55 protein-coding genes (1 of these 55 running past the window's edge) are annotated in these 54,527 nt (G+C 73.1%); 26 read left to right on the top strand and 29 right to left on the bottom strand.

Translation table 11 applies throughout. The annotated features are described in order from the left end of the window. The 4 genes from ACPFP2_RS24095 to arc form a co-directional block, all read right to left on the bottom strand. On the bottom strand, window positions 1-191 hold the 5' portion of the coding sequence (locus tag ACPFP2_RS24095; protein ID WP_074477166.1) for a ubiquitin-like protein Pup. Its footprint begins 25 nt before the window's first position; 191 of the gene's 216 nt are visible here — the first part of the coding sequence; the start codon lies at window positions 189-191; its stop codon lies off the left edge, out of view. Window positions 192-297: 106 nt separating this feature from the next. After that, window positions 298-1,815, bottom strand: a complete 1,518-nt coding sequence (gene dop / locus ACPFP2_RS24090; protein ID WP_424091653.1) for a depupylase/deamidase Dop — start codon at window positions 1,813-1,815, stop codon at window positions 298-300. A 59-nt stretch (window positions 1,816-1,874) separates the two neighbouring features. Beyond that, entirely contained in the window at window positions 1,875-3,944 is a 2,070-nt protein-coding gene (locus ACPFP2_RS24085; protein WP_424091651.1) for a hypothetical protein, read from the bottom strand. 149 nt (window positions 3,945-4,093) lie between these two features. Next, window positions 4,094-5,875, bottom strand: a complete 1,782-nt coding sequence (gene arc / locus ACPFP2_RS24080; protein ID WP_424091649.1) for a proteasome ATPase — start codon at window positions 5,873-5,875, stop codon at window positions 4,094-4,096. Window positions 5,876-6,053: 178 nt separating this feature from the next. Here arc and ACPFP2_RS24075 point away from each other — a divergent pair, with 178 nt between their 5' ends. Then, window positions 6,054-6,350 (top strand): ferredoxin, encoded by a 297-nt coding sequence (locus tag ACPFP2_RS24075; RefSeq protein WP_424091647.1) that lies wholly within the window; start codon window positions 6,054-6,056, stop codon window positions 6,348-6,350. A 60-nt stretch (window positions 6,351-6,410) separates the two neighbouring features. Here the strand turns inward: ACPFP2_RS24075 and ACPFP2_RS24070 are convergent, their stop codons facing one another. From ACPFP2_RS24070 to ACPFP2_RS24060, 3 genes are all read right to left on the bottom strand, one after another. Continuing rightward, the gene (locus ACPFP2_RS24070; protein WP_363878138.1) at window positions 6,411-6,983 is read right to left on the bottom strand and encodes a hypothetical protein; all 573 of its coding nucleotides are present in this window, start codon (window positions 6,981-6,983) and stop codon (window positions 6,411-6,413) included. An 81-nt stretch (window positions 6,984-7,064) separates the two neighbouring features. Further along, window positions 7,065-8,078: a tRNA (adenine-N1)-methyltransferase gene (locus ACPFP2_RS24065; protein WP_424091645.1), complete on the bottom strand. Its 1,014-nt coding sequence runs from the start codon at window positions 8,076-8,078 to the stop codon at window positions 7,065-7,067. Next, the gene (locus ACPFP2_RS24060) at window positions 8,075-9,166 is read right to left on the bottom strand and encodes a M50 family metallopeptidase (RefSeq protein WP_424091735.1); all 1,092 of its coding nucleotides are present in this window, start codon (window positions 9,164-9,166) and stop codon (window positions 8,075-8,077) included. The genes ACPFP2_RS24065 and ACPFP2_RS24060 overlap by 4 nt, the downstream gene beginning before the upstream one ends. A 144-nt stretch (window positions 9,167-9,310) precedes the next feature. On the opposite strand from ACPFP2_RS24060, the gene ACPFP2_RS24055 reads away from it, so the two are divergent. From ACPFP2_RS24055 to ACPFP2_RS24035, 5 genes are all read left to right on the top strand, one after another. Then, entirely contained in the window at window positions 9,311-10,228 is a 918-nt protein-coding gene (locus ACPFP2_RS24055; protein WP_424091644.1) for a RecB family exonuclease, read from the top strand. Between the two features lie 96 nt (window positions 10,229-10,324). Further along, window positions 10,325-11,518 (top strand): sensor histidine kinase, encoded by a 1,194-nt coding sequence (locus tag ACPFP2_RS24050; protein ID WP_424091642.1) that lies wholly within the window; start codon window positions 10,325-10,327, stop codon window positions 11,516-11,518. A gap of 52 nt (window positions 11,519-11,570) precedes the next feature. Next, window positions 11,571-12,257, top strand: a complete 687-nt coding sequence (locus tag ACPFP2_RS24045) for a response regulator (RefSeq protein ID WP_424091640.1) — start codon at window positions 11,571-11,573, stop codon at window positions 12,255-12,257. Between the two features lie 319 nt (window positions 12,258-12,576). Further along, window positions 12,577-13,344: an ABC transporter ATP-binding protein gene (locus ACPFP2_RS24040; protein ID WP_424091638.1), complete on the top strand. Its 768-nt coding sequence runs from the start codon at window positions 12,577-12,579 to the stop codon at window positions 13,342-13,344. Beyond that, on the top strand, window positions 13,344-15,893 hold the full coding sequence (locus tag ACPFP2_RS24035; protein ID WP_424091636.1) for an ABC transporter permease: 2,550 nt from the start codon (window positions 13,344-13,346) through the stop codon (window positions 15,891-15,893). The genes ACPFP2_RS24040 and ACPFP2_RS24035 overlap by 1 nt, the downstream gene beginning before the upstream one ends. A 55-nt stretch (window positions 15,894-15,948) precedes the next feature. Here ACPFP2_RS24035 and ACPFP2_RS24030 read toward each other — a convergent pair whose 3' ends face one another. The 3 genes from ACPFP2_RS24030 to ACPFP2_RS24020 all read right to left on the bottom strand — a co-directional run bounded on the left by ACPFP2_RS24030 (window position 15,949) and on the right by ACPFP2_RS24020 (window position 17,985). Next, window positions 15,949-16,596: an HAD family hydrolase gene (locus tag ACPFP2_RS24030; protein WP_424091634.1), complete on the bottom strand. Its 648-nt coding sequence runs from the start codon at window positions 16,594-16,596 to the stop codon at window positions 15,949-15,951. 123 nt (window positions 16,597-16,719) lie between these two features. Next, a complete protein-coding gene (locus tag ACPFP2_RS24025; RefSeq protein WP_424091632.1) occupies window positions 16,720-17,475 on the bottom strand; it encodes a neutral zinc metallopeptidase in 756 nt (251 codons plus the stop codon). Window positions 17,476-17,784: 309 nt separating this feature from the next. Beyond that, the gene (locus ACPFP2_RS24020; RefSeq protein WP_424091630.1) at window positions 17,785-17,985 is read right to left on the bottom strand and encodes a hypothetical protein; all 201 of its coding nucleotides are present in this window, start codon (window positions 17,983-17,985) and stop codon (window positions 17,785-17,787) included. Between the two features lie 38 nt (window positions 17,986-18,023). Between ACPFP2_RS24020 and ACPFP2_RS24015 the strand changes: the two genes are divergently transcribed. From ACPFP2_RS24015 to ACPFP2_RS24005, 3 genes are all read left to right on the top strand, one after another. Beyond that, window positions 18,024-18,335, top strand: coding sequence for a methyltransferase domain-containing protein (locus ACPFP2_RS24015; protein WP_424091629.1), 312 nt, complete (start codon window positions 18,024-18,026; stop codon window positions 18,333-18,335). Between the two features lie 102 nt (window positions 18,336-18,437). Beyond that, window positions 18,438-18,830, top strand: coding sequence for a YciI family protein (locus ACPFP2_RS24010; protein WP_424091733.1), 393 nt, complete (start codon window positions 18,438-18,440; stop codon window positions 18,828-18,830). Then, the gene (locus tag ACPFP2_RS24005) at window positions 18,827-20,068 is read left to right on the top strand and encodes an RNA polymerase sigma factor (protein ID WP_424091731.1); all 1,242 of its coding nucleotides are present in this window, start codon (window positions 18,827-18,829) and stop codon (window positions 20,066-20,068) included. The genes ACPFP2_RS24010 and ACPFP2_RS24005 overlap by 4 nt, the downstream gene beginning before the upstream one ends. A gap of 27 nt (window positions 20,069-20,095) precedes the next feature. Here ACPFP2_RS24005 and ACPFP2_RS24000 read toward each other — a convergent pair whose 3' ends face one another. After that, window positions 20,096-20,929 carry an alpha/beta fold hydrolase gene (locus ACPFP2_RS24000; protein WP_424091627.1) on the bottom strand — a complete coding sequence of 278 codons (834 nt, stop codon included), beginning with the start codon at window positions 20,927-20,929 and terminating at the stop codon, window positions 20,096-20,098. A gap of 72 nt (window positions 20,930-21,001) precedes the next feature. On the opposite strand from ACPFP2_RS24000, the gene ACPFP2_RS23995 reads away from it, so the two are divergent. Both ACPFP2_RS23995 and ACPFP2_RS23990 read left to right on the top strand, forming a co-directional pair. Further along, the gene (locus tag ACPFP2_RS23995; protein WP_424091624.1) at window positions 21,002-22,060 is read left to right on the top strand and encodes a sigma-70 family RNA polymerase sigma factor; all 1,059 of its coding nucleotides are present in this window, start codon (window positions 21,002-21,004) and stop codon (window positions 22,058-22,060) included. Between the two features lie 88 nt (window positions 22,061-22,148). Continuing rightward, window positions 22,149-22,631, top strand: coding sequence for a hypothetical protein (locus tag ACPFP2_RS23990; protein WP_424091622.1), 483 nt, complete (start codon window positions 22,149-22,151; stop codon window positions 22,629-22,631). Window positions 22,632-22,685: 54 nt separating this feature from the next. Here the strand turns inward: ACPFP2_RS23990 and ACPFP2_RS23985 are convergent, their stop codons facing one another. Continuing rightward, the gene (locus ACPFP2_RS23985) at window positions 22,686-22,859 is read right to left on the bottom strand and encodes a hypothetical protein (protein ID WP_424091620.1); all 174 of its coding nucleotides are present in this window, start codon (window positions 22,857-22,859) and stop codon (window positions 22,686-22,688) included. Next, the gene (locus tag ACPFP2_RS23980) at window positions 22,856-23,083 is read right to left on the bottom strand and encodes a hypothetical protein (RefSeq protein WP_424091729.1); all 228 of its coding nucleotides are present in this window, start codon (window positions 23,081-23,083) and stop codon (window positions 22,856-22,858) included. Before ACPFP2_RS23980 ends, ACPFP2_RS23985 begins: the two co-directional genes overlap by 4 nt. 539 nt (window positions 23,084-23,622) lie before the next feature. On the opposite strand from ACPFP2_RS23980, the gene ACPFP2_RS23975 reads away from it, so the two are divergent. Next, entirely contained in the window at window positions 23,623-24,753 is a 1,131-nt protein-coding gene (locus ACPFP2_RS23975) for a helix-turn-helix domain-containing protein (RefSeq protein WP_424091618.1), read from the top strand. Continuing rightward, the gene (locus ACPFP2_RS23970; RefSeq protein ID WP_424091616.1) at window positions 24,750-25,331 is read left to right on the top strand and encodes an HD domain-containing protein; all 582 of its coding nucleotides are present in this window, start codon (window positions 24,750-24,752) and stop codon (window positions 25,329-25,331) included. Before ACPFP2_RS23975 ends, ACPFP2_RS23970 begins: the two co-directional genes overlap by 4 nt. A 10-nt stretch (window positions 25,332-25,341) precedes the next feature. On the opposite strand, the gene metH is transcribed toward ACPFP2_RS23970, so the two are convergent. Then, on the bottom strand, window positions 25,342-28,857 hold the full coding sequence (gene metH, locus ACPFP2_RS23965; RefSeq protein WP_424091614.1) for a methionine synthase: 3,516 nt from the start codon (window positions 28,855-28,857) through the stop codon (window positions 25,342-25,344). 312 nt (window positions 28,858-29,169) lie between these two features. Here metH and ACPFP2_RS23960 point away from each other — a divergent pair, with 312 nt between their 5' ends. Both ACPFP2_RS23960 and ACPFP2_RS23955 read left to right on the top strand, forming a co-directional pair. Beyond that, window positions 29,170-30,039 carry a PAC2 family protein gene (locus ACPFP2_RS23960; RefSeq protein WP_088978749.1) on the top strand — a complete coding sequence of 290 codons (870 nt, stop codon included), beginning with the start codon at window positions 29,170-29,172 and terminating at the stop codon, window positions 30,037-30,039. Window positions 30,040-30,208: 169 nt separating this feature from the next. Next, complete coding sequence (locus ACPFP2_RS23955) at window positions 30,209-31,006, top strand: GntR family transcriptional regulator (RefSeq protein WP_424091612.1); 798 nt, start codon at window positions 30,209-30,211, stop codon at window positions 31,004-31,006. Window positions 31,007-31,129: 123 nt separating this feature from the next. Here ACPFP2_RS23955 and mshC read toward each other — a convergent pair whose 3' ends face one another. The 6 genes from mshC to ACPFP2_RS23925 all read right to left on the bottom strand — a co-directional run bounded on the left by mshC (window position 31,130) and on the right by ACPFP2_RS23925 (window position 36,626). Then, complete coding sequence (gene mshC / locus ACPFP2_RS23950; RefSeq protein WP_424091610.1) at window positions 31,130-32,368, bottom strand: cysteine--1-D-myo-inosityl 2-amino-2-deoxy-alpha-D-glucopyranoside ligase; 1,239 nt, start codon at window positions 32,366-32,368, stop codon at window positions 31,130-31,132. 67 nt (window positions 32,369-32,435) lie between these two features. Continuing rightward, window positions 32,436-33,254 (bottom strand): SCO1664 family protein, encoded by an 819-nt coding sequence (locus ACPFP2_RS23945; protein WP_424091608.1) that lies wholly within the window; start codon window positions 33,252-33,254, stop codon window positions 32,436-32,438. Next, complete coding sequence (locus ACPFP2_RS23940) at window positions 33,251-33,832, bottom strand: DUF3090 domain-containing protein (RefSeq protein ID WP_424091607.1); 582 nt, start codon at window positions 33,830-33,832, stop codon at window positions 33,251-33,253. The genes ACPFP2_RS23945 and ACPFP2_RS23940 overlap by 4 nt, the downstream gene beginning before the upstream one ends. Before the next feature lie 112 nt (window positions 33,833-33,944). Then, complete coding sequence (locus ACPFP2_RS23935) at window positions 33,945-34,628, bottom strand: MSMEG_4193 family putative phosphomutase (protein WP_424091605.1); 684 nt, start codon at window positions 34,626-34,628, stop codon at window positions 33,945-33,947. Window positions 34,629-34,740: 112 nt separating this feature from the next. After that, window positions 34,741-35,577 carry an undecaprenyl-diphosphate phosphatase gene (locus ACPFP2_RS23930; RefSeq protein WP_424091603.1) on the bottom strand — a complete coding sequence of 279 codons (837 nt, stop codon included), beginning with the start codon at window positions 35,575-35,577 and terminating at the stop codon, window positions 34,741-34,743. After that, window positions 35,574-36,626: an LLM class F420-dependent oxidoreductase gene (locus ACPFP2_RS23925; protein WP_424091602.1), complete on the bottom strand. Its 1,053-nt coding sequence runs from the start codon at window positions 36,624-36,626 to the stop codon at window positions 35,574-35,576. Before ACPFP2_RS23925 ends, ACPFP2_RS23930 begins: the two co-directional genes overlap by 4 nt. Before the next feature lie 197 nt (window positions 36,627-36,823). Here ACPFP2_RS23925 and ACPFP2_RS23920 point away from each other — a divergent pair, with 197 nt between their 5' ends. Then, window positions 36,824-37,795: an aldo/keto reductase gene (locus tag ACPFP2_RS23920; RefSeq protein WP_424091600.1), complete on the top strand. Its 972-nt coding sequence runs from the start codon at window positions 36,824-36,826 to the stop codon at window positions 37,793-37,795. A gap of 4 nt (window positions 37,796-37,799) precedes the next feature. Here the strand turns inward: ACPFP2_RS23920 and ACPFP2_RS23915 are convergent, their stop codons facing one another. The 3 genes from ACPFP2_RS23915 to ACPFP2_RS23905 form a co-directional block, all read right to left on the bottom strand. Then, window positions 37,800-38,696: a hypothetical protein gene (locus ACPFP2_RS23915; protein WP_424091599.1), complete on the bottom strand. Its 897-nt coding sequence runs from the start codon at window positions 38,694-38,696 to the stop codon at window positions 37,800-37,802. Between the two features lie 219 nt (window positions 38,697-38,915). Then, a complete protein-coding gene (locus ACPFP2_RS23910; protein WP_424091597.1) occupies window positions 38,916-39,998 on the bottom strand; it encodes a WXG100 family type VII secretion target in 1,083 nt (360 codons plus the stop codon). After that, on the bottom strand, window positions 39,995-40,324 hold the full coding sequence (locus tag ACPFP2_RS23905; protein WP_424091595.1) for a hypothetical protein: 330 nt from the start codon (window positions 40,322-40,324) through the stop codon (window positions 39,995-39,997). The genes ACPFP2_RS23910 and ACPFP2_RS23905 overlap by 4 nt, the downstream gene beginning before the upstream one ends. A gap of 95 nt (window positions 40,325-40,419) precedes the next feature. On the opposite strand from ACPFP2_RS23905, the gene ACPFP2_RS23900 reads away from it, so the two are divergent. The 5 genes from ACPFP2_RS23900 (at window position 40,420) to ACPFP2_RS23880 (ending at window position 45,536) form a co-directional block, all read left to right on the top strand. Beyond that, window positions 40,420-40,839 carry a YbaB/EbfC family nucleoid-associated protein gene (locus ACPFP2_RS23900; RefSeq protein WP_424091594.1) on the top strand — a complete coding sequence of 140 codons (420 nt, stop codon included), beginning with the start codon at window positions 40,420-40,422 and terminating at the stop codon, window positions 40,837-40,839. After that, window positions 40,836-41,825: an SseB family protein gene (locus ACPFP2_RS23895; protein ID WP_424091592.1), complete on the top strand. Its 990-nt coding sequence runs from the start codon at window positions 40,836-40,838 to the stop codon at window positions 41,823-41,825. The genes ACPFP2_RS23900 and ACPFP2_RS23895 overlap by 4 nt, the downstream gene beginning before the upstream one ends. Window positions 41,826-42,655: 830 nt before the next feature. Beyond that, window positions 42,656-43,759: a HesA/MoeB/ThiF family protein gene (locus ACPFP2_RS23890; protein ID WP_424091590.1), complete on the top strand. Its 1,104-nt coding sequence runs from the start codon at window positions 42,656-42,658 to the stop codon at window positions 43,757-43,759. Next, entirely contained in the window at window positions 43,756-44,970 is a 1,215-nt protein-coding gene (locus tag ACPFP2_RS23885; protein ID WP_424091588.1) for a PqqD family protein, read from the top strand. Before ACPFP2_RS23890 ends, ACPFP2_RS23885 begins: the two co-directional genes overlap by 4 nt. Further along, window positions 44,967-45,536, top strand: coding sequence for a DUF3105 domain-containing protein (locus tag ACPFP2_RS23880; protein WP_424091587.1), 570 nt, complete (start codon window positions 44,967-44,969; stop codon window positions 45,534-45,536). Before ACPFP2_RS23885 ends, ACPFP2_RS23880 begins: the two co-directional genes overlap by 4 nt. Before the next feature lie 12 nt (window positions 45,537-45,548). Here ACPFP2_RS23880 and ACPFP2_RS23875 read toward each other — a convergent pair whose 3' ends face one another. Next, window positions 45,549-46,025 carry a GNAT family N-acetyltransferase gene (locus ACPFP2_RS23875; RefSeq protein ID WP_424091585.1) on the bottom strand — a complete coding sequence of 159 codons (477 nt, stop codon included), beginning with the start codon at window positions 46,023-46,025 and terminating at the stop codon, window positions 45,549-45,551. A 156-nt stretch (window positions 46,026-46,181) separates the two neighbouring features. On the opposite strand from ACPFP2_RS23875, the gene ACPFP2_RS23870 reads away from it, so the two are divergent. Next, on the top strand, window positions 46,182-46,373 hold the full coding sequence (locus tag ACPFP2_RS23870; RefSeq protein ID WP_424091583.1) for a DUF5703 family protein: 192 nt from the start codon (window positions 46,182-46,184) through the stop codon (window positions 46,371-46,373). 138 nt (window positions 46,374-46,511) lie between these two features. On the opposite strand, the gene ACPFP2_RS23865 is transcribed toward ACPFP2_RS23870, so the two are convergent. Together ACPFP2_RS23865 and ACPFP2_RS23860 are read right to left on the bottom strand one after the other, a co-directional pair. Then, the gene (locus ACPFP2_RS23865) at window positions 46,512-47,177 is read right to left on the bottom strand and encodes a hypothetical protein (protein ID WP_424091582.1); all 666 of its coding nucleotides are present in this window, start codon (window positions 47,175-47,177) and stop codon (window positions 46,512-46,514) included. Window positions 47,178-47,221: 44 nt separating this feature from the next. Further along, complete coding sequence (locus tag ACPFP2_RS23860) at window positions 47,222-48,550, bottom strand: M20/M25/M40 family metallo-hydrolase (protein WP_424091580.1); 1,329 nt, start codon at window positions 48,548-48,550, stop codon at window positions 47,222-47,224. Window positions 48,551-48,745: 195 nt separating this feature from the next. On the opposite strand from ACPFP2_RS23860, the gene ACPFP2_RS23855 reads away from it, so the two are divergent. Genes ACPFP2_RS23855 through ACPFP2_RS23845 form a run of 3 tightly spaced genes read left to right on the top strand, consistent with a single transcriptional unit; the run spans window position 48,746 to window position 50,664 of the window. Continuing rightward, window positions 48,746-49,363 carry a hemerythrin domain-containing protein gene (locus ACPFP2_RS23855; RefSeq protein WP_424091579.1) on the top strand — a complete coding sequence of 206 codons (618 nt, stop codon included), beginning with the start codon at window positions 48,746-48,748 and terminating at the stop codon, window positions 49,361-49,363. 58 nt (window positions 49,364-49,421) lie between these two features. Continuing rightward, window positions 49,422-50,411, top strand: coding sequence for a LysR family transcriptional regulator (locus ACPFP2_RS23850; protein WP_424091576.1), 990 nt, complete (start codon window positions 49,422-49,424; stop codon window positions 50,409-50,411). 19 nt (window positions 50,412-50,430) lie between these two features. Next, a complete protein-coding gene (locus ACPFP2_RS23845; protein ID WP_424091574.1) occupies window positions 50,431-50,664 on the top strand; it encodes a hypothetical protein in 234 nt (77 codons plus the stop codon). Between the two features lie 97 nt (window positions 50,665-50,761). On the opposite strand, the gene ACPFP2_RS23840 is transcribed toward ACPFP2_RS23845, so the two are convergent. From ACPFP2_RS23840 to ACPFP2_RS23830, 3 genes are read right to left on the bottom strand one after another with little or no spacing between them, the layout of a single operon-like run. Next, on the bottom strand, window positions 50,762-51,112 hold the full coding sequence (locus ACPFP2_RS23840; protein ID WP_424091572.1) for a DUF3140 domain-containing protein: 351 nt from the start codon (window positions 51,110-51,112) through the stop codon (window positions 50,762-50,764). After that, window positions 51,112-51,276 (bottom strand): hypothetical protein, encoded by a 165-nt coding sequence (locus ACPFP2_RS23835; RefSeq protein WP_363913334.1) that lies wholly within the window; start codon window positions 51,274-51,276, stop codon window positions 51,112-51,114. Before ACPFP2_RS23835 ends, ACPFP2_RS23840 begins: the two co-directional genes overlap by 1 nt. A 17-nt stretch (window positions 51,277-51,293) precedes the next feature. Continuing rightward, window positions 51,294-53,849 carry an ATP-dependent Clp protease ATP-binding subunit gene (locus tag ACPFP2_RS23830; RefSeq protein WP_424091570.1) on the bottom strand — a complete coding sequence of 852 codons (2,556 nt, stop codon included), beginning with the start codon at window positions 53,847-53,849 and terminating at the stop codon, window positions 51,294-51,296. A gap of 89 nt (window positions 53,850-53,938) precedes the next feature. Here ACPFP2_RS23830 and ACPFP2_RS23825 point away from each other — a divergent pair, with 89 nt between their 5' ends. Continuing rightward, entirely contained in the window at window positions 53,939-54,319 is a 381-nt protein-coding gene (locus tag ACPFP2_RS23825; protein WP_424091568.1) for a hypothetical protein, read from the top strand. The last annotated feature ends 208 nt before the right edge of the window (window positions 54,320-54,527 follow it).

Raw genomic sequence — 54,527 nt, 5'->3', positions numbered from 1 at the left:
CCCCTGACAAATTCCTCGGCGTTCTCTTCCAGGACGGAGTCGATCTCGTCGAGCAGGTCGTCGACGTCCTCGGTGATCTCGGCGTGCCGCTCGGCGACCTCCGGGTTCGCCTCGGTGGTGACGTCCTCGATCTCCTCGCCCTGACGGGCCTTGCCCGACTGCGACTGCCCGCCGCTGTCACGAGTGGCCATGGCTGCCTCCTCCACGATCGTCTCCGATGAACTTACCTCGCCTGAGCGACGAAAAGCCCGTCGCGCGCCGGCTTGCGGCGCCCGCCGGGCCCCCGTCGACGGCCGGTCAGCCGCCGGTCAGCGTCTCCAGCAGGTCCTTGGCGCTCTCGCAGCGGTCGAAGAGGGCGCCGACGTGCTTGCGGGTGCCCCGCTCCGGCTCCATCATCGGCACCCGCACCAGCGACTCACGGCCGATGTCGAAGATCACCGAGTCCCAGCTCGCCGCCACCACCTCGGAGGCGTACTGGGCGAGGCAGCGGCCCCGGAAGTAGGCCCGGGTGTCCTCCGGCGGCTCCACCATCGCGGTGCGGGTCTGCTCGTCGTCGAGCAGCGTCTTCATCGAGCCCCGCGAGACCAGCCGGTGGTAGAGGCCCTTCTCCGGGCGAACGTCGGAGTACTGCAGGTCGACCAGCTGGAGCTTGTGCGAGCCCCAGCCCAGCTTCTCCCGCTCCCGGTAGCCCTCCAGCAGCCGCAGCTTGGCCACCCAGTCCAGCTCCTCGGCGCAGAGGAACGCGTCGCGGCCGAGGCGGTCCAGCACGCTCTCCCAGCGGTCGAGCACGTCGACGGTCTGCGCGTCCACGTCGTCGCCGTACCGGTCGTCCACGAAGGACCGGACCCGCTCCAGGTACGCCCACTGCACGTCCAGGGCGGTCAGCCGGCGGCCGTCGCGCATCCGCATGAGGTGCGTGAGCGACGGGTCGTGGCTGACCGCGCGCAGCTCGGCGACCGGGTCGGCGATGCCGAGGTCGGCCCCGAGCGCCTTCTCCTCGATCATGGTGAGGATCAGCGCCGTGGTGCCGACCTTCAAGTAGGTGGAGATCTCCGACAGGTTGGCGTCGCCGATGATGACGTGCAGTCGGCGGTACTTGTCGGCGTCGGCGTGCGGCTCGTCGCGGGTGTTGATGATGGGCCGCTTCAGGGTGGTCTCCAACCCCACCTCGACCTCGAAGAAGTCGGCCCGCTGCGAGATCTGGAAGCCGCTCTGGCCACCGTCCTGGCCGATGCCGACGCGGCCGGCGCCGCAGACGATCTGCCGGGTGACGAAGAACGGGGTCAGGTACGCCACGATGTCGGCGAACGGGGTCTGCCGCCGCATGAGGTAGTTCTCGTGCGCGCCGTAGCTGGCGCCCTTGTTGTCGGTGTTGTTCTTGTAGAGGTGGATCGGCTGGGTGCCGGGGATGGTGGCGGCGCGGCGGGCGGCCTCGGCCATCACCCGCTCGCCCGCCTTGTCCCAGCGGACCACGTCCAGCGGGTTGGTCACCTCGGGAGTGGAGTACTCCGGGTGCGCGTGGTCGACGTAGAGCCGCGCGCCGTTGGTGAGTATCACGTTGGCCAGGCCGAGGTCCTCGTCGGCGAGCGCCTCGGCGGGGTCGTACGCGGCGCCGGAGTAGGTGAAGCCGCGGGCGTCGCGCAGCGGCGACTCCTCCTCGTAGTCCCAGCGGGCGCGGCCGCCCCGGTTGAGTTCCGGACGCGCCCCGTAGGCGTTGACCACCTGCGAGGAGGTGACCATCGGGTTGGCTCCGGCCTGACCGGGCACGGAGATGCCGTACTCGACCTCGGTGCCCATGATTCGTCTGACGCTCATCGACCTACCTGCTCCGCTCGCCCAACCCGGTCCCCCGTCCATGTCGAGCGTAGTCGCCCTCAGGGCGTGGAGGGGCACGCCGGCACAGCCGGCGTCGTCTGCGGGGTGCCGGGCGGAGGTGGCGGGTCGGAGGGGAGCACGTCGCACTCGGGCACGGCCAGGGGGACCCAGGTGACCCGTTCCCGCAGCGCCGGGTCATTGACCAGCATCCAGTGCACGCGCCGCTGGGCGCGCCAGTCGGCGGCGATGAACCGGATCGGCCCGGTGACCCGCCGGGCCATCTCGTGGGTGCGGTCCGGTTCGTCGAACACGATGCTGTAGACGCCGGGCTCGGTGCGGGCGGTGGTGCCGTGCAGGGCGGAGAGGCAGAGCGTCTCCACGTATGCCCGGTAGGCGCCGCGGTCGAGCACGATGGTGGTGACGCCGGGCTGGTCGGGGTAGCGCTGCTGGGCGTCGGCGCAGACCCAGGCCACTCTGGACGGCAGGCTCAGGTCCTGGTGGACCCAGCGTTGGGTCCAGGTCTGGTGGTGGGCGACGAGCAGGCTGTGGTGCCATCCGGTGACCCCGCACAGGGTGACGGCGAGGGCCGCCACGAGCACCGCGCCGAGGACGCCGGTGGCGCTGGCGGTGATCGCGCGCCAGGACCGGCCGAGGCGGGGCGCGGGCAGCAGCCGGACGACGGCCGCGGCGCCGACGACGAGCAGCGCGGTGGCCAGGTGGGTGGACTTGATGAAGTAGTAGCCGGGTTCGACGCCGGAGGTGGTGTTGTACCGGGCGATGCCCAGCGGCAGGGCGACGCCGACGGCGCAGACGAGCAGCCAGCGCCGCCAGGCGGGGTCGGCGCGGCGGATCTGCACGAGCAGGGCGACGCCGACGATCCCACCGAGCCAGATCAGGGCGCGCCAGGCTTCGGTGCGCGCGCCGATCCCGCCACCGACGTCCAGCGCCTCGGTCTGCTCGGCGCGGAGCACGCCGAGCAGGGGGGCGACGAGGGCGAGCGCGGTGCCGGCGAGGCCGACGGTGAGCACGGTGACCCAGCGGCGCAGCGCCTCCCGCCAGTGCCCGACGACCCAGCAGAGCACGAGCACGGCGGCGGGCGGGAGGAAGAGGTAGTAGGTGAAGCCGACGCCGACGAGCAGGGCGACCAGCAGCACGAACTGCTCGCGGGTGCCGGCGACGGGACGGCCGACGAGGGCGGCGAGGAGCACCGTGAGAGTGAGCCCGAGGACCTCGGTCGGGTAGCCGGAGAGCAGCAGCCGGGGCAGTTGGGTGCCGAGCAGCAGCGCGCAGACCACCACGGTGAGGGCGGCGCGGTGCAGCAGGTGGATGGGGCCGGAGATCCGCTGGGCGGCCCAGTTCACCGCGAGCACGAACAGCCCGAAGCCGGCGAGGGTCCAGCCGGCGTAGTGGGCGACGGCGTCGGCGCCGCGGGGGTCGGCGCCGGCGGGCACGAGGAACCCGTCGAGCATGGCGGCCAGGAGGTGCCAGCCCTGGGGGTAGTACAGGAGTTGGGAGAGGATCTGGTCCTTGGCGGCGGCGGGGTCGACGAAGGCGTACCCGCCGAGGCGGCCGATGACGTCGAACATGGCCAGGTGGCGCCAGTTGTCCTCGCCCCGGCCGAGGATGCTCAGCTGGTCGGCGAGGTCGGGTGCGCGCCGCCACGGCCCGCTGAGGTAGATCATCATCCCGGCGGTGGCGACGACGGGGAACAGGTCGGCCCAGCCGGGGCGGGGCAGCCGGGGGCGCCGCCGCAGCGCCGCCGCGGTGAGCACGACCACGGTGAGGGCGAGCCCGGTCAGCGGCACGGGCCGCATGCCCCAGGGCCAGACCGCGAAGAGCAGCCCGCCGGCGGTGGCGGCGCCGAGCAGCAGCGCGAGCGCGAGCATCAGCCGGTCGAGGAGGGTACGCCCACCGCGCAGCACACTGGCCGTGGCGAGCAGCACCAGCGGGAGCAGCAGCCATTCGCGGTGCACGGCGTGCGCGGCGAGGGGGGCGAGCCAGGCGGCCGTGAGCCCGGCCAGCACCGCCACGAGCGCGCGTCGGCGACGGCGCGGGGTGGCGGAGGCCGGGTGCTGGTCCTCGACCGCCGTGCGGGTAGGCGGCTCGACGACGGTGAGCTCGGGCAGCACGAGACTCCTCGGCAAGTCGACGGCGGTGTGGGAATTCTAGCGACGAGTCCGGCATTCCGCCCGCCGGGAGCGGGTCGCCCCGGTGAACGTGTCGTGACATGCGGGAAGGGCCCGCGGTGTGCGCCGCGGGCCCTTCCGACGTCGTCCGGTCAGAGGTACTGGCCGGTGTTGCTGGCGGTCTCGATGGAGCGGCCGGCTTCCGCGCCCTTGCCGCCGGAGACGAGGGTGCGGATGTAGACGATCCGCTCGCCCTTCTTGCCGGAGATGCGGGCCCAGTCGTCCGGGTTGGTGGTGTTGGGCAGGTCCTCGTTCTCGCGGAACTCGTCGACGCAGGCGTCGAGGAGGTGCTGCAACCGCAGCCCCTTGCGCCCGGAGGTGAGGAACTCCTTGATCGCCATCTTCTTGCCGCGGTCGACGATGTTCTGGATCATCGCGCCGGAGTTGAAGTCCTTGAAGTAGAGGACTTCCTTGTCACCGTTGGCGTAGGTGACCTCCAGGAAGCGGTTCTCCTCGGTCTCGGAGTACATCCGCAGCACCACCGCGTCGATCATCGCGGCCACGGTGGCCTGGGCGTCGCCGCCGTGTTCGGCCAGGTCGTCGGGGTGCAGCGGCAGGCCGGAGAGGATGTACTTGGAGAAGATGTCCTTGGCCGCCTCGGCGTCCGGACGCTCGATCTTGATCTTCACGTCGAGCCGGCCGGGGCGCAGGATGGCCGGGTCGATCATGTCCTCCCGGTTGGAGGCGCCGATCACGATGACGTTCTCCAGCCCCTCCACGCCGTCGATCTCGCTGAGCAGCTGCGGGACGATGGTGTTCTCCACGTCCGAGGAGACACCGGAGCCGCGGGTCCGGAAGATCGAGTCCATCTCGTCGAAGAACACGATCACCGGGGTGCCCTCGCCGGCCTTCTCCCGGGCCCGCTGGAAGATCAGCCGGATGTGCCGCTCGGTCTCGCCGACGTACTTGTTGAGCAGCTCCGGGCCCTTGATGTTGAGGAAGAAGCTGGTGTGCTTCTCCTTGCCCTGCCGCTCGGCGATCTTCTTGGCCAGCGAGTTGGCCACCGCCTTGGCGATGAGCGTCTTGCCGCAACCCGGCGGGCCGTACAGCAGGATGCCCTTGGGCGGGCGCAGCTGGTGCTCACGGAACAGGTCGGCGTGCAGGAAGGGCAGCTCCACCGCGTCGCGGATCTGCTCGATCTGCGCCTGGAGGCCGCCGATGTCGGTGTAGTCGACGTCGGGCACCTCCTCCAGGACCAGCTCTTCGACCTCGCTCTTCGGGATCCGCTCGTACGCGTACGCCGAGCGGGGCTCGATCATCAGCGAGTCGCCGGCCCGGATCGACGTGCCGATCAGGGTGTCGGCGAGGTGCACGATGCGCTCCTCGTCGGAGTGCGACACCACCAGCGCCCGGTCGCCCGGTGTGCCGTCGGGACCCGCGAGGATCTCCTTGAGCATCACCACCTCGCCGACCCGCTCGTAGCCGAACGCGTCGACCACGTTGAGCGCGTCGTTGAGCAGGACCTCCTGGCCGCGCCGCAGCTCGGCGGCGTCCAGCGAGGGTGAGACGGCCACGCGGAGCTTGCGCCCGCCGGTGAAGATGTCCACCGTGCCGTCGTCGTGCCGCGCGAGGAAGACCCCGTAACCGCTCGGCGGCTGTGCCAGGCGGTCGATCTCCTCCTTGAGCGTCACGATCTGCGCGCGAGCCTCCTTGAGGGTGCTCACGAGCCGGTCGTTGTTCTCGGTGAGCCGCGCCAACTGTGCCTGGGTGGCCGCCAGCCGCTCTTCGAGCTGCCGGACGTGTCGGGGGCTTTCGGTCAACTTGCGCCGCACCAGAGCGAGTTCCTCTTGCAGGAACGCGACCTGCGTGGAGAGATCGTGGGCTTCCTTCTCCCACCGTGCGGCGCGCGAGTCCGCGTCGTCGCTGCGTGCCACGTCCCACCTCCCCGGGGGGCTTGAACGTTCTGCCCTAACACTAGCCGCTATGAGGCCGATTCGGTCCTACGCAACGCCCTCGTCACCGAACCTTGATCGCGACGGGACGCCTGAGGGGCAGGTCCGGGCGTTCGGGTACCGTCGAGGCGTGGGACGGGAGAACATGGGGGGTGCACCGGTGACGGAGGTCGCGACGGACCAGCTTCAGGTCTGGGTGGATCAGGACCTATGCACGGGCGACGGGCTCTGCGTGCAGTACGCGCCGGAGGTCTTCGAGTTCGACGTCGACGGCCTGGCGTACGTCAAGGGCCCCGACGGCGAGCTGCGGCAGGCGCCGGGCGCCCGCGTCGACGTGCCGGAGCACCTGCGCCTCGAGGTGATCGACTCCGCGAAGGAGTGCCCGGGCGAGTGCATCCACGTGGTGCGCGGCAGCGACGGGGTCGAGGTGGCCGGCCCGGAGGCCGAGGACGACTGAGCCGCCCGCGGGCGGCGGTGCGGGCCGCGGACGACCTGGTCGTCCGCGGCTCTCGCGTACTCAGAGCACCGGGCGGCCGACCACCGAGGCGACCAGCCGGGCGAACTCCTCCAGCCGGGCGATCTGACCGGCCCCGCCGTCGTCGAGCGTCTTGCCGAAGCGCAGCGCGTCGTGCCGGGGCGCGCCGACGACCTCGTCGCCGGGCGGCGCCTCGTCCAGCGAGGTCAGCAGCAGGTAGACGTCGATGCTGTCGACCCGGACCTCGCCGGTGTCGGCGCGGGTCAGCCGCCGCCGGCAGCCGACCTCGGTGACCGTGGAGACCGGCACCACCCGCAGCGAGGAGGTCATCGAGCCGGGCGGCCCCTCCCCCGGCGGCACGTCCTCGCCGTGCCACAGCACCAGCCGGCTGCCGTCGCAGACGACGACCTCCTGCCAGACCCCGTTGACCTCGTTGACGAAGCGTTCCAGTGTGAAGCCGAGCACCGACGCCCCGCGCAGCACCCCGTGCAGGGCCTCGAGCGCGATGTCCGGGTCGCGCAGGTACGCCCGCGCGGCCGACTCCAGGTCGGTGTAGGGCGACCAGTCCGGGAACACGGCCGGCAGTTCACCACCGCCGAAACCCGGCCGACTCATGCCATCTCCCCCAGGTCGTGCCGCCGACCCGCACCGGCCGGCGGAATCCGCCCGATCACTCCCCGCCGCCCCGCCGCACCGTCACGGCCGGTCCACCTCGCCCGTCGTGGTCGGTTCGACCCCGGCGGCCTGCGCGGCCGCCGCCTGACGGGCCGCCGCCGCCTCGCGCAGCGCCTGCTTGCGCTCGGCGTACGCCTCGGCGCCCTTGCTGGGCTTGCGGCGCCGCGGCGGGGCGGTGACGCCCGGAGCGAGCTTACGCGCGGACACCAGGAACGCGGTGTGCGCGATCATCCGGTGGTCCGGGCGCACGGCCAGCCCCTCGGCGTGCCAGTCGCGCACCAGCGACTCCCAGGCCCGCGGCTCGGTCCAGCCGCCGCGCTCGCGCAGCGCCTCGACCAGCTCGGACAGCTGCGGGGTGGTGGCCACGTACCCGATGAACACGCCGCCGGGCAGCAGCGCCCGCTCGACCATGTCGAGGGTCTCCCACGGGGTCAGCATGTCCAGGATGATCCGGTCGAAGCCGGTCTCCGGGCAGTCGGCGACGTCACCGACGTGCAGCCGCCACGCCGGGTGCGGGGCGCCGAAGAACGCCTCGACGTTGCGCTTGGCGATCTGGGCGAAGTCGTCGCGCATCTCGTACGAGTGCAGCTCGCCGCCGGTGCCGACGGCGCGCAGCAGCGAGCAGCTCAGCGCGCCGGAGCCGGCGCCGGCCTCGAGGACCTTCGCGCCGGGGAAGATGTCGCCCATGGCCACGATCTGCGCCGAGTCCTTGGGGTAGATCACCTGGGCGCCGCGCGGCATGGACAGCACGTAGTCCGACAGCAGCGGGCGCAGCGCGAGGAACGCGGTGCCGCCGCCGGAGGTGGTCACCACGCTGCCGTCGGGCTGCCCGATCAGGGCCTCGTGCTTGAGGATCCCGCGGTGGGTGTGGAACTCCTTGCCGGGTTCCAGGACGACCGTGTGCATCCGCCCCTTCGGGTCGGTCAGCTGGACCCGGTCGCCGGGGCGGAACGGCCCCCGGTGCACCGGAGGCAGCTCCGGGACGGCGGTGCGTGTGCCGGGCTCGGCCGGGAGTGCGGAGGGATGTACGGTCACCTGTTCATCTTCCGTGTGGGTTCGAGGACCTGTGCCAGATCCGCGATGTGCAGAACGCCGACGACATCTTCGCCTGCCGTCACCACGTACCGTGCGGCCGGGTGCGCCTGGACGACCTCCATCACCCGCTCGCCGTCGAGCCCCGCCGGCAGGGTCGGCAGCTGGTCCAGCGGCCGGGCCACGGCGTCCACCGCCAGCCAGGGCCGCCGCGGCGCGGGTACGGCGTCCGCCGCGGCCGGGTCGACCAGGGCGACCGTACGGCCGGTGGAGTCGAGCACGGTCACGGCCGCGCCGGGCGGCGCCTGCTCGGCGTGGCGCCGCTGCGCCTCGGCCAGCGGGGTGCCGGTGGGCACGCCGAAGACGGGGCGGGCGAGCCGGGACAGGTCGATCGACGGGACGCGGCGGCTGATCCGGGCGTACCGGATGGACTGGCCGGCGCCGCGCCACAGCGTGACGGCGACCAGCAGCATCAGCGGCAGCGCCAGGGGCACCAGGAGCCGCTCGACGGTGAGCAGGACGACCAGCCCGGCGGTGCCGACGGCGACGGCCCGGCCCACCCAGCCGGCGACCTCGGTGGCCCGGTGCCGGTCGCGGGTGAGCGCCCAGACCGCGGCGCGCAGCACCCGGCCGCCGTCCAGCGGCAGCCCGGGCAGCATGTTGAAGATCGCGACGACGACGTTGCTCAGCGCCAGTTGCAGGGCGAGCTGGTGGGCCAGGGTGCCGGTGGGCAGCGCCAGGGTGAGGCCGACACCGACGGCGCCGAGCACCGCGGACACCGCCGGCCCGGCCAGGGAGATCAGCAGCTCCACCCGGGGGTCAGGGGCGTCGGAGTCCATCTCGGTGTAGCCGCCGAGCAGTTCCAGGGTGATCCCGCGCACACCGATGCCGTGGCGGCGGGCGGTCAGCGCGTGGCCCAGCTCGTGCAGCAGCACCGAGCCGAGCAGCGAAACCACGAAACCGAGGCCGATCAGGTAGCCGCCGAGCGGGGACAGCTCGAGCCGGTCCCGGGCGAACTGCGCGTACGTCACGGTGATCAGCAGGGTCAGCAGCAGCATCGAGACGTCGACGCGCAGCGGCACCCCGAACACCCGGCCCACCGTCAGGCCGGTGCGCCGACCGGCGCGACGCGGAGCTCGGGTCGGGGAGTTCACCGACCCGATGCTACGCGGTGCGGATCATGCATCGGTGCGGCGATCACCGGCCTGTCACACCGGTGCCCTAACCTTCGGGGCATGACGGCGGAACCGGTGATCGACCAGCAGGGCACTCCCGGGGCGGGCGCGCTGCCGGTCACCGTCCGGGCGTCGCTGTCGCCGTCGCGGGCGGCCGACTTCAAGACCTGCCCGCTGCTCTACCGCTTCCGCAGCATCGACCGGCTGCCCGAGCGGCCCTCCGTCGAGCAGGCCCGCGGCACCCTGGTGCACGCCGTGCTGGAGCGGTTGTTCGACCTGCCGTCGGCCGGGCGCACCCCCGACGCGGCCGGTGACCTGGTCGCCCCGCAGTGGGACCGGCTGGTCACCGAGCAGCCGGAGCTCGCCGGTCTCTTCGATCCCGACGACGAGGTGGGCACGGCCGAGTTCCTGCGCTCGGCGGCCGCGCTGTTGCAGGGCTACTTCGCGGTGGAGGACCCGCGCCGGCTGGAGCCGGCCGAGCGGGAGAGTCTGATCTCCGCGGTCGTCGACGACGAGTTGCTCATCCGGGGCTACCTCGACCGGCTCGACGTCGCCCCGGACGGCGCGCTGCGGGTGGTCGACTACAAGACCGGCGGGGCGCCCCGAGAGGCGTTCGAGGCCCGCGCCCTGTTCCAGCTCAAGTTCTACGCCCTGGTGCTGTGGCGTACCCGGGGCGTGGTGCCGCGGGTGCTGCGCCTGCTCTACCTCAAGGACGCCGAGGTCTGCGACTACTCCCCCGACGCCGACGAGCTGCTGCGCTTCGAGCGCACGGTGGTGGCGCTCTGGCAGGCGATCGAGCAGGCCACCGCGCGGCAGGACTTCCGCCCCCGGCCGAGCCGGCTCTGCGACTGGTGCAACCACCAGGCGCTGTGCCCGAGCTTCGGCGGGACCCCCCCGCCGTTCCCGGACCGGTCGGCGGCGGCGGACCCGCTGCGCGACGCCCGCTCCCGCCCGGCCACCCCGGGCGCCGACGAGTGAGGCCGGCGGGTGGAGGCGGCTCCTCCCTGAGGATGAGCACCGGATCACCGTCGGCGATGACCGGTCGTGCGGGGGCCGGCGGCTAGCGTCGCGGGTATGACCGATCCACCCGCCCGGTGGTGGCGGGATCGCCCGCTCGCCGGGGATGCCCTCTTCGCCGCCGCCCTGGTGCTGGTGGAGGTCGCGTTCACGCTGCTCACCCCCCGCGAGTTCTGGCCGAGCCGGCTGCCGCTCGGGCTGGCCTGGAGCGTGCTGTGCGCCGCGCCGGTGGCGCTGCGCCGGGTGGCGCCCTGGCCGGCGGTGGGTCTCGCCGTGGCCACCCTGGCCATTCCGGCCTTCCTCGACCAGGCCCCGGCCAGCCAGAGCCTGACCTTCGTCGTGCTCACCTACACGATGGCCGCGCACCGGCCGGCCCGGCCGGCGGCGGTCGCGGCGGTAGTGCTCTGGGTGCCGGTGGTGGCGGCGAACGTACTCGCCCCGGTCGAGAGCGGGTTGCAGGTCGGCCCCGCGTACCTGGTGCTGAACAACCTGCTCACCGCGCTGCTGTCGTACGCGGTGGGGCGGGCGGTGCAGGCACGCCGGTTCACCACCGAGGCGCTGCGGGAGCGGGCCCGGGTCGCCGAGGAGAACCAGCGTTCCCTGGCCGAGCAGGCGGTCGCCGACGAGCGCCGCCGCATCGCCCGGGAACTGCACGACGTGGTCGCCCACCACGTGAGCGTGATGGGCGTGCTGGCCACCGGGGCGCGCCGGGTGCTGCGGCGCGACCCGGGCACCGCCGACGAGGCCCTGGCCACCATCGAGGACACCAGCCGGGTGACCCTGCGGGAGATGCGCCGGCTGCTGGACGTGCTGCGCACCGACGCCGAACCGGCCGCCGACCTGACCCCGCAGCCCGGCCTGGCCGGGATCGAGGCCCTGGTCGAGCAGGTACGCGAGGCGGGGCTGCCGGTCACCCTGCACGTCGAGGGCGATCCCGGCCGGGTGGAGGAGGGGGTGTCGTTGACCAGCTACCGGATCGTGCAGGAGGCGCTGACCAACGCCCTCAAGCACGCCGGGGTGGCGACCGCGCAGGTGCGGGTCACCGTCGACGGCGGGTACCTGACGGTGGAGGTCGAGGACACCGGCCGTGGCCCGGCGCCGGAACCCGACCGGATCGGGCACGGACTTGTCGGCATGCGGGAACGGGTCGCCCTCTACGGTGGGACACTGCGCACCGGCGCCCGCCCGGGCGGCGGCTTCCGGGTTTCGGCCCGGATCCCGGTGGAGCCGGCCGGGACGGTGCCGGCGTGACCGGGACCGCCGGCGGACCACGCGGCGGCACCAGCGACGACGGGGAGAACTCATGAGCGACGGCGCGGCGCCGGCCCGGCCGGTACGGATCCTGCTCGCCGACGACCAGCCGCTGCTGCGCACCGGCTTCCGGATGGTGCTGGGCACCGAGGAGGACCTGGACATCGTGGCCGAGGCGGGCAACGGCCAGGAGGCGGTGGAGCTGTCCCGCCGGCTGCTGCCCGACGTGGTGCTGATGGACATCCGGATGCCACGGATGGACGGGGTGGCGGCCACCCGGGCCATCGTCGACGCCCGGCTGCCGGTGCGGGTGCTCATCCTGACCACCTTCGACCTCGACGAGTACGTGGTGGGCGCGCTGCGCGCCGGGGCCAGCGGCTTCCTGGCCAAGGACGTGCCGGCGGAGGACCTGGTCACCGCGATCCGGACGGTCGCCGCCGGGGAGGCGGTGGTGGCGCCCCGGATCCTCAAGCGGCTGCTGGACCGCTTCGCCGACGTGCTGCCCGATCCGGCGGCGGTCCCGCCGCGGGCGCTGAGCACGCTGACCGAACGGGAGCGGGAGGTGCTGGTCCAGGTGGCCCGGGGCCTGTCCAACGCGGAGATCGCCGCCGAGCTGTCGGTCAGCGAGACCACCATCAAGACCCACGTCGGGCACGTGCTGACCAAGCTGGGGCTGCGCGACCGGGTGCAGGCGGTGGTGCTGGCGTACGAGACCGGGCTGGTGCGCCCGAAGGCGTGACGGCGTCGCGTCGCGTACGCCGGGGGGTGCCGGCGGTGACGACGGCCTGGTTGCCGTCGTCACCTACCGTGACGAAAGACGGCGTGGCGGGGTTGACCATGACGTGGCGTGAGGCCATAGCGTCAGCGGCCGGGCAGGGCCGGGCAGGCGGATCGGGGACAACCCTGAGACGGCATCGGGGCCGACCCGCAGCGGGAAATCCGCCGTGGATCAGTCCCCGGGCGGACGGATCCACGCCGGGGCGCGGCGAGGATGGAACAGCCCCACCGACCAGCGGGGGCGGTGGGGACATCGCAGGCAGACGGAAGAGGTAGATGACGTGACGGCGACGGTAGGCCGCCAGGCACAGGCCGCGGCCCGGGCCAACGACGTGTGGAAGGTGTACGGCAGCGGCGAGGCTCAGGTCGTCGCGCTGCGCGGGGTGAGCGCCGAGTTCGAGCGCGGCCGGTTCACCGCGATCATGGGCCCGTCCGGCTCGGGCAAGTCGACGCTGATGCACTGCCTGGCCGGGCTGGACTCGGTCACCCGGGGCACGGTGTCGATCGGCGAGACCACGGTGACCGGGCTCAACGACGCCGGCCTGACCAAGCTGCGCCGCGACAAGGTCGGCTTCATCTTCCAGCAGTTCAACCTGCTGCCGACGCTGACCGCGCAGGAGAACATCCTGCTGCCGCTGTCGATCGCCGGCCGCAAGCCCGACCCGGCCTGGTACGACACGGTGATCGACACGGTGGGCCTGCGCGACCGGCTGGGGCACCGCCCGGCGCAGCTCTCCGGCGGCCAGCAGCAGCGGGTGGCGTGCGCGCGGGCGCTGGTCGCCCGCCCCGAGGTGATCTTCGCGGACGAGCCGACCGGCAACCTCGACTCACGCTCCGGCGCCGAGGTGCTCAACTTCCTGCGCAACTCGGTACGCGAGCACGGCCAGACCATCGTCATGGTCACCCACGACCCGACCGCCGCCGCGTACGCCGACCGGGTCATCTTCCTCGCCGACGGGCAGATCGTCTCGGAGCTGATCGAGCCGACCGCCGACACGGTGCTGGACACCATGAAGAAGCTCGACACCCCCGCCGAGGTGGCGCGCTGATGTTCCGCGCGACGTGGAAGAGCCTGCTGGCGCGCAAGGTGCGCCTCATCCTCTCCGGCCTGGCGGTGGTGCTGGGCGTCATGTTCGTCTCCGGCGCGTTCGTGCTCACCGACACGCTCGGCCGCTCCTTCGACCAGGTCTTCGCCGACGCGTACGAGGGCGTGGACGTCAACGTGGCCGCCGAACCGAAGGTCGCCCTCAGCGAGATGGAGGGCGAGCAGGTCGGCGCGCCGGTGCCGGCCGCGACGGTGGAGAAGGTACGCGCGGTGCCCGGGGTGGCCGAGGCCACCGGCGTGGTGGCCGCCGACGGGGCCCGGCTGATCGGCAGCAACGGCAAGGTGGTCACCTCGTTCGGGCCGCCGCAGCTGGGCGAGAACTGGCTGGGCGAGAGCGACCTGGTGAAGCTGCGGGAGGGCCGGGAGCCGCGCGCGGACGACGAGATCGTCATCAACGCGGCGCTGGCCCAGGCGGCGAAGGTGACGGTCGGTGACCGGGTCGGTGTGCTGACCCTGCAGCCGAAGAAGGAGTTCACCCTGGTCGGCGTCTTCGGCTACAGCGGTGACCGGGACTCGATCGGCGGGGCGAACGAGATCGCCTTCACCACCCCGGTGGCGCAACGGCTGATGCTCGGCGAGCCGGACGTGTTCAACAACATCAGCGTCAAGGCCGCCGACGGCGTCGACGACGAGACGCTGCGCGACGACGTGGCCCGCGCCCTGGGCGCCGGCTTCGAGGTCAAGACCGGTGCGCAGATGTCGGCCGACGCGTCGGCGGGGCTGAAGGAAGGGTTGTCCTTCTTCAACAAGGTCCTGCTCGGCTTCGCGGCGGTGGCGCTGCTGGTCGGCACCTTCCTCATCCTCAACACCTTCTCGATCATCGTGGCGCAGCGGACCCGGGAGCTGGCCCTGATGCGGGCGATCGGGGCCAGTGGCCGGCAGATCATCGGCTCGGTGGTGCTGGAGGCGATCGCGGTCGGCCTGATCGCCTCGGTGCTGGGGCTGGCCGCCGGCATCGGCGTGGGCGCGCTGCTGGCGTACCTGTTCGGCAAGCTGGCCGGCGGGCTCAGCCTGGCCGGGCTCGGCGTGCCGGCAGCGGCGGTCATCGGGGCGTTCGGGGTCGGCCTGGTGATCACGGTGATCGCGGCGCTGCTGCCGGCACTGCGGGCGGCGCGGATCCCGCCGATCGCCGCCATGCAGGACGTGGCCACCCCGGACCGCCCGTTGACCAAGGTGACCGTGGGCGGGGCGATCGTCACCGCGATCGGGGCGGCGCTGCTCTTCCTCGGGCTCAGCGGCAACGCCGGCGACAACACCCTGTCCACCATCCTCGGCGGCGTGCTGTTCGCCTTCATCGGCGTGGCGCTGCTGACCCCGCTGATCAGCCGGCCGGTGGTCTCCCTGCTCGGGGCGATCTTCGCCTGGTCGGTGCCGGGCAAGCTGGGCCGGCTCAACTCCGGGCGCAACCCGCGCCGTACCGCGATCACGGCGGCGGCGCTGATGGTCGGCATCGCGCTGGTCACCGGCGTGACGGTGATCCTGGACTCGGCCAAGGGCAGCATCAGCGCGCTGGTCGAGGACCAGGTCAAGGCGGAGCTGGTGATCTCCGGAGCGCAGTCCGGCCCACGCCCGCCGAGCTTCGACCCGGCGGTGCTGGAGCAGGCGGCCCGGATCCCCGGCGTGCAGCTGGTCGACGGCGAGTACGGCGACATGGCCAGCATCGACGGGCAGCGCACCTGGGTGGGGGCGTCGAGCAACGTCGCGGCGCTGGAGCGGATGTTCGGGGCGAAGGCCGTCGCCGGTGACATCAGCCGGCTCGGGCCGCAGGAGATGCTGTTCAGCTCCGACACCGCGAAGTCGCGCAACGTGTCCGTCGGCTCCCAGGTCACCGTCCAGCTGTCCCGGGGCGAGGCGAAGCGGTACACGGTCAGCGGGATCTACGAGAGTTCCCAGCTGACCAACCCGGTGGTGCTGCCGCCGCAGGCGACGAAGGACTTCGCCATCCCGCAGCCGATCCAGGGCTTCGTGCAGCTGGCCCCGGGGGCCCGGGTCGCCGACGTGCAGCCGCAGCTCGACCGGCTGCTCGCCGACAGCCCCGAGGTCTCGGTGGCCGACCGGGACGCCTTCATCAAGCAGCAGACCAGCCAGCTGGACACCCCGCTGCGGATGATCCAGATCCTGCTGGCGCTGGCCATCGTGATCGCGGTGCTGGGCATCATCAACACCCTGGCGCTGTCGGTGCTGGAGCGGACCCGGGAGTTGGGCCTGCTGCGGGCGATCGGGCTGCGCCGGGCGCAGACCATGCGGATGATCACCGTCGAGGCGGTGGTGATCTCGATCTTCGGCGCCCTGCTCGGCGTCGTGGTCGGCACCGGCCTGGGCGCGGCGGTCGTCGAGGCGCTCAAGGACGAGGGCATCACCGACCTGGTCCTGCCGTGGGGCCAGATGGCGGTCTTCCTCGGGCTGGCCGCGATCATCGGGGTGATCGCCGCGGTGCTGCCCGCCGTGCGGGCCGCCCGGATCAACGTGCTCGGCGCGATCGCGCACGACTGACCCGGACCCGACGAGGTGCCCCGCCGGCGACGGCGGGGCCCCTCGTCGTGGTCGGTCAGGCCGGCGGCTCGCCGAGCAGCGCCGCCAGCAGCTCCAGGTCCGCCCCGGTCAGGCTCTCCAGCAGGTGTACGCCGTCCGTCGGCGCGAGCGGCACCTCCGCCGGCACGGCCAGCACCGCCGCCCCGGCGGCGAGCGCGCTGGCCACCCCGGTCGGCGAGTCCTCGATGGCCACGCACCGGGTGATCGGCACGTCCAGCAGCCGGGCGGCGGTCAGGTACGGCTCGGGGTGCGGCTTGGTGGAGTCCACCTCGTCGCCGCAGACCACCGCGTCGAAGCTGTCCCGCCCCAGGGTGTCCAGGGCCACCTCCACCAGCGCCCGTCCGCTGGAGGTGACCAGCGCGGTGGGGATGCCGGCGGCGCGTACCGCGCGGAGCAGGGTCAGCGCGCCGGGCCGCCAGCGCAGGCCGGAGCGGAACAGCTCCAGGATCCGCGCGTCGATCCAGGCGGCGCTGACCGCCGGGTCACGGTGCGGCTGGCCGAAATCGTCGTGCACGATCCGCATCGCCTCGGCCATGCTGGTGCCGATCACCGCCCGCCGGGCGGAGTCGGACAGCGCGGCCCCGTACTCCTGCGCCAGCTCGCGCAGCGCGACGTCCCACAGCTTCTCGCTGTCGACCAGGGTGCCGTCCATGTCGAAGAGCACGGCGGCGGGGTGTGAGCTGCTCAGCGGAGCCTCCTCGGACGCGGACGGGTCTGCGCCGGATCCTCTCAGCCGCGCCCGGCCCGCCGCCCGCCCTCCCGGTCCCGGGTGACGCAGTCGACGCGGTCAGCTCAGGTCGCAGGCGTCCAGCCCGCTGCGGTAGCCCCGGAAGAACGAGTCGGTGCGCTGCTCGGCGGTCCCGTGCGAGCCCTCGGCGAACCAGGGCTGGTCGGGGTCGTCGCCGACGGCGAGCAGCCCGTCGCGGAACTCGTCGAGGTCGCCCTTGTCGAGGGCGAGGGTGCCGTCGCGCACCGAGTCGCCGAGGTACGCCCCGGCCATGCAGTCGGCCTGGAGTTCCTGCTGGATCGTGAAGCTGTAGCGGACGCCCAGGCGCACCTGGACGCCGTGGGCGTACTCGTGGCCCAGCAGGTAGAACACGAACGCGTCGCCGACCTGCCGGAACGCGGCCACCGACCAGTTGACGTCGTAGGCGATGAAGTCGCCCTGGGAGCAGTAGACCGCGTTGTTGCGTGGCAGCGGCTGACCGCCGCAGGACAGTTCGCCCTCCCGCTGGTAGGGCACGACCCGGCGGACCGGGCTGAACCGCTGGCCGGAGGCCTGGAACTGGGCCGCCCAGTAGCGCTCGGCGATGTCGACGGCGTCGCTGATGTCGTTCTTGAACTCGGCCACGCTGGTGGTGCCGTCGGCCCGGGTGGTCTGCGGGCCGGGTGAGGACGCCTGCCGGGACTGCTGCGGGCGGGGTTCGGCCGGCTGCGGAGGCCCGCTCTCCCCCACCCCACCGACGGCGCAGCCGACCGCGACCAGGGCTGCCAGCGTGGCGGCCAGCGACCCTCGCGGCTGCCGTCCCGACCGTGCCGTCACCCGTGCCTCCCCTGGCGTGCCTGCGATACGCCCCGCAGTACCCGGGCCGTGTGTCGATCATGCCGGTCGGAGCTCGCGCTGACCATGGCCCGGACGGCGCCGGATCAGGTGGCCCAAGGGACGGGTAGGGCCGCACGGGTCCGGGCCCAGGTGAGGCCGCAGCTACCCGGCTCCGGTGGCGTCGCAGACGGTCCGGTGGCGGTGCCGCCGGCGCACACCGTCCGGCACGCACGGTGACCGCCCCCGGTCACCGCCGGCTCCCGGCCGGCAGGCACCGACACCGTCGTCCCGGTCGGACCACCGCGGTCGTCACTCGTGCTGGCCCCACTGGACGACGGTGCTCTGCGAGACGTGCCGGCCTGCCTCGTACCGATGCTGGTCGCCCAGCGCCGCCCGGGCCGCCCTGCCGTCCTCGGCGGACGACACGCGTTCGCGATCCCGCCAGGCGACCCAGCCGACCGATCCCGCCACCACCGCGCCGGCGACCCCGAGCACCACCCACAGCGTCATGGGTCCAGAGTAGGCGCGGCCGGCTAGGCTACGCCGCCATGACGACGACCGGGTTCGACGCTCACGAGCGGGAGCGGTGGGCGGGGCGCGCGGCGGCGTACACGCGCAGTTTCGCGCGGTGGTGCGCGTACCCGGTCGGGGCGCTGCTGGACGCGGCGGGCGTCGGGGCCGGCACGCGGCTCCTCGACCTGGGCACCGGCCCGGGCACGGTGGCGGCCTCGGCGACCGAGCGGGGCGCGGCGGTGGTGGCGGTGGACGCCGAGGCGTCGATGCTGGCGGCCGCCCGGCGAGCCGTGCCGCCGGCCCGGCTGGTCCGGGCCGCGCTGCCCACCTGCGCCACCGTCGGCTGATCCTGTCCTACCCTCGGCACGTGTCCGGTGCGACCCGGTGGCTCCGACGTCCCCGGTGAAGGCCCCGCCCGGGGCCGGCCGAGAGGAGTGCACGTGAAGTACATGATCATGCTGTACGGGTCGCAGCGGGACTACGACGCGATGGCGGGCCGCCCGGGTGAGGACCCGCCGCCGATGACGCCGGAGCAGGTCGCCGCGATGCACGCCCACATGGAGGCCGTGCACGCCGAGATCGCCGAGTCCGGCGAGCTGGTCGAGGGGCACGGCCTCACCGCCCCGGTGCACGCCCGGCGGATCCGGCTGCGCCGGGGCGCGCCCGTGGTCACCGACGGGCCGTACCCGGAGACGCAGGAGGTGCTGGCCGGTTTCACGATCGTCGACTGCGCCAGCTTCGACCGGGCCACCGAGATCGCCGCCCGGTTCGTCAACCCCGACGCCGAGGGCGAGTACGTCGACGTGCGGCCGGTCGCCGAGGGCATCGAGGACCTGCACTGAGCCCGCCCGCCGTCGAGGACCTGCTGCGCCGGCACGCGCCGCAGGTCCTCGGCGCGGTGGTCCGCCGCTACGGCAACTTCGCCCTCGCCGAGGACGCCACCCAGGAGGCGCTGCTCGCGGCGGCGACCCGGTGGCCGGTCGACGGCGTGCCGGACGACCCGCGCGCCTGGCTGATCACCGTGGCGGCACGGCGCCTCACCGATCTGCTGCGCAGCGAACAGGCCCGGCGGCGACGCGAGGACGACGCCGCCCGGCGGCTGCCGCCCGCACAGTGGCTCGCCGACCCGCCGGACCGGCGGGAACCGGCCGACGACAGCCTGGTGCTGCTCTTCCTCTGCTGCCACCCGCAGCTGCCGCCGGCCGGGCAGATCGCGCTGACCCTGCGTGCCGTCGGCGGCCTGAGCACCGCCGAGGTGGCCCGGGCCTTCCTGGTGCCCGAGGGGACCATGACCCGGCGGATCACCCGCGCCAAGCAGCGCATCCGCGACAGCGGCGTGCCGTTCGCCCTGCCGGCCCGCGCCGAGCGCGAGGCCCGCCTCGACGCCGTCCGGCACGTGCTCTACCTGATCTTCAACGAGGGGTATGCCAGCACCGCCGGTCCCCGACTGCGCCGGGTGGACCTCAGCAGCGAGGCGATCCGGCTCACCCGGATGCTGCACCGGGCGCTGCCCGACGACCCCGAGACCACCGGGCTGTTGGCGTTGATGCTGCTCACCGACGCGCGGGGCCCGGCCCGGGTGGGGCCGGGCGGCGAACTGGTGCCGATGGCCAAGCAGGACCGCCGGCTCTGGCGCACCGACCAGATCACCGAGGGCGTCGCCCTGGTCGAGGCGGCGCTGCCCCACGGCGACGTCGGGCCGTACCAGCTCCAGGCGGCGATCGCCGCGCTGCACGACGAGGCCCCCGACACCGAGCAGACCGACTGGCCGCAGATCGAGGCGCTCTACGGGCTGTTGACGCGGCTGTCCGACAACCCGGTGGTGGCGTTGAACCACGCCGTGGCCGTGGCGATGGCCAAGGGCGAGGCCGCCGGGCTCGACCTGCTCGCCGGGCTGGCCGACGACCCCCGGATCGCCGACGACCCCCGGCTGCACGCCGCCCGCGCGCACCTGTGGGAGCGGGCCGGCCGGCTCGACGCGGCGCGGACGGCGTACGAGCAGGCGGCCCGACGATCCATGAACCTGCCGCAGCAGCGCTACCTGTACGGCCGGGCCGCCCGCCTAGCCACCCCGGACTGAGCCGGCCGGCTGCGCCCCCACCGGCGGTCAGCCTTCGGCGAGGACCTCACGCAGCCGGCCGGCGAACGTGCCCGGGTCCTCGACGAAACCGATGTGCCCACCGGGGAACATCGTCGGGACGACACCCAGCGACGCGGCCAGCACCCGGGACGTACGGTCGCAGATCTCGCCGGTCGAATGCTCGCCGATGCCGACGACGACCCGGGTGGGGCCGGCGCGCAGCGCCGCGACGTCCGGCTGGAACTGGATCGTGCCCCGGACCATGTGGACGTACTGGAAGTGCTCGTCGGCGGCGGCCTGCGGCTCCGGCTCACCGCCGAACATGCCCAGGACGACCTCCTCCGGCAGCTCGATGTTGGCGATGGCGAGGAACTTGCGGCCGGCGCCCAGGCGGTCCCCGGAGACGTACGTGGCGATCATGTCCTCCTCCCGGGCGAGCAGGTCCTCGGCGTCGTCGAGGATCGCCACCAGGGGCGGCTCGTGGGCGATCACCGTGTGCGCCGCCTCCGGGTGGGCCGCGGCGAGGGCCAGCACGGTGACCGCGCCACCGCTGGAGCCGAGCACCGCGGCCGGGCCGGCGTCGAGGTGGGCGACGAGCCGGGCCAGGTCGTCGGCGCGCAACTCGGGCGTCGAGTCCTGGTGCGGGTCGTGCAACCGGCTGCGGTTGATGCCCCGCGGGTCGGTGGTCAGCACCGTGTGGTCGACGGCCAGCAACTCGGCCAGCGGCACGAACGCCCCGGCGTCCATCGGGGCGGCCACCAGCGCCACCAACGGGCCCCGCCCGCGTACCTCGTAGTGCAGCAGACCGTCGGGAACCTCCAGGGTGCCGACGATGACGTTATCGGTGGAAATGGCGCTCATCAGGGTCCTTCCGGGTCGTGACGCATGCGCGTACGCAGTGCAGACTCCCGTCGTACGGCAGAATCGTCGCTCGTGAGGGTGATTTCGGCGGAGCGCGACGGACGGGCGGCCGACGACGCCCACGAGCCGGGCCTGGCGCGGGCCCGCGACGGTGACGCGCGGGCGTTCACGGAGCTGGTGGCCCCGCTGCGCCGGGAACTGCACGCGCACTGCTACCGGATGCTCGGCTCCACCCACGACGCCGACGACGCCCTGCAGGAGGCGCTGCTGCGCGCCTGGCGGGGCCTGCCCCGCTTCGAGGGTCGCAGCTCGCTGCGGACCTGGCTGTACACGGTCTCCACCCGCACCTGCCTGGACCTGGTGGCCGGCCGCAACCGCCGGGCGCTGCCGGTCGACCTGGGCCCGGCCAGCGACCGGGCGGTGACCGACGACGCGCCGGTCACCGACGTCGCCTGGCTCGGCCCCTACCCCGACGCCGGCCTGGCCAGCTCCCCCGCCGCCCCGCACGCCCGCTACGAACAACGCGAGGCCGTCGAGCTGGCGTTCGTCGCCGCCCTGCAACACCTGCCCGGCAACCAGCGGGCCGCGCTGCTGCTCTTCGAGGTGCTGGGCTTCTCCGCCGCCGAGATCGCCGCCATGATGGCGACGTCGGTGACCTCGGTGAACTCCGCCCTCGCCCGGGCCCGCCGGATGGTGGCCGACAAGGTTCCCGCGCTCAGCCAGCAACGCACCCTGCGGCGGCTGGACGACGCCCGCCTGCGCCGGCTCGTCGACGGCTACGCCACCGCCCTGGAGAACGGCGACGCCGAGGCGCTGGTCGCCCTGCTCACCGAGGACGTCACCTGGTCCATGCCGCCGATGCCGCACTGGTACCGCGGCCTCGACGCGGTCGTCGACTTCGCCCGCGAGGTGCCGCTGACGAGGTGCGGGCAGTGGCGGCACCTGCCCACCGGCGCGAACGGCCAACCGGCGCTGGCCTGCTACCTGCGCCGGGGCACGGACGGCCCGTTCCTGGCCTGGTCGGTGAACGTGCTGACGGTGCGCGACGAGCGGATCTGCGAGATCACCTCGTTCGTGGGGGCGGAGCACGTCACCGCGTTCGGGCTGCCCTCGTCGCTGCCGGCCGACTGAGCGGGTCGCCGCGCCCGTCCTGCCCGTCGCGCCGGAATGAGTACTACGACTCAGGTGTGCGGGACTTCGGGCGACGAGGATCGTCACCATGTCCCACGCCGACGACGTCGACCAGCACGAGCAGCCAGACGACCCGTGCGGACACGTGCTGTGGCCCTGGCTGCTGCTGGCGCTGGCGCTGCCCGGCGCCGCGTGGTCGGCGTACGACGCCGTCATCGCCGTCGCCCCGTCCTTCGGCGAGCCACCGTCAGCGCAGGACCACGCCACCAGCGCCGCCGCGCTGCTCTCCGGCGCCTCGCTCTGCCTCGCCACCGCCCTGCTCACGGCGACCGTGTGCCGCCGCGTCCCGGCCACCGTCGGCTGCCTCGTCGCGAGCGCCGGTCTGGCCGCCCTGGCGGTGGCCGGGCCCGGGCGGCACGGTCCGCTCGCCGCGGCGGACCAGGCGGGTTGGGTGGCGGCGTGGACGCCGCCGACGAGTTGGCTCCTCGCCGCCGGGCTCGTCGTGGTGACGCTGCGTGCCGCGTCGGTCCGGGCCGTCCGGCGGCCGGTCGCCCATTCGGGGGCGACGTAGACCGCCGCCCTGACCGCGCCACGTCGTTGGCCGCCGTCAGCGGTACCGCCGGTGTCAGACGAGGCGCTGGATACGCACCTTTGCTCGCTCGTTTCTCAAGTGGCCTTGCTTGTGTTGGCGGACCTGCTCGTCCCAGACGTTCTGGTCGTAGTTCGGGTCCGGCGGAATCCACTTGTGTGAGCCATCGCTGTAGTGGAACTTCTCGTCGCCGGGCCTCAAGATGCTCATCGGATCCAGCCGAGGAAGCGCCGGTGCAGTTGGTCGGCAGGCAACTCGGCCAGATCCTGCAAGGCGCGCACGAACTGGGCAGCCATGTACAGCGCCAGTGGAACCGGCGCGGCGGCGAACTCCGTCCGCAGTTCCCGTCGCCGTTTCGGGCAGGGCCACGCCGCGCCGCACCCACCGCAGTTCCAGATCGGCAGCGCCGGACAGTGCGTCACCGAACGACGCATCGCCCCCACACCATCGCCGACCGGGTCTGCCGCCTGGCCGCCCAGCAGTTCCGGTACGGTTCCGGCAGCGCCGGCAATCCGGTCTTCACGTTTCCCGGTCACTGTTGGTCCACCCTCGGCCAGTGCCCACGGTTGATCGGGATCTGGTGCCGCGCTCGGCACGGCAGGTCTGCCCCGCATCGACAGACCCGCCGCCACTGTCGCCACGACCACACCGTCCGGTGCCTGCGGGCGAGGGTCATGGCTACGGCGATCAGGTACTCGTCATAGGAGACGCGTCGCCACCGTGGTGCTCGGCCGTGAACGTGGATCGCAGGCGTGGATGACCTGTCCCGCATCGTCTTTTCCCTCCGCCGGGCAGCGCGCCATGGCCGATCCCGAACCACGGGACCGGTTCTGGAACGTTCGGTAACTGCGACGCTACGATCACGGCAGCGGCCGTTGGACTCACCGGCAGTACCGGTGAGCAGGTCAAGCTCCTCGCGAAGCAGGCTAATGGGGCAGGAAACGTCGACCGCCGGTCAACGTAGGGATGTCGGATGGTGAATCAGGGACGATCCGCGCCGCATCGCGGCGAGGTCACCGGGTACCTGCTGAAGTTGATCCGAGAGTCCATTCCGATGACGCAGGAACAGTTGGCCGCAGAGCTGGCCGTCGACCGGGCAACCATCCAGAGTTGGGAATCGGGACGTCGCCCATTCACCGCGGTCGCGCTCGGACAATCCATCGTCATACGTCAGAAGTCCGCGAGACTCGGCGCAGAGAGCACCTTGCTCGCGGCTGTCGACGACGCCGCTGAAGCGGACTTCATCCTCGCCTCAGTGCTGAGCAGCAAGGTGGAGCGGACCGATGTCGCCGACCAGCCTCTCGGCTGGTCGGTGCTCACCCAGCGCCTGACGGACCTGCTCCTGTGGGCAGCGCTCGGGCAGACGCCCACATTCGTCCGAGGGCTTCGGACCATTCACCCTCGGCGCGGCCCGGTGGCCTCCAGCCCGATCCTCTCCGTCGACCAGCAGCGTGCGTTCATCGCGAACCTGCGCGTGCTCGCCGATCGCGCCGGCAGCGGACGCGAGCCGAATGTCCTCCTGCACCGGCAAGCATGCTTCCTCGCCGGAGCAGACCCGAGTGGCACCTCGGCCGCGTGGCTCGCCAACCGCAGTTCCCGAAAGGCCCGCCAGCCGACGCCCTTGCACACCTGGTCGCCGCTGTGGCCCGACGCCCGTTCCGTGGCCACCTCACTCGCCAATCAGGGTGATCCGGAACCCCTGCGGGACTTCATCGCCCGCGCTCACCCGGACGACGCGTGCGAGCGAGCCGCACTCAACTACTCGGCGTACTGGGTCGGCGAGATCGCGTACCGCCAGCGCGACGACTCCTTCATGCCTGCCGCCCTCGCCGACTGGCGAGGCTTCCGACTCCTGCGCCACCTGGTCCAGCGCCTCGACGGCAACCATCCGTTCGTAGACCTCAACGTCCACAACCTCTGGGCGCTGCTCACCGCCCGACGCGGCCTCGCCCTCGATGACCCACACACCGGGCGGGCACTGGTCGAACGCAGCACCCTGCTCCTCGACAGCGACGAGATCTCCCCGCAGTCTCGGCGGGAGCTGACGTCTATCGTCTACAGCCTGCGAACCGACGGAATCACCGGCACAGGGACGGACAGATGAGCGACGACCAGCACGCCGCCGGCGCGATGAGCTTCATCTTCGAAGCGGGCGTACTCAAGCGCGCCGCCCGCACCGGCTGGTGGTTCGCCGGAGTCAAGCAGCCCGAGTCCATCGCCGAACACTCCTTCCGCACCGCGCTCATCGGCATGATGCTCGCCGCCCTGGAGGGCGCCGACCCGGCCCGGGTTTCCATGCTCTGCGTCCTGCACGACACCCAGGAGACCCGGATCACCGACATCCCCCACATCGCCAAGCGCTACCTCACCGCCGCCCCCAACACCACCGTCACGGCCGACCAGGTCGCCGCCTGCCCGCCGGCCGTCGCCGACACGATCACCGCCGCTGTCGCCGAGTACGAAGCCGGCGAAACCCTGGAAGCCCTCGTTGCCCGCGACGCCGACAAGCTCGAATGCCTCGTCCAGGCCGTCGAATACCGCCACCAGGGCATCGACAACGTCCAACGCTGGATCGACAGCTCCCGCGCGGCGCTGAAGACCACGTCCGCTCACCGCCTCGCCGACGCCGCACTGGCCGGACAGCCCCTCGCCTGGCTCAACCCACCCCAGAAGCCAGAGTAGGTACGCCGCCTCACTTGGCGTTGAAGTAGTTCGCCTCCGGGTGGTGCACCACGATCGCGTCGGTGGCCTGCTCCGGCACCAGCTGGAACTCCTCCGACAGCTGCACCCCGATCCGCTCCGCGCCCAGCAGCTCCACGATCTTCGCCCGGTCCTCCAGCTCCGGGCAGGCCGGGTAGCCGAACGCGTACCGGCAGCCCCGGTAGTCGTTGCGCAGCAGGCCGGCCAGGTCCGCCGGGTCGTCGGCGGCGATCGTACGCCCGCCGGGCAGGGTCAGCTCGCTGCGGATGCGCCGGTGCCAGTACTCGGCGAGCGCCTCGGTGAGCTGCACGGACAGGCCGTGCACCTCCAGGTAGTCGCGGTACTCGTTGGCGGCGAACATCTTCGCGGTGTACTCGCTGATCGGCTGCCCGACCGTGACCAGCTGCAACGCCACCACGTCGAGCTGGTCGCCCTTGGGCCGGAAGAAGTCGGCCAGGCAGAGCCGGCGCTCCTGCCGCTGCCGGGGGAAGGAGAACCGGGCCCGCTCGGTGCTGGCGTTCTCGTCCAGCACGACCAGGTCGTTGCCCTCGGCGTACGCGGGGAAGTAGCCGTAGACGACGGCCGCCTCCAGGACCTGGTCGGAGATCAGCCGGTCCAGCCAGTACCGCAGCCGCGGGCGACCCTCGGTCTCCACCAGCTCCTCGTACGACGGGCCCTGCCCGCCGCGCGCGCCCCGCAGCCCCCACTGCCCGAGGAAGGTTGCCCGCTCGTCGAGCAGCGCCGAGTAGTCGGCCAGCGGCACACCCTTCACCACCCGGGTGCCGAAGAACGGCGGGGTGGGCACCTCCACGTCGGTGGCCACGTCCGAGCGGACCGAGGCGTCGTCCAGCTCGGGCAGCGCCTCGCTCACCATCGCCTTCTGCCGCTCCCGGCGGGCCCGCCGCGCCGCGAGCGCCGCCTCCCGCTCCGGGTCGACCACCGGCGCGCCGCCCCGCTTGGCGGTCATCACCCGGTCCATCAGGGACAGCCCCTCGAAGGCGTCGCGAGCGTAGTGCACCTGGCCGGGGAACATGCCGCGCAGGTCGTCCTCGACGTACGCCCGGGTGAGCGCGGCGCCGCCGAGCAGCACCGGCCAGCGCTCGGCGACCCCGCGCGAGGCCATCTCGGCGAGGTTCTCCTTCATGATCACAGTGCTCTTGACCAGCAGCCCGGACATGCCGATCGCATCGGCCCGGTGCTCCTCGGCGGCCTCCAGGATCGCGTTGATCGGCTGCTTGATGCCGATGTTGACGACCTCGTAGCCGTTGTTGGACAGGATGATGTCGACCAGGTTCTTGCCGATGTCGTGCACGTCGCCCTTGACGGTGGCGAGCACGATACGGCCCTTGCCCTCGTCGTCGGCCTTGTCCATGTGCGGTTCCAGGTAGGCCACCGCGGTCTTCATCACCTCGGCGGACTGGAGCACGAACGGCAACTGCATCTGCCCGGAGCCGAACAGCTCGCCGACGACCTTCATCCCGTCGAGCAGGATGTCGTTGATGATGGACAGCGGCGTGCGGCCCCCGGCCATCGCGGTGTCCAGGTCGGCCTCCAGGCCGTTGCGCTCCCCGTCGATGATCCGCCGCTTCAGCCGCTCGTCCAGCGGCAGCGCGGCCAGTTCCTCGGCCCGGCCGGCCCGCGCCGAGGCGGCATCGACGCCCTCGAAGACCTCGATGAACCGCTGCACCGGGTCGTACCCCTCGCGCCGCCGGTCGTAGACCAGGTCCAACGCGATCTCCCGCTGCTCGTCGGGAATCTTCGACATCGGCAGGATCTTGCTGGCGTGCACGATCGCCGAGGTGAGCCCCGCCTGCACGCACTCGTGCAGGAAGACCGAGTTGAGCACCTGCCGGGCGGCCGGGTTGAGCCCGAAGGAGACGTTGGAGATGCCGAGGGTGAAGTTGACCCCCGGATAGCGGGCGGCGATCTCCCGGATCGCCTCGATGGTCTCGATGCCGTCCCGGCGGGTCTCCTCCTGGCCGGTGGCGATGGGGAAGGTCAGCGCGTCGATGAGGATGTCGGAGCGGCGCAGCCCCCACCGGCCGGTCAGGTCGTCGATCAGCCGGGAGGCGACGCGTACCTTCCAGTCCTTCGTGCGGGCCTGGCCCTCCTCGTCGATGAGCAGCGCCACCACGGCGGCGCCGTGCTCCTTGACCACCGGCATCACCCGCGCGAAGCGGGACTCCGGGCCGTCACCGTCCTCGAAGTTGACCGAGTTGACCACGCACCGCCCGCCGAGCATCTCCAGCCCGGCCTCGACCACGGCCGGCTCGGTGGAGTCCAGCATGATCGGCAGGGTGGACGCGGTGGCGAACCGGCCGGCCAGCTCGCGCATGTCCGTGGTGCCGTCCCGGCCGACGTAGTCGACGCAGAGGTCCAGCAGGTGCGAGCCGTCGCGGGCCTGGCTGCGGGCGATCTCCACGCAGGCCTGCCAGTCGGCGGCGAGCATCGCCTCGCGGAACGCCTTCGAGCCGTTGGCGTTGGTCCGCTCCCCCACCATCAACACGCTGGCGTCCTGGGCGAACGGCACGTGGTGGTAGATCGAGGAGACGCCCGGCTCGGGCCGGGGCTCGCGGGCCACCGGCGTCGCGCCGCGCAGCCGCTCCACGAGCACCCGGATGTGCTCGGGGGTGCTGCCGCAGCAGCCACCCACCAGCGAGACGCCGTACTCGGTGACGAAACGCTCCAGGGCGTCGGCCATCTCGACCGGGGTGAGCGGGAAGTACGCCCCGTCGGCGGTGAGCACGGGCAGGCCGGCGTTCGGCATCACCGACACCGGGATGCGGGAGTTCTGGGACAGGTAGCGCAGGTGCTCGCCCATCTCGGCCGGGCCGGTGGAGCAGTTGAGCCCGATCAGGTCCACCCCGAGCGGCTCGATGGCGGTCAGCGCCGCACCGATCTCGCTGCCCAGCAGCATGGTGCCGGTGGTCTCGACGGCGACGTGGCAGATGATCGGCACCCGCACGCCCAGCTCGGCCATCGCCCGCTTCGACCCGACCACCGCGGCCTTGACCTGGAGCAGGTCCTGGCAGGTCTCGACGATCAGGGCGTCCGCGCCGCCGGCGATCAGGCCGGCGGCGTTCTCCTGGTACGCGTCGCGCAGCGTCGCGTACGCCGCGTGGCCCAGGGTGGGCAGCTTGGTGCCCGGGCCGATCGAGCCGAGCACGAAGCGGGGCTGCTCCGGCGTGGCGTACGCGTCGGCGGCCTCCCGGGCCAGCCGGGCGCCCGCCTCGGACAACTCCCGGATCCGCCCCTCGATGCCGTACTCGGCCAGGTTGGCCAGGTTGGCGCCGAAGGTGTTCGTCTCGACGCAGTCCGCCCCGACGGCCAGGTACGCCTCGTGCACCCCGCGCACCACGTCGGGCCGGGTGACGTTGAGGATCTCGTTGCATCCTTCGAGGCCGTCGTAGTCGTCGAGGGTCAGGTCCGCGGCATGCAGCATCGTCCCCATCGCGCCGTCGGCGATGAGGATCCGGTCGGCCAGCACATCGAGCATCGAAGTCCGCACGCTCACAGGTTAATCCGACCATCCGGGTGACCGCTGCGACCCGCTGGCGGTCCCACATTCTGTCAGCGGAATCACCGCTTCCGATTCGTACCGGTTCGCCGGGCTGGCCGATCGGCGGACCGGCGCGGCCGACGGGCCGTGTCCAGCGTCGGCACGTAGGCTGGCGGACGTGAAGGACATCAGCGACGCGACCGTGCGACAGCTCCAGGTCGCGGCGCGGCGTCAGACGCGCCGAGCCGGAGTTGTCGTAGGCGGGCGGACGAGCGGGCGGACGCCCGGCGCCGTCCCCGACGAGCAGGGTGAGGTGACGGCGTGACCGAGTTCGACGGGCTGCCGGTGCTGCGGTCCCCGGTGGCGATCGCCGCCTTCGAGGGCTGGAACGACGCCGCGGACGCCTCGACCGCCGCCGTGGAGCACCTGGAGCAGGTCTGGCAGGCCCGGCCGGTCACCGAGCTGGACCCGGAGGACTTCTACGACTTCCAGGTCAGCCGGCCGACGATCAGCATGGCCGACGGCGAGACCCGGCGGGTCGAGTGGCCCACCACCCGGTTCATGGTGGCCAGCCCGGAGGGCACCGAGCGGGACGTGGTGCTGATCCGGGGCATCGAGCCGAGCATGCGCTGGCGCACCTTCTGCGAGCAGGTGCTGGAGATCTGCCACAGCCTGGAGGTGGAACGGGTGGTGCTGCTCGGCGCGCTGCTGGCCGACGTGCCGTACACCCGGCCGTTGCCGATCAGCGGCAGCGCCTCCGACGCGGCGGCCGCCGAGCGCTACCAGCTCACCCCCACCCGCTACGACGGGCCGACCGGCATCGTCGGGGTCCTGCACGACGCGTGCATCCGGGCCGAGGTCGACGCCGTCTCCTTCTGGGTGCACGTGCCGCACTACGCCAACAACCCACCCTGCCCGAAGGCCACCCTCGCGCTGCTGCACCGGGTGGAGGACGTGCTCGACCTGCCGGTGCCGATGGCCGACCTGGCCGAGGAGGCCGCCGAGTGGGAGCAGCGGGTGCGCGGCGCCGCCGAGCAGGACGCCGAGCTGGGCGAGTACGTCCGGGAGCTGGAGGAGCGCGTCGGCGACGCCGGCATCACCCCGCTGACCGGCGACGAGATCGCCCAGGAGTTCGAGAAGTACCTGCGCCGCCGGGGCGGCTCCGCCGGGCCGACCGCCGGCTCCTGGTAGCCCCTCCCCCGCGCCGCACCGGCCCCCGGACGTCTCGTCGTCCGGGGGCCGGTGCTCATCGCGGCCGGCACGCCCGCCGGCGCCACCATCGAGGCGGGGGCGTGTCCGGGGTGGCGACGTCACCACCTCTAGGGCATCCTAGGAACCTAGCTGTCAACAGGAGGCGGGTGTGCAGATCAACCCGGGGGCCGCCGAGTTCCCGCACCGGCAGATCGCCGCGCAGCTCAAGGCCCAGGTGCGCCGCGGCGACTGGGCGCCGGGCGAGCGGCTGCCGTCCATCCCGGCCATCGCCGAGATGTTCGGCGTGGCGAAGCAGACCGTGCAACGCGCCGTCGACCAACTGCGGGTCGAGGGCATCCTGATCACCAAGCCCGGCTCCGGCACGTACGTGCGCGGCACCCGCCGCCGGCTCAACCGGCTCTCCCGCGGCCGCTACGGCGGCTTCCGCGGCTACCACACCGACCTGGCCGCCCGGTACCGGCAGCAACTCGTCCAGGTCGGCCGCGCACCGGCCCCGCCGGAGGTGGCCGACGCGTTCGGCGTGCCCGACGGCACCGAACTGCTCTGCCGCCGGCACCTGGTGCGCACCGACGACTCACCGGTGGAGGTGGGCGCCTCCTGGTTCCTGCCGAAGGACACCGCCGGCACCTCGCTGGAACGCGCCGAGGCGTTCGGCCGGCCCCTCTACCAGGAGGCCGAGGAGGCCACCGGCCGACGGTACGTCTCGGCGACCGACACCATCAGCGCCCGGCAGCCCAGCCGGGAGGAGGCCGAGACCCTCCAGATCCGCCCCGACACACCGGTGCTGCACCTGCTGCACGTCGCCTACGACGGCGATCGCAAGCCGATCGAGGTCGCCCAGGCCACCTGGCCCGGCCCGATGACCACCCTCACCGAGGAGTACCGGATCCCCGCCCCCACCCCCGACCCAACCCCTGACCCCGACCCCGGCCTGGTCCTCGGCTGACCCACCCCCGTCGATCTTGCACTTCTGGTGTCGACAAGACGGGCGAACGCCTCGAATCAACCACCAAAGTGCAAGATCGGCGACGGGTAGGAGGGAGGGGGCGGGAGGGAGACGGGGGTGGGGTCAGAGGCGGATGCCGAGCAGGGCGTCCACGGTGGTGGCGAAGAGCGCCGGCGCGTGTGGGTCGTCGCTCGGGGCCGCCAGTGCCCGCTCGGCCCAGTCGTCGGCCAGCGCGAGCGCTCCCGGGGTGTCCAGGTCATCGGCGAGCCGGGCGCGTACCCCTGCCAGGAACGCCTCCCCGGACGGCCCGGCCGGCGCGGCGGCGGCCCGCCGCCAGCGGGCCAGCCGCGCCTGTGCGGCGTCGAGCAGGTCATCGGTCCAGGTGCGGTCGGCACGGTAGTGCCCGGACATCAGCCCGAGCCGCACGGCCATCGGGTCGACCCGGTCGGCCCGCAGCCGGGAGACGAAGACCAGGTTGCCCTTGGACTTCGACATCTTCTCGCCGTCCAGGCCGATCATGCCGGCGTGCACGTAGTGGTCGGCGAAGGGCGCCGCGCCGGTGAGCCGCTCGGCGTGCGCGGCGGAACACTCGTGGTGCGGGAAGAGCAGATCGTTGCCGCCGCCCTGCACGTCGATCTGGTCGCCGAGCAGATTCAGCGCGATCACCGCGCACTCGATGTGCCAGCCGGGTCGGCCGGCCCCCAGCTCGCCGCCGGGCCAGGACGGCTCCCCCTCGCGGGCCCCGCGCCACAGCAGCGGGTCCAACGGGTCGCGCTTGCCGGCCCGATCCGGGTCGCCACCGCGCTCCGGGAAGATCTCCAACATCTGCGCACGGGTCAGGTTGGACTCGTAGCCGAACGCCGGCGCCGCGCCGATGTCGAAGTAGACGTCGCCGGTGCCGTCGTCGAGCCGGTACGCCGCGCCGTCCTTGAGCAGCACCTGAACCTTGTCGGCGATGTCCGGGATCGACTCCACCGCGCCGACGTAGTGCGCCGGCGGGATCATCCGCAGCGCCTCCATGTCCTCACGGAACAGCGCGGTCTCCCGCATGGCCAGGACCTTCCAGTCCTCGCCGTCGCGCTCGGCCCGCTCCAGCAGCGGATCGTCGATGTCGGTGACGTTCTGCACGTACCGCACGGTCAGGCCGGCGTCGCGCCACATCCGCTGCACCAGATCGAAGGTGATCATGGTGGCGGCGTGGCCCAGGTGGGTGGCGTCGTACGGGGTGATGCCGCAGACGTACATGCTCGCCGTGCCGTCGGGCCGGCTGGGATGGACACCGCGCCGCGCCGAGTCGTACAAGCTCAGTGGCCCGCCGTTCCCCGGCAGCCGTGGCACCTCGTGTCCCGCCCATGACTCCATGACCGTCAGCCTAACGAGCCGTCAGTCCACGGGGAGGCACCCTCCGGGTGATCAACACGACAACGGCTCACATGGGCGGCCAGGGCATCGCCGGCCAGTCCTGCGGCGGCTGCGGGTAACGACCGGTCTCGCGCAGCCGGTCGACACGCGCGGCCAGCTCGGCGACCTCACCGACGGTCAGGTGCTCGGCCAGCTCCTCGCCCAGCTCACCGGCGACCAGACCGGCGAGGGCGTCGAGCATCGCCACCGCGTCCGGCGGCAACTGCCGGCCCGCCCAGCCCCACAGGACCGTCCGCAGCTTCTCCTCGACGTGGAAGCAGACGCCGTGGTCGACACCGTAGAGCCGGTCGTCCGGGCCGACGAGCACGTGCCCACCCTTGCGGTCGGCGTTGTTGAGCACCGCGTCGAGCACCGCGAGGCGGGCCAGCCGCGGATCGTCGGCGTGAGCGAGCGCGTACGCGGCCCCGTCGTCGTCCCGGGCGGCCGCGACCGGGAACCAGCGCGGCGGCACCGCCGTGGCGGGGACGAACCCGACCAGGGGCTCGACGTCGGACGGCTCGTCGATCCAGAGCTGACAGGAGCCGGGACCGAACGGCCCGTCGCGCAGCACCGTCGGCGGCACCAGGTCCCACCCGGTGGCCCGGGAGACCAGGTACGCCGCGACCTCCCGCCCGGCCAGGGTGCCGTCCGGGAAGTCCCACAGCGGACGCTCCCCGCGCACCGGCTTGTAGACGCAGCGGGCGGTCCGCCCGTCCAGGGTGAGGATCCCGCGCAGGGTCGTGTTGGAGGCGTCGACCAGCCGCCCCTCGATGTCGAGTTCGCCGTCGCGCAGCAGCCGGAGCGCCGCGCTGCCGTCGTGGCGGGGCTGCAACTCCGACGAGGTCACCGGTGGTAACCGTTGTGCCGGGGACAGAGGTGACCGGCGGGGTCGAGCGGCTGCCCGCAGAGCGGGCAGGGCGGCCGGCCGGCGTTGACCACCCGGCGGGCCCGCTCGATGAACTCACGGGTCGCCTCGGGAGTCAGCCGCACCCGGAGCCGGTCGAGGTCCTCGTCCGGCTCCTCGTCCTCGTCGGCCTCGTCGTCGGCGTCGTCGCCACCGAGCTCGACCTCGACCTCCGTCTCACCGGCGGCGATCGCCTCGATCACCACGGTCGCGCTGTCGACGTCGAAGGCCAGGCCGAGGGTGCCGACCCGGAACTCCTCGTCGACCGGGGTGTCCAGCGGGTCGTTGTCGCCGAGCGCGGCCGGCGCCTCGGGCAGCTCCACACCGAAGCGGCGCTGGGCCTCGGCGAGCAACTCCTCCAGCTTCTCGGCGAGCAGGGACACCTGCACCTTCTCCAGCGCGACGCTGACCAGCCGGCCGCCGCCGCGAGCCTGCAGGAAGAACGTGCGCTCCCCCGGCGGCCCGACGGTCCCGGCGACGAACCGCTCCGGCGGCTCGAAGGCGTGCACCTGGTGGGTCATGCCCACGACCCTATCCGGCGGGCGGAAGCGTCGCGTACCGCACCGAGGGTGGTTCAGCCGAGGGCGAAACGCCGCGGGCGACGCGCGAGCGACCCCGGCGTGGCGGCCCCGCTCACCCGGCGGCCCCCGCGCCGCCGCCCACGGCGGCGTCGGAATCGGCCCGCCGGCTCGCCCGCCGCACCAGCGCGGCCAGGTCACCGCCGGTGTCGTTGAGCCGGACCAGGAAGGGGCGCAGCGGGGTGTAGCGGATCGCGGTGACCGACGCCGGGTCGGCGACGATGCGCTGGAACAGATCCAGGTGTACGCCGAGCGCGTCCGCCACGATGGCCTTGATCACATCACCGTGGCTGCACGCCAGCCAGACCGCCTCGGGGCCGTGCTCGGCGGTGACCCGGGCGTCCCAGGTGCGCACCGCGGCGACCGCCCGGGCGGCCATCGCGGCCATCGCCTCGCCCTCCGGGAAGACCGCGGCGCTGGGGTGCTGCTGCACGACCGGCCAGAGCGGCTCCTTGGCCAGCTTCTTCAGCGGCTGCCCCTCCCAGGTGCCGTAGCCGCACTCGATCAGCCCTTCCTCGACCACCGGCGCGACCTGCGGCAGCGCCAGCTCCAGGGTCTGCCGGCAGCGGATCAGCGGGCTGGTGACCACTGTCGCCAGCGGCAGAGCGCGCAGCCGCTCGCCGACGGCGGCGGCCTGGGCGCGGCCGGTGTCGTCGAGCTCGACCGGCTGGCGGCCGGCCAGCCCGCCGTCGGCGTTCGCCGTCGTCCGGCCGTGTCGCAGAAGCAGAAGGGTCGCCACGCCGTCCACCCTACGGGCGGGCCGCACACGCGGCGGCCCCCGGCACTCAGCTGGTGTCGGGGGCCGTCGGTGCGGTCGCGTCCGCCCGGCGCGCCGACGCCGGGCGGGCGGCTCAGGTGGCGCTGATCGTGCCGGTGAGCAGCAGCGCGAGCACCAGCGTGCCGAGCGCCACCCGGTAGAGCACGAAGACGTACAGGGTGTGGTGGGCGACGTAGCGCAGCAGCCAGGCGATGGCCGCGTAGCCGATCGCGAAGGCGATCACGGTGGCCACCACCATCTGCGCCACGGACGGCACCGAGGTGCCCGGCGCGGCCGGTTCGAACACGTCACCGACGCTGAAGATCCCCGACATCACCACCGCCGGGATGGCCAGCAGGAAGGAATACCGCGCCGCCGCCTCCCGGGTCAGGTTGAGCAGCAGGCCGGCGGTGAGCGTCCCGCCGGAGCGGGACACCCCCGGGATCAGCGCCATCGCCTGGGCGAAGCCCATCACGACGCCGTCGCGCATCCGGAAGTTCTCCAGCGTGCGGGTCTGCCGGCCCCAGTACTCGGCGAAGGCCAGCACGAAGGCGAAGACGATCAGCGTGGTGGCGACCACCCACAGGTTGCGGGCGGTCTCCCGGATCTGGTCCTTGAAGAGGAACCCGAACAGCCCGATCGGGATCGAGCCGACGATGACGTACCAGCCCATCCGGTAGTCGAGGCTGGAACGCACCGAGCGGTCCCGCAGGCCGACCAGCCAGGTCCGGGTGATCCGCCAGATGTCCTTGGCGAAGTAGATCAGCACCGCCGCCTCGGTGCCCAGCTGGGTCACCGCGGTGAAGGAGGCGCCGGCGTCCCGGTCGAAGAAGATCGCGGAGGTGATCCGCAGGTGTCCCGACGAGCTGACCGGCAGGAACTCGGTGAGTCCCTGGACGATGCCCAGGACGATGGCTTCGACCCAGGTCACTCGCCGACCCCGGAGAGGTCGAGGGCCTCGGCCACGGTACGCAGGGTCTGCACGCCGCTGTCCCGGTCGGCGACGAAGAGGGTCACCGACAGGGTGGTCACGCCGGCCGCGGCGTACTCCCGCAGCCGCTCGGCGATGCGCTCCTTCGGGCCGAGCAGCGAGGTGCGGTCGATGAACTCCATCGGCACCGCGGCGGCGGCGTCGCGCTGCCGCTTGGCCAGGTAGAGGTCCTGCACCTCGCGGGCGGCGTCGCCGTAGCCCATCCGGGTGGCCAGCTGGTTGTAGAAGTTCTGCTGCCGGCTGCCCATGCCGCCGACGTAGAGGGCGGCGTACCAGCGGACCAGCTCGGCGCAGGAGGCGACGTCGTCGCCGACCACCACCGGCACCGAGGGGACGACGTCGAAGCCGGCCAGCTCCTTGCCGGCCTTGGCCCGGCCGGCGCGCACCGAGGCGAGCTGCTCCTCGGCGAACTCGGGGGCGTAGAAGACGGCGAGCCAGCCGTCGGCGATCTCGCCGGCCAGTTCGAGGTTCTTCGGGCCGACGGCGGCCAGGTAGATCGGGATGTGCTCGCGCGGCGGGTGGAAGCCCAGCCGCAGCGCCTTGCCCGGCCCGTCGGGCAGCGGCAGGGTGTAGTGCTCGCCGTCGTAGGCGACCTCCTTGCGGGCCACCGCGAGCTTCACGATGTCGACGTACTCCCGGGTGCGCGCGAGCGGCTTGGCGAAGCGCACGCCGTGCCAACCCTCGGAGACCTGGGGCCCGGAGACGCCCAGACCGAGCCGGAACCGGCCGCCGGAGAGCGCGTCGATGGTGGCCGCGGTCATCGCGGTCATCGCCGGGGTACGGGCGGGGATCTGCATCACCGCGCTGCCCACGTCGATCCGCTCGGTCTGGCCGGCCATCCAGGCCAGCATGCTCGGCGAGTCGGAGCCGTAGGCCTCGGCGGCCCACACCACCGAGTAGCCGAGCCGGTCCGCCTCCTGGGCGAGCGCGAGGTGGTCGGCGGGTGTGCTCCACGCCGTCTGGTATCCGAGGCTGAGCCCGAGTCGCACTGGTCCTCCCCCATCCGCAGCACAGGTCGCACCAGGGTACGCAATGGCGGAGGTGGCCCCGATCACCGGCTCACCCCACCCGGGCGGGCGGTCGACGACCGGCGCGGACCCGGCCGACGGTCGGATCGGCGACGCGGAGGCCAGAGATGACGGGAGCGAGGATATCCGTGACGCCGGGTTCGAAATAAGGTTCACCCATGCAACAGCGACCGCTCGGCCGAAGCGGGCTGGCGGTTTCCCGGCTCGCGCTCGGCACCATGACCTGGGGTCGGGACACCGACCCCGACGACGCGGCCGCCCAGCTGAAGAGTTTCCTCGACGCGGGCGGCAACCTGGTCGACACCGCCGACGTCTTCGGCGACGGCGACGCCGAGTCGGTGCTCGGCTCGCTGCTGGGCGCTCTCGTCCCCCGCGACGAGGTGCTCATCGCCACCAAGGCGGGCCTGCGGCCGGGCAGCGGACGGCGGCGCGACGGCTCCCGGGGCCACCTGCTGCGCACCCTCGACGCGTCGCTGCGCCGGCTGGGCACCGACCACGTCGACCTGTGGCAGGTGCACGGGTACGACCCGGACACCCCGCTGGAGGAGACCCTCGCGGCGCTGGATCACGCGGTGGCCAGCGGCCGGGTCCGCTACGTCGGCGTGTCGAACTTCTCCGGCTGGCAGACCGCCCGCGCCGCCGCCTGGCAGGCCGCCTGGCCGGGGCGGGCCCCGGTCGTCGCCGCGCAGGTGGAGTACTCGCTGCTGGAGCGGGGCGTGGAGCGGGAGGTGCTGCCGGCCTGCGCCGCGCTCGGGCTGGGTGTGCTGCCCTGGTCGCCGCTGGGTCGGGGGGTGCTCACCGGCAAGTACCGCAACGGGCGGCCCGCGGACTCCCGGGCCGCCTCGGCGCACTTCGAGCGTTTCGTCACCACCTACCTGGAACCGCGCTGCTCCAGCATCGTGGAGGCGGTCGCCATCGCGGCCGGCGGGCTGGGCGTCTCACCGCTGGAGGTGGCGCTGGCCTGGATCCGGGACCGGCCCGGGGTGACCGCGCCGATCCTGGGCGCGCGCACGGTGGGTCAACTGCTCGGCGCGCTCCAGGTGGAGCGGATGACCCTGCCGGAGGAGATCACCACCGCGCTGGACGACGTCTCCGCCGTGCCGGTGGGGTACCCCGAGCGGGACGGCTGAGCGCTCACCGGCCCCCGGGCCGCTTGCCGGGGACGCCCTCCAGCGCCTGCAGGAAGCGGTTCTGATCGTCGCGGGTGGTCGGGTTCACCACGTGGATCCAGGAGCCGTCGTCGAAGACGATCGTCGCCGGGAACTGCACCAGGCGGCTGGGGCCGTAGTCGAAGTCGATCCGGGCGACGCGGCGCCGCTCCACGCTCCACAGCAGCCGGGGCCGGCGCTCGTCCGGCTGACCCGGGGCGGGACGTTCGGGCAGCTCCAGCACGTGCAGGTGGGTGTCGGTGACCGCGACCGGGGTGTCTTTGAACCGGGCCAGGAACAGCAGCATGCCGCCGGCGAGGCTGGTCAGGTCGCCGCTGAACGCGTACCGGTAGTGGAAGGTGAACTCGGCGAGCTGGTCGGCGAGCGGCTCGTACGCGTCGAAGCCGAACAGCGCCCGGAACGCCTCCTGCTCTCCGGTGAGCGGCAGCGGCCGCCTCGGCGGCACGAGTTGCCCGTCCTGCGCCCGCCCGGCATCCGTCCCGCCCGCCACCACCGCCTTGGCGGGCAGGGTGAGCACGCCGGCGGCGATCCGCACCGGGGTGATCACCGCGTCGACCCAGGCGACCGGGTTGACGATGTTCAGCAGCCCGAACAGCACCCGAGGGTCGAACGAGTCGGCGAGGGCGTCGCCCACCTGATCGGCGAACTGCGCGCCCATCTTGTGGTACTCGTCGCCGTAGAAGCCGAACTGGCTGACGTAGCGGACCTGCTGGCCCGGCACCAGGGGGGCCACCAGCAGCCGCTCGGGCTCGTCGGTGCCACGGAACTCCTCGCGCAGCTCCCGGGCCTTGTCCCGGACGCTGCGCGCCTGGCCCACCACCGAGCCGGTCAGCCGGGTGATCCGGTTCCACGCTCCGGTCATGTCGTCCCCTCCGTCATGACGGCCACCTGCGCACCGGCGGCCGGACCCGGTCGGCGGTCCGAGGACATTGTGGCCGACCCGGTCGAGGCGACCCACCGCCGGGCGAGCGCGCCGCGTGCTCGGGTCCGGGCCCGCCGCGCCCTCGCCCGCCACCGCGGTGGAACGGCCCGTCGGCGACACCACCGACCGGATGATCCGTCGCCGGGACGGCCCGGACGGCTACCGGCCCGCCGGTTGCTCGGCGGGCGGCTGCCCGAAGACGTTCTGGTCGATCCAGTCGGCGCCGCTCTGCACGGCCTCCTGCACCTGGTCGCCGACCTGCTCGGAGCCGGGCACGGACAGCCCGGTGGCGATCGCGACGGTGCCCCAGGTGACGCCGTGGATGACGGTGTTGGGGATGTTCCAGGGCAGGTTCGTCGCCCAGTCCCGGGCGATGATCCTGCCGCCGTCGACGAGGCCGTTGTTGCGCAGCGCGCCCATCCGGTCGAACATGCCCATGTCGAACGGCGAGCCGGACTTGCCGAGCTTGAACGTGCCCTTCGCCGGGTCGGTGATCTTGTGGTGCCACTTGTCCGCCTTGCCGGCGGCGGCCCGCTTGTCGGCGTACTTCTGGCCCTTCATCAGGGCCTTCTGCTTGTCGGCGAGCTTGTTCAGGTGCCGGCCCAGCTTCTGCAACTGGGTGATGATCTTCTCCAGCTTGAGGATGATCCGCTCGAGCAGCCGGACCACCTTCGGCAGATGGGTCGCCAGCGGCCGGATGGCCTTCACGGCCCGAGCCAGAGTGATCATGAAGCGGGTGGCGGTGACCGCCATGCCGGTGGCCCAGGACGCGCCGGCCGTGAACGGCGCCATCAGCAGCGCGGTGATCAGGGTGACCAGCAGGAAGTTGACGAACTCGACGCAGATGTCGACCAGCACGTCGTGGGTGATCTGCAACCCGTCGGCGACGCCCCGCAGGTACTCCGCCGTCGCGGTGAACTGGTCGGCCACGTCCAGCAACTGCTGCTCGGTCTCGGCGAGGCGCTGGCCGTACGCGTCCCCCGCCGGCGAGCGCCAGCCGGCGCGCTCGGCCTCACGGACGCTGCGGTGGTTGAGCGCGATCTCGCGTACCCGGGCGGCGACGGCGTCCCACTGCGTCGCGTGCGCCCGCAGCACCTCGGGGTCGCCGTCGACCATGTCGACCAACTGGATCAGCGGCCAGGCGAGGGTACGACAGACACTGTCGACCGCCTTGTCCACCGTGGACAGCGCGCCGTCGATGTTGTTCCACAGCTCGACGGCGCTGCCCGCGGGCCCGCTCATCGGCCCAGCCCTGAGCGGATCGCGGTGAAGCCGGCGTCGATCTGCTGCTCGTTGCGCTCGTACGAGTCCGCCGTGGCCCCGAGCGACGTCTCCACCCGGCCGAAGGCGTCCTGCCCGGCACGGAACATCTCCATGCCGCCCCGCACCTGCTCGGCGTACTTGTCGCGCAGGATGTCGCTGGCGAAGGGCAGATGGCCGAAGGCCCCGGGAGGCACCTCCGCGGCCCCCGCGACGGCGGTGTGCAGCCCGCCCAGTCCCGCGGCGGCGTCCGCCGCGGCAGTCTGCAGGCGACGGACCGTCGCCACGTCCACTTCGATGTCCGGCATCGCCGCTTCCCCCTGTCAGTCGGCGCAGTGACGATACGATCCACCGGCCGTCGGCCGCCACCCCGGTCGACGCCAGGAACGGGGAGGACCGAGGCATGACCGATCCAGCATCCGCTTTCGACGCGCTCGCCGGCCGGCTGGCCGCCATCGAGCAGCAGTTCGCCGGCCTGCAGGACGACCTGGCCGCCTTCCGTGCCACCGGGACCGACGACAGCGGCCTGGTCACGGTGACGGTCGACGCCGCCGGCGAGCTGACCGACGTGACGTTCGAGCCGGTCGCCCTGCGCGGCGGCAGCCAGGCACTGTCGGACATGGTCCTCGACGCGTACCGCAAGGCCCGTACCGCGGCGACGGAGCAGCTCGAGGAGCGCACCGAAGGGCTCGGCGTGAAGCTGGGGTCGAGCCTCGGCGACCTGTTCGGCGCGCCCGGCGACTTCTCCGCGCTCGGCCGCCTGGACGAGACGATGGGCCGGCTGGAGCGGTTGGAGCGCCGCCTGCCGGGGCAGTCGGCATGACCTCCCCGGGCTGGCCGGAGATCGTGGCGCGGCTGCACGACACCCTGGTCCGCTGCGACCGCGACACCGACCTCGAACTCGCCGCCGGGACCCGCCGCCTGCACCTGACGGTGCGACGGGCGACCGTCCGGGGGCTCTGCCCACCGCACGACGCGCGGCAGTTGGCCGAACTCGGCTGGCAGGCCGCACCGGACGGCAGCGCCTTCTGGTACGAGACGCCCCGCACGCCCGAGACGCTGCACTGGTGGAGCGGCTTCGCCTGCCGTACCGCCGCCGCCGTGCTGACCGCCGACCCGGCCGCGCTGGCCTGCCGGGTCCTGCCGGCGGGCGGGACGGGCGGGACGACCACCGACCCGGCCGCGGACCCACCACCGGGGTACGGCGTCGACGCCGTGCCGGACGGCGGCGGGGCGGACCGGACGGCCGGCGGACGGCACCGGGCCGACGACGACCCGGGGCATCTCGGCTCACCGGTGGGCGAGCAGGCCACGGCCGACGTCGCCGGCCTGCTCGCCGACGCGGCGGCCCGGCACGACCTGCCCGGCTACCTGGGCGTGGTGCTCACCGGCGGGGTCTGTGTGCCACTGGCCGACGAGCCGACGCCCGAGCGGGAGTTCCCCTGGACCGTCGTGCGGGGTGCGGACGGAGAGCCGCTGCTGCCGGTCTTCACCTCGCCGGACACGCTCACCGCGTTCGTCGGCGCCGGCGTGCCGTTCGTCGCGACACCCGCCGCCGACCTGCTGGCCGACTGGCCGGACCGGAGCTGGGGGCTGGCCGTCGACCCGGGCGCCCCGCACGGGCTGACGCTCAGCGCGCCGGCGCTGAGCGCGCTGCTGGCCGCCAACGACGTCGCCGGCCTCGCCGCCTCGCACGGCGCGCCCGCCGCGCCGGCTGCGGCCGGTGCCGGCACCCCGGCCGGCTTGCCCGGACCGTCCGCCGGCACCGCCCCTCACCCGCCCGGACCGGTCGCCGACGGCGACCGCTAGCCGGGTCGTGGGTCCGGTCGCCACGCGGCGACCGGACCGTCCTGGGCGGCTACGCACACCTCACCGGGTGACGCCGCGCCGCGCCCAACGGGTCGGCTCGGCGTTCGCCGGACCGCTGGGCCGAACCGCATGCCGGTCCGTCGTGGCGCCGGCGTGCATGCCGGCCCGTCGTGGCGTCGACGCGCGTGCCGGCCCCTGATGGTGACGGAGGGCCAGACTGTGACCCGCCCTCGCCGTCCCGCCCGCGCGCCCCGGGGCCCGTCCGGCCGCGCCCGAAGCTCCGGACCTCCTCCGGGGAGCCCTCCCGGGCGGAGGCAGCCGCGAGAATCTCCGCCGGATCGCCGCAAAGACGCGCGCAGCGGGGTCATGTCGACCGATCCCCCTTTACCGACCGTCGGGCACCCATAATTCGATCAATTCGGCAGGGCTGATCTGCCCGAAACCCGATGTTGGACCGCACAGCGGCACTCGCGGGGCATTTATCGCGTCCGTTATCGGATACCCGCCACGGATATCCGAATACGGACCGTCCGCGCGTCCAGGTTTTGACAGAACCCAAATATTGAGAGCAATTGTTCGCGGTGCTCTAATGAGTGCGGCGCGAGCAAGCTCGCCGCGTCGTCCCTCTCAATTCGGTGGAGGAAACCGTGGACCGTAAGACCGACGTCAAGCGCAAGCCGGCCAAGGTCGTCGTGCGCAAGCTGGAGAAGCTCGAGACCACCGCGGCGATCATCGACCCGGGCTGCCGCAACGACCTCTGCGGCTGATCACGTTTCCGACCGGGGCGCGGCGAGCCGCGCCCCGGTCACCCTTCGCGGAGGAGGTCACGGATGCTGCGCCCCCGGATCAAGGGCATCCACAAACCCGTACGGCTGAGCCCCACGCTGATCAGCATCGGCGGTCGGCAGCTGGGCATCGGGGCGGAGATCGACGACGAGGACGGCTCGCTCTGGGCGCTGCTGGGCCTGATGGACGGCACCCGCACCCGCGCGGAGATCGTCGCCACGATGCTCGCCCGACACCCCGGGATGGAGCCCGAGGAGGCGGACGACGCGCTGCGCACGATCGTCGACGCCGGCTACGTGGAGGACGCCGCGGCCCCCGTGCCACCCGTGCTGAGCCCGGCCGAGGTCGACCGCTACGACCGGGCGCTGACCTACTACGCGTGGGTCGACCTGACCCCCCGCCCGTCCCGGTACGAGGTGCAGGCCCGGCTGAAGGCGAGCAGCGTCGTGGTCGTCGGGCTGGGTGGCACCGGCTCGGCCGTCGCCTCGTCCCTGGTCGCCGCCGGCGTCGGGACGGTGCACTGCGTCGACTTCGACCGGATCGAGCCGGGCAACCTGACCCGGCAGCTGCTCTACACCGAGGACGACGTGGGCCGGCCGAAGCTCGACGTGGCCGTACGGCGGTTGGCCCGGATGAACTCGCACGTGACGGTCACCGGCGCACAGACGCGGGTCGACTCCGTCGAGTCGGTCGCCGCGCTGATGGCCGGGCGGGACCTGCTGGTGCTCTGCGCCGACCAACCGCTGCACGCCATCCGGGACTGGACGAACCGGGCCGCCCTGGAGACCGGCACGCCCTGGATGATCGCCCAGTACGCCGGGCCGATGGCGGTGGTCGGCCTCTTCGTGCCGGGACAGACCTGCTGCCAGGCCTGCCTGCCCAGCGTCAACGACCGGCTGCGGGAGCACTACGGCGCCGAGCCGGAGGAGCTGTTCGGGTTCACCGGCCACGCGGTGATCGCCCCGACGGCCAACCTCACCGGCCACCTGGCCGCGCTGGACGCGGTCTACCACCTCGGCGGCATCCCCACGACGAGCCGGGGGCGGATGTTCCACCTGAGCCTGACCGACCTGACCTACCACTACGTGGTGAACCCCCGCCCGGGGCGCACGTGCGCCACCTGCGGCTGGCTCGAGGAGGAGGCGTGAGCGGGCTCGGGCTCGACAGCCGGCCCCGGGTCGGCAACCTGGTCGTGCGGCAGGAGGACGAGGACGAGTACGTCGTCGGCGATCCCGCCACCGGCACCTTCGTCGTGGTCCCCGAGGTGGGGGCGCGGCTGGTCGAGCTCTTCGCCGCCGGCCGCTCGGTGGCCGAGGCCGCCGACGAGGTGGAACGCCGGACCGGCGAACCGGTCGACGCCCTGGACTTCGTCGAGGTGCTCGTCGAGGCGGGTGTCATCGACGGCCGCCCGGACGAGGCGGCGGCGACCCCGCCGGCGAAGTACTGGTCGGTGTCGCGGATCCCCGCCCGCCTGGTCCGGCCGCTGTTCGGTCGGGTGGCCTGGACCGGGTACGTCGCGGCCCTGGTGGCCACGCTGGTGATGTTCGCCGCCGAGCCGTCCCTGCTGCCCCACTACGAGGACACGTTCATCTTCCCGGACGTGGTGCTGAGCCTGCTGATCACCAACGTGGTGGTGGTCGTCCTGACGATCGTGCACGAGGTGTGGCACGCCCTGGCCGGGGCGGCCGTCGGGGTGCCGTCGCGGCTGCGCGTGGAGCGGCGGGGCATCTTCCCGGTGCTGGAGACCGACCTGACCGGGCTGTGGGCGCTGCCGCCGGAGCGGCGCTACGGACCGTTCCTGGCCGGGATGGCCATCGACTCGGTGCTGCTGTTCGCCGCCGTCGCACCCCGTTTCGCCTGGTCGCGCGGCTGGGTCGAGCTGCCGCCGGAGCTGGTCCGGTTCCTCGCCATGGTGGTGTTCAGCCAAGCGGTCAAGCTGGCCTTCCAGACGCTGGCGTACCTGCGCACCGACATGTACCTGGTGATGGCGACCGCCACCGGGTGCCGGAACCTGCACCAGGTCACCCGGTTGTCCCTCAAACGCTGGATTCGGCGGCTCAGCACCGAGGAGAGCACCATTCTGCGGCACGCGCACGACACCGATCTGCGGGTGTCGCGCTGGTACCGGTTGCTCTACCTCGCCGGCCTGATCTGGATGATCTGGTTCGCGATCCACTTTCTGTGGCCGAGCGCGAAAGTCACCTTCGGCTGGGCCGCCGGAGTGCTCATCGGCGCGCCACTCGCCAGCGCGTACTGGTGGGAGGGAATCGCGCTACTCGTATTCGCCTCCTTCAACGTCCTGTTGCCGCTCGGCGTGATCGTTCGCAATCGTCGCCGGACGAGAAAGGCTCTCGCATGAAGCGCAGATGGCTCGGCACGGTGGTCAGCGCCGTCGTCACCGTGCTCAGCGTCGCCACCATGTCGAGCCTCGGCGTGGGGGTGCTCCTCGGCCTGACCGACGACACCGCCGCGCTCCCCTGCGACCGGGTGCCCGGCACCCCGCAACCGTTCGAGGGCGAGCGGCACATCCCGTACGAGGGCGCGCCGCACGAGCCGTACCGGACCGTGCCGCCCACCTCGGGGCCGCACTCCCCCCGGGTGGTCGTCCCGGGGATCTACCGCGACCCGGTGCCCGGAGAGTTGCAGGTGCACGTGCTGGAGCACGGACACGTGCTGGTGCAGTACGCCCCGGACGTCCCGGCGGCCGACGTCGAGGCGCTGGAGCGGCTCGGCCGTCGCCACCCCCGGGACGTGGTGGTCGCGCCGTACCCGGCCCTCGGGCAGGGCATCGGGCTCACCGGCTGGCAGCGCCTGCACCGGCTCGACCGGCTCGACGAGCGGGTGGTCGAGGAGTTCGTCACCACGGTGGCGGGGCGCTACGACCACGGCTGGCAGGACGGGGCCACCGACTGCGTGTCGTCGTGAGCCGCCACGCCCTCACAGCCGCTTGCGCATCTGCACCGAGGTGACCTCGTAGCCCTCCTGCTCGTAGAGCGCGCGGGCGCCGGTGTTGTGGCCGAACACGTTCAACGCGATCGAGACCACGCCCTGGTCCCGGCAGACCCGTTCGGCGGCTCGCATCACCGCCCGGCCGTAGCCGCGCCGGCGCGCCTGCTCGCGCACCTCGACGTCGTAGACGAAGGCGTGCGGACCGTCGGAGCGCTGCACGACGTGCAGCCAGAGCAGGCCCACGTCGCCGCCGCCGTCGCCGTCGAGCACCCGCCAGAGGTGGTGCCCCGGCGTCGCCGGCCCGTCGGGCAGCAGCCGGGCGTGGTCCTCGCGTGCCTTGCGGCGGGCCTCGGGTCGGGGCAGCGCGCCGCTGGCGGCGATGCTGTCGGCGTAGTCCTCCTCGGCCCGCTCGCGGTAGTCGAGGTACTGCGCGTCGGTCATCGGCTCCAGCCGGACGGTCACCATGTCCGCACCCTAGACAGAGTCGGGACGGCGGGCCACCCTGGGGGACGAACCGGACACGACGCCTGCGGTCGGCCCGCCGGACGCGGCGGCGGGCAGCGGCGCGGGTCACCCGCAGGGGGGTGGCGAACCGCCGCCGGGCTGGGCAGCATGGGTCACATGGACTACGAGTACGCGCCGCTGCGGTTGCCGCCGAACGTCGACCGGTTGACCGCCGCGGCGCAGCTGGCGATCCAGGCGGAGTTCTCCGGATGGGAGCTGGCCCGGGTGCGGCTGTTCCGGGACGGTACGCGGCAGGTCGTGCTGCGCCGTCGCCGGGTCACCCAGCCGCAGCCGGGCCTGTCCTACTGAGCGGGTACGCCGGCCGGCCTACCCGCCCGCGTTCCCCGGGGCCCGGACCGCACTGGCCGGACCCCGGGGACGGCGTGGGCCGGGAAGTCCTCGGTCGAGCCGGGTCCGCCGCAGGCCGGCCAGGGACTTCGACACACGCTAGTGCTGGTGCCCGGCGTGGTCGTGCTCGTCCTCCTCCTCGTCGAGGAAGGGGTGCTCGTCGAGCCGCCCCACCAGGCGGTCGTCGGCGGCCGGCTGGAACGGGCCCACCGCGTCGTCGTCGTCGAAGGACTCCAGGTCGACCGGGGTGCCCACCTCGCTGACCATCACCACGCCGTCGAGCGGCTCCAGCTCCGGCACGTCCAGCGCGCTCAGCGAGCCGTCGCCGCTCTGCAACAGCTCCAGCACCGCCTCGCCGACCCCCTCGACCGGGGCCGGCTCGTCCTCCTCGGGCGTGCCCTCGCGCCGGGCCGCCTCGGCGACCCGGATCAGCGCGGAGACGCTCGGCACCCGGTAGTCGCGGCGCTGGCGCACCGAGATGACCTGCGGGTGCGGGTCGGTGGCCTGGACCCCCTCGCCGCCGCCGAAGCGCTCGTCGGCCTCGTCCGGGTCGATCGACTCGACGTCCCAGGGGGTGACCTCGCCGAACGCGTCGAGCAGCTGCTCGTCGTAGGCGTACGAGGCGTTGTTCAACGCCACGTACGCCTGCCAGACGTCGTCGTCGTCGATCCGGCCCTGGGCTGCGCGCACGGCCGTCAGGTGGGCCCGGGCGGCGTCGATCACCCGCTCGAGGGCGGCGTCCAGCTCACCGTGCTGGTCGGTCATGAGGCGATCCCTTCGAAAATGGGGCAGGTTGCGACACCGGAAGGTCAGCAGGCGCGCAGGAACCGGTCCAGAACCCGCACGCCGAACTGTAGCCCGTCCACCGGTACCCGCTCGTCGATGCCGTGGAACAGGGCGGAGAAGTTGAGGTCGGCCGGCAGCCGCAGCGGGGAGAAGCCGAAGCAGCGGATGCCGAGCTGGGAGAAGGCCTTCGCGTCGGTGCCGCCGGAGAGCATGTAGGGCACCGGCCGGGCGCCCGGGTCCTCCGCGCGCAACGCCGCGGACATCGCCTCGACCAGGTCACCGTCGAAGGTGGTCTCCAGGGCCGGCTGACGCTGGACGTACTCGATCTCGATGTCCGGGCCGACCAGCTCGCGCAACTGGCGCTCCAGCATCTCCGACTGCCCGGGCAGGCTACGGCAGTCGATGGTGGCGGTGGCCCGGCCGGGGATGACGTTGTCCTTGTATCCGGCGGCGAGCCGGGTCGGGTTGGCGGTGCTGCGGATGGTCGCGCCGATGATGTTGGCGATCGGGCCGAGCTTCGCGATCGCGGTCTCCGGGTCGTCCGGGTCCAGCTCCACGCCGAGGACGTCGGAGACCTCCTCCAGGAAGGCCCGCACGGTCGGGGTGACGGTGACCGGGAACTTGTGCCGCCCCACCCGGGCGACCGCCTCGGCCAGCGCGGTGACCGCGTTGTCGTCGTGCACGAACGAGCCGTGCCCGGGGCGGCCCTTGGCGTGCAGGCGCAGCCAGTCCAACCCCTTCTCGGCCGTCTCGATCAGATAGAGCCGCTGCGAGTCGTTGATCGAGTAGGAGAAGCCACCGACCTCGCCGATCGCCTCGGTGCAGCCGTCGAAGAGCTCCCGGTGGCGCTGCACCAGGAAGTGCGCGCCGTAGTCGCTGCCCGCCTCCTCGTCGGCGGTGTAGGCGAGCACGATGTCGCGCGGCGGGCGGACCCCGGTGCGCTGCCAGTGCCGCACCACGGCCAGCACCATCGCGTCGAAGTCCTTCATGTCGATCGCGCCCCGGCCCCACAGGTAGCCGTCGCGGACCTCGCCGGAGAACGGGTGGACCGACCACTCGTCGGCGTCGGCCGGCACCACGTCGAGGTGGCCGTGCACCAGCAGGGCGTCGCGGCCCGGGTCGGCGCCGGCGATCCGGGTGACCACGTTGGCCCGTCCCGGCGCCGACTCGTGGATCTGCGCGTCGAGGCCGACCTCGGCGAGCTTCTCCGCGACGTACTCGGCCGCGCGGCGCTCGCCGGCGCTGGTGGCGTTGTCACCGGTGTTGGTGGTGTCGATGCGCAGCAGGTCACGGCAGAGTTCCACGACCTCGTCGGTGGGGTCGGGTCGGGCGGAAGCGGCGTCGCTCGTCATCGCCTCTTTCTACCAGCCGGCCGGCCCGTCACGGCGGCCCGGCCGCCGGTGGCCCGCCGCGTCGCCGGGCCGGGCCCGCGCGCCCGGCGCGGCGCGTTTCGCGATCACGGGGTACGGGTACCGCGTCGGCGTCCCCGCACCGCCCGTCGCGCCGGCCGTCCCCCAACGCCCCGGCCGCCCGTCGAGGAGGGCACCATGTCCGTTCCCCTGCCCCCGCTGCCGCCCGCCGCCGACGACGCCTACCGGCCCGGTGGCCGCAGCGTGGCCGACCTCGCCGACACCGAGCACCGTCAACTGCTCGGCCTCGCCGGCCAGGTCGACGACCCGGAGCTGGACGGCGAGCGGCGCCGGGAGGTGGTCGAGGTGCTGACCGCCGCCGTCTCGCGGCACCTCTCCGCCGAGGAGCAGTACCTGCTGCCGGCCGTGCGGGCCGCGCTGCCCGAGGCCGCCGACCGCGTCGAGGAGGTGCTCGCGGCGGACGCCGCGCTGCTGACCGCGCTGAAGGCGGTCGGCGGTCCGCAGGACGGCGCCCTGGCCGAGGTGGTCCAGCGGGTACGCCGCCACGTCGACGAGGTACGGGTGCTGACCGCGCGGCTGCGCGAGGTCACCTCCGACGCCGAGCTGATCCGGCTGGGCAACCGCTGGGAGATCGCCGAGGAGGCCGCCCCTACCCGTCCGCACCCCGGCACCCCGGCGAGCCCGCCGTGGAACCGGGTGGTGGAACCGGCGCTGGGTGTGGTGGACAAGGTGCGCGACGCGGTCACCGGACGACGCACGTACCTGTCCGATCTCCACCGGGACTTGAGGGAATGACGTACGCCGATCCGTTCGGGGCCTTCCCCCGGCCCGTGCGTGGTCCTACCGTCACCTTATGAACCTGGAGCTGCGGCACCTGCGGGTGGTCTGCGCGATCGCCGAGACGGGGAGCGTGACCAAGGCGGCATCCACCCTCGGCCTGGCACAACCGGCCCTGACCGCGCAGCTCCAGCGCATCGAACGCACACTCGGTGGGCCGCTGTTCGAACGGGACCGGCGGGGCGCCCGCCCCACCGCGCTCGGCGAGCTGGTGCTGGCCCGGGCGCGGGTGCTGCTGCCGGCGATGAAGGGCCTGCAGGACGAGGCGGCCCGGCTGGCCGGGCAGGACGGCACCCTCGGGCGGTACCGCTTCGGCGGGGTGAACAGCCCGATCCTCGGGCGGCTGGTGCATCGGCTCACCGCCGAGCAGCCCCAGGCGCAGATCACCACGTACGCCTCCTGGTCCGCCGACGAGCTGGCCTCGCTGGTGGCCGGCGGGCGGCTGGACTTCGCGTTGACCGGCGTCTGCGGCGACGCCGCCCCGCCGACCGAGTTCGGCCTCAGCTGGCGGGAGGTGGCGGTCGACCCGGTGCTGGTGCTGCTGCCCGAGTCCCACCCGATGGCCGACCGGGACGAGGTCGGCCTGGCCGACCTGCGCCGCGAGCAGTGGGTGGCCGCACCCGGCGACGGCTGCTTCGGCGACTGCTTCGCCGCCGCCTGCGCCCGCGCCGGTTTCACCCCGCGCAAGGTGTACGAGACCGACGTGCGGGGCTGCATGGACCTGGTGGACGCCGGGGAGGCGGTGGCGCTCTGCCAGGCCACCTTCCGTCCGGTGGCCGGCCTGGTGACCCGCCGGCTCGCGGGCACGCCGCTGCGCTGGCGGCTGCTGCTCGGCTGGCACCCCGACTCCCCGGCCGCCCGGGTCGCCGAGTCGGTGCTGGAACACGCGGTGGCCGCGTACACCGACTCCTTGGCCGCGCACCCCGACTACCTGGCCTGGCTGCTGCGGCACCCGGACTTCGGCGCCCGGACGGCCCCCACCCACCCGGGGGTGCGAACGGCGTGACGACGGGTATCAGGCCGGTATGACCGATCTCGACCCCGCCGCCGACCAGCGGGAGCTGCTGCGTCAGGCCGCCGCCGCCCACACCGCCGCCGCTCGTGACGTGGAGACGTTCCTGCGTCGACTGCCGGAGGTGCCCGACCCGGCCGACATCACCGAGTACGCCACCCTGCTCACCCGGGAGGAGCGCACCCTGGCCGACCGGCAGGCCGCCGCCGACGCCGCCGGCCTGCAACTGCCCAGCATGGAGTCCTGAGCGCGGGCGGCGGTGCGGTCACCAACCGCACCGCCGCCGGGCGCGACGAGCAGCGCCCGCGGACCGTCGCGGTCCGCGGGCGCACGTCGTACCCGGCTCAGCGTTCGACGAGGACGTCGTGGCCCAGGTCGAGCAGGGAATGCCGCCACTGGTCGTCGGCGTTGCCGCCGCGTGGCTTCTCCGCGGTCAGCGCCCGGATCCGGTCGATCGCCTCCCGCATCACCTCGATGTCCTCCGGGGTCAGGTCCACCTTGCGCTTGCTGAGCACCCGCAGGATCTGCCGGCCGGGCTCGGGCAGATCGAGATCCGGGTTCGGCCCGAACGAATCCTCCCCGGAGCCCCGGGTCAGCAGCCACTGCCGCAGCTGCTCGGAGGGGACGTTCACCTCGGCGTGGAAGTCGTCCCAGATCACCTCGACCTCGGGGTCGAGTCGCTTCTCGCGTACCATCACGCCTCCTCTTCCGGGCGCCCGGACGGCACCGGGTCCCCGTCGTCGGTCTGCTGCTTGAGGCCCTCCGGCGGCACCTGGACCCGGGCCGGGTTCGCCGTCGGAGGCGCGAGGATCGGTTCGGTGCGCTCGGTGTTCTCCCTGGTCTCCTCCGGTTCGGTCATCTCGTCCGCCCTCCGGGTCATCGTGGGTGGGACGTGGTGGCCGCGGTGTAACCACGGTCACCGGCGGCCACCTCGAAGGCGAGCTGGCCGTCACGCGCGTCGACGGTGACCTTCTGGCCGGGTGAGAGCTCGTTCTCCAGCAGCATCCGGGAGAGCCGGTTGTCCACCTCGCGCTGGATCACCCGGCGCAGCGGGCGGGCCCCGAACTCCGGCTGGTAGCCGTGCTCGGCGAGCCAGTCGACGCCGGCGGTGGTGAAGTCGACCTGGACGTCCTGGGCGTGCAACCGGCGGCGGGTCTCCTCCAGCAGCAGCCCGGTGATCTGGCGCAGCTGCTCGGCCTCCAGCCGGCGGAAGATGATCGTCTCGTCGATCCGGTTGAGGAACTCGGGGCGGAAGTTCTCCTGGAGCCGGCGCATCAGCCGCTCGCGCAGCTCGTCGGTCTCCGCCGTGCTGCCCGGCTCGCCGGCGCCGAAGCCGACCGCCCGCTGGGCGCCCGTGATCAACTCCGAGCCCAGGTTGCTCGTCATGATCAGTACGGTGTTCTTGAAGTTCACCGTCCGGCCCTGGCTGTCGGTGAGCCGGCCGTCGTCGAGCACCTGGAGCAGGATGTTGAACACGTCCGGGTGCGCCTTCTCGATCTCGTCGAGCAGCACCACCGCGTACGGGCGGCGGCGGACCGCCTCGGTGAGCTGGCCGGCCTCCTCGTAGCCGACGTAGCCGGGCGGCGCGCCGACCAGCCGGGCCACGGTGTGCCGCTCCTGGAACTCGCTCATGTCCACCCGGACCATCCGGTCCGCCTCGCCGAAGAGCGCCTCGGCCAGGGCCCGGGCCAACTCGGTCTTGCCGACGCCGGTCGGGCCGAGGAAGAGGAAGCTGCCCATCGGCCGGTTCGGGTCGGCAAGCCCGGTACGCGAGCGGCGCACCGCCTCGGCGACCGCCGTGACCGCGTCCTCCTGCCCGACGACCTTTGCGTGCAGCTGGCCCTCCAGCCGCAGCAGCCGGTCCCGCTCCTCCTCGGTGAGCTGGCTGACCGGGATGCCGGTGGCGCGGGACACCACCTCGGCGATCTCCTGCGGGCCGACCGACGGGACGTGGTTGCCGCCCTCCCCGTCGCCCTGGGCCCGGCGGATCTGCTCCTCGATCTCGGCGAGCCGGTCGCGCAGCGCGGAGGCCTTCTCGTACTGCTCGTCGGCGACGGCCTGCTCCTTGTCCCGGCGTACCTCGTCGAGCTGCTGCTCCAGCTCGCGCACGTCCGAGGCGGGGGTGCGGGTACGCAGCCGCACCCGCGCGCCGGACTGGTCGATGAGGTCGATCGCCTTGTCCGGCAGGAACCGGTCGGTGACGTACCGGTCGGAGAGTTCGGCGGCGGCGACCAGCGCCTCGTCGGTGAACCGGACCTGGTGGTGCGCCTCGTACCGGTCGCGCAGGCCGCGCAGGATGGCCACGGTGTCCTCGACGGTGGGCTCGGGCACCAGCACCGGCTGGAAACGTCGGGCCAGCGCCGCGTCCTTCTCGATGCTGCGCCGGTACTCGTCCAGCGTGGTCGCGCCGATCACCCGCAACTCGCCGCGGGCCAGGGCCGGCTTGAGCATGTTCGACGCGTCCATGCCGCCCTCGCTGCCGGCGCCGCCCGCGCCGACCAGGGTGTGGATCTCGTCCAGGAAGATGATCAGCTCGTCCCGGTGGGCCCGGATCTCGTCGATCACCTTCTTGAGGCGTTCCTCGAAGTCGCCCCGGTACCGGGTGCCGGCGACCAGCCCGGCGAGGTCGAGCTGCACCACCCGCTTGCCGAGCAGCGTCTGCGGCACGTCGCCGTCGCAGATCCGCTCGGCCAGCCCCTCGACGATGGCGGTCTTGCCGACGCCCGCCTCGCCGATGAGCACCGGGTTGTTCTTGGTCCGCCGGGACAGGATCTCCACCGCCTGCTCGATCTCGTCGGCCCGGCCGATCACCGGGTCGATCTGGTCGTTGCGGGCCAGGTCGGTGAGGTCCTGGCCGTACTGGTCGAGGGTGGGGGTGCCCCGGTCGGGCTTCGGGCCGGCCATCGGGCCACGCTCGGCGCTGGCCGCCTGCAACGACTCGGGCTGGATCCGGCCGGCGGCGAGCATCCGGCCGGCCGGCGACTCCGGGTTGAGCGGCAGCGCCATCAGGATGTGCTCGGGGCCGATGTAGTTCGCCCCCATCGCGCGGGAGAGCTGGTGGGCGTCGAGCAGCGCCCGCTTCGCCGCCGGGGTGAGTGAGAGGTTCGGCGGCACCTCGCCCCGGGGCGCGCCCTCACCCCGCCCGCCGAGGGCGTTGACCAGGGCGTCCGGGTCGGCGCCGGCCCGGCGTACCAGGTCGCGCAGCGGCTCGCGTTGCAACGCCGCCCAGAGCAGGTGGTCGGTGTCCAGGTCGTTGCTGTGCTTCTCGGCGGCCCGGCGGGCCGCGTCGGCCAGCATCTCCCGGGCGTCGGCGGTCATCAGCCGGGTGATGTCGACCCGGTGGGCCGGTCGGCGTCCGCCCTCTCCCCGGCCGAAGTACCGGGCCAGGAACTCGTCCCACGGGTCGGAGCCGAAGTCACCGGGTCCCATCATCTCTGTCCTCCGCAGTCGGGCGCGGCACGGTCGCCGGTGGCTACCCGGCGGCCGGCGCGACAAACGCCGCCGGGTGGCAGGCTGGGGGCATGGAGACCCGCCCCCTGCTGATCGTCGACGGCGCCAACGTGGTCGGTTCCCGGCCCGACGGGTGGTGGCGGGACCGGGCCGGTGCGGCGGCCCGGCTGCGCGACGCGCTGGCCCCGCTGGCCGCAGGGGGCCTGCCGCCCGAGCTGCCGCCGCCGGTGGAGGTGGTGCTGGTGGTGGAGGGGGCGGCCCGGGATGTTCCCGGGACCGTCGGGGTACGCACCGTCGCCGCGCCCGGGTCCGGCGACGACACGATCGTCGCCCTGGTCCGCGACGCCCCGGACCGCCGCCGCCTGGTGGTCACCGCCGACCGCGAGCTGCGTGCCCGGGTCACCGCCCTCGGCGCCGAGGTCCACGGCCCCCGCTACCTCCCCCGCCCCTGAACCCGGCCCCCTCCCCTCCCCTGCCCTCACCGCCCTGGCCCCGTGCGGTTGATCATGAAGTTATTGCCCGGGAAAGCGCTCCCCCATGGCAACAACTTCATGATCGACGCACGGGGGGCAGGGGGAGGTGGGTGGGGGTGGGGTCCGAAGGTCCTGTGGGTGGGACCGGGTGGGGTGCTGGTGGGACCGGGGAGGTCGGGCGGTGCGG

The organism is Micromonospora citrea (genome assembly GCF_049629545.1).
Classification (GTDB): domain Bacteria; phylum Actinomycetota; class Actinomycetes; order Mycobacteriales; family Micromonosporaceae; genus Micromonospora; species Micromonospora citrea_A.
This window is presented reverse-complemented; position numbering and strand designations above follow the sequence as displayed.

Excerpts from the sequence above, each read along its gene's own strand:
- ACPFP2_RS23985 (WP_424091620.1), bottom strand. The coding sequence starts at position 22,859 with ATGAGCATCTTGAGGCCCGGCGACGAGAAGTTCCACTACAGCGATGGC.
- ACPFP2_RS23855 (WP_424091579.1), top strand. The coding sequence starts at position 48,746 with ATGTCCGTTCCCCTGCCCCCGCTGCCGCCCGCCGCCGACGACGCCTAC.
- ACPFP2_RS23905 (WP_424091595.1), bottom strand. The coding sequence starts at position 40,324 with ATGCCGGACATCGAAGTGGACGTGGCGACGGTCCGTCGCCTGCAGACT.
- ACPFP2_RS23980 (WP_424091729.1), bottom strand. The coding sequence starts at position 23,083 with ATGCGTCGTTCGGTGACGCACTGTCCGGCGCTGCCGATCTGGAACTGC.
- ACPFP2_RS23845 (WP_424091574.1), top strand. The coding sequence starts at position 50,431 with ATGACCGATCTCGACCCCGCCGCCGACCAGCGGGAGCTGCTGCGTCAG.
- ACPFP2_RS24020 (WP_424091630.1), bottom strand. The coding sequence starts at position 17,985 with ATGACGCTGTGGGTGGTGCTCGGGGTCGCCGGCGCGGTGGTGGCGGGA.
- ACPFP2_RS23870 (WP_424091583.1), top strand. The coding sequence starts at position 46,182 with ATGGACTACGAGTACGCGCCGCTGCGGTTGCCGCCGAACGTCGACCGG.
- ACPFP2_RS23915 (WP_424091599.1), bottom strand. The coding sequence starts at position 38,696 with ATGACCGGAGCGTGGAACCGGATCACCCGGCTGACCGGCTCGGTGGTG.
- ACPFP2_RS24010 (WP_424091733.1), top strand. The coding sequence starts at position 18,438 with ATGATCATGCTGTACGGGTCGCAGCGGGACTACGACGCGATGGCGGGC.
- ACPFP2_RS24050 (WP_424091642.1), top strand. The coding sequence starts at position 10,325 with ATGACCGATCCACCCGCCCGGTGGTGGCGGGATCGCCCGCTCGCCGGG.
- ACPFP2_RS23990 (WP_424091622.1), top strand. The coding sequence starts at position 22,149 with ATGTCCCACGCCGACGACGTCGACCAGCACGAGCAGCCAGACGACCCG.
- ACPFP2_RS23875 (WP_424091585.1), bottom strand. The coding sequence starts at position 46,025 with ATGGTGACCGTCCGGCTGGAGCCGATGACCGACGCGCAGTACCTCGAC.
- ACPFP2_RS23835 (WP_363913334.1), bottom strand. The coding sequence starts at position 51,276 with ATGACCGAACCGGAGGAGACCAGGGAGAACACCGAGCGCACCGAACCG.
- ACPFP2_RS24000 (WP_424091627.1), bottom strand. The coding sequence starts at position 20,929 with ATGAGCGCCATTTCCACCGATAACGTCATCGTCGGCACCCTGGAGGTT.
- ACPFP2_RS24070 (WP_363878138.1), bottom strand. The coding sequence starts at position 6,983 with ATGAGTCGGCCGGGTTTCGGCGGTGGTGAACTGCCGGCCGTGTTCCCG.
- ACPFP2_RS23850 (WP_424091576.1), top strand. The coding sequence starts at position 49,422 with ATGAACCTGGAGCTGCGGCACCTGCGGGTGGTCTGCGCGATCGCCGAG.
- ACPFP2_RS23825 (WP_424091568.1), top strand. The coding sequence starts at position 53,939 with ATGGAGACCCGCCCCCTGCTGATCGTCGACGGCGCCAACGTGGTCGGT.
- ACPFP2_RS23900 (WP_424091594.1), top strand. The coding sequence starts at position 40,420 with ATGACCGATCCAGCATCCGCTTTCGACGCGCTCGCCGGCCGGCTGGCC.
- ACPFP2_RS24035 (WP_424091636.1), top strand. The coding sequence starts at position 13,344 with ATGTTCCGCGCGACGTGGAAGAGCCTGCTGGCGCGCAAGGTGCGCCTC.
- ACPFP2_RS23830 (WP_424091570.1), bottom strand. The coding sequence starts at position 53,849 with ATGATGGGACCCGGTGACTTCGGCTCCGACCCGTGGGACGAGTTCCTG.
- mshC (WP_424091610.1), bottom strand. The coding sequence starts at position 32,368 with ATGGAGTCATGGGCGGGACACGAGGTGCCACGGCTGCCGGGGAACGGC.
- ACPFP2_RS23910 (WP_424091597.1), bottom strand. The coding sequence starts at position 39,998 with ATGAGCGGGCCCGCGGGCAGCGCCGTCGAGCTGTGGAACAACATCGAC.
- dop (WP_424091653.1), bottom strand. The coding sequence starts at position 1,815 with ATGAGCGTCAGACGAATCATGGGCACCGAGGTCGAGTACGGCATCTCC.
- ACPFP2_RS24045 (WP_424091640.1), top strand. The coding sequence starts at position 11,571 with ATGAGCGACGGCGCGGCGCCGGCCCGGCCGGTACGGATCCTGCTCGCC.
- ACPFP2_RS23840 (WP_424091572.1), bottom strand. The coding sequence starts at position 51,112 with ATGGTACGCGAGAAGCGACTCGACCCCGAGGTCGAGGTGATCTGGGAC.
- ACPFP2_RS23975 (WP_424091618.1), top strand. The coding sequence starts at position 23,623 with ATGGTGAATCAGGGACGATCCGCGCCGCATCGCGGCGAGGTCACCGGG.
- ACPFP2_RS23865 (WP_424091582.1), bottom strand. The coding sequence starts at position 47,177 with ATGACCGACCAGCACGGTGAGCTGGACGCCGCCCTCGAGCGGGTGATC.
- ACPFP2_RS23920 (WP_424091600.1), top strand. The coding sequence starts at position 36,824 with ATGCAACAGCGACCGCTCGGCCGAAGCGGGCTGGCGGTTTCCCGGCTC.
- ACPFP2_RS23860 (WP_424091580.1), bottom strand. The coding sequence starts at position 48,550 with ATGACGAGCGACGCCGCTTCCGCCCGACCCGACCCCACCGACGAGGTC.
- ACPFP2_RS24015 (WP_424091629.1), top strand. The coding sequence starts at position 18,024 with ATGACGACGACCGGGTTCGACGCTCACGAGCGGGAGCGGTGGGCGGGG.
- ACPFP2_RS23940 (WP_424091607.1), bottom strand. The coding sequence starts at position 33,832 with ATGACCCACCAGGTGCACGCCTTCGAGCCGCCGGAGCGGTTCGTCGCC.
- ACPFP2_RS23970 (WP_424091616.1), top strand. The coding sequence starts at position 24,750 with ATGAGCGACGACCAGCACGCCGCCGGCGCGATGAGCTTCATCTTCGAA.
- ACPFP2_RS24055 (WP_424091644.1), top strand. The coding sequence starts at position 9,311 with ATGACGGCGGAACCGGTGATCGACCAGCAGGGCACTCCCGGGGCGGGC.
- ACPFP2_RS23895 (WP_424091592.1), top strand. The coding sequence starts at position 40,836 with ATGACCTCCCCGGGCTGGCCGGAGATCGTGGCGCGGCTGCACGACACC.
- ACPFP2_RS23890 (WP_424091590.1), top strand. The coding sequence starts at position 42,656 with ATGCTGCGCCCCCGGATCAAGGGCATCCACAAACCCGTACGGCTGAGC.
- ACPFP2_RS23880 (WP_424091587.1), top strand. The coding sequence starts at position 44,967 with ATGAAGCGCAGATGGCTCGGCACGGTGGTCAGCGCCGTCGTCACCGTG.